This window comes from Actinophytocola sp. (assembly GCF_035634895.1).
Taxonomy (GTDB): Bacteria; Actinomycetota; Actinomycetes; order Mycobacteriales; family Pseudonocardiaceae; genus Actinophytocola.
This window is the reverse complement of sequence record NZ_DASQCC010000153.1, coordinates 57,672-115,342: the sequence shown is the minus strand read 5'-3', so window position 1 is coordinate 115,342 and position 57,671 is coordinate 57,672. Positions and strand designations below refer to the sequence as shown.

Genomic DNA, 57,671 nt, shown 5'->3' with positions numbered 1-57,671 from the left:
GACGCCCTCACCGACGCGGTCGCGGTGCGGATCTACCTGTCCGCCGCCGGCGCCGCGATCGACGGGGGACTGCGTGGCGCCACGGTCGGCCCGCACGTCCCGCTGGCCCGCTGTGTGGTGTCCGGCCTGAGCAGGCTGCCGTCCCACCGCGGCGTCGCGACCTTCTCGACCACGGTGGACCGCGCGCAGTGGGACTTCTACCGCGCCCACCCGGCGATCACCGACTGGGGATTCGTCAACGCGTTGACCGGCCCGTGCGCGGACCTGCCCGGGGACACGGACGTCCTCGTGTGGTCGATGACCGCACGCCGGACCCGGCTGCTCGAACCCGACACCGGCGGCGCGGCGGACCGCGTGCTGTTCGTGCCCGGCACCAGCTTCGCGGTCCTGGAGCTCACCGAACCCGCACCCGGCGCCCGCGGCCGGCTCCTCCTGCGGGAGCTGTCCCCCGGCGAGGTGGACGAGACCGGCCGGGTCGCCGCACCCGCGGCGTTGACCGACCTGGCCATGACGTCCCTGCGCCGCACCGACCAGACGTGGGCCGCGGCACCCCGCACGGCCCGGGTCGCGCCGGACGCCGTCGCGCGCTTCGGCGCGTTGCCGGGCCTCGACACCACCGCACAGGAGGCGTGATGAACCGGCAGATGCTGGTGGTGTCCGGCGACCGGCCGGGCGCGTACCCCACGATCGGCGCCGCGCTGGCGGCCGCCCGGCCCGGCGCGACCATCACCGTCGGTTCCGGGCGGTACGAGGAGCGGCTGGTCATCGACCGGCTGGTGACCGTGGTCGCCGACGGCGACGAGGTCGAGCTGCACGGGACGCTGACGGTGAACGCGGACGCCGTGCGGCTCACCGGGTTGCGGCTCACCGGCGCCGGGGACGCCACGCCGGTGGTCGACGTGGTGCGTGGCGAGGCCGCACTCGACGGCTGCCGGGTCAGCGGCGCCGCGTGGACCACGCTGCTCGCCCGCGACCACGGCTCGCTCGCGTTGCGGGACTGCACCGTGCGTGCCAGCGGCGGCGCCGGCGTCGTGGTCGCCGCCTCGGTGACCAGCACGGTGGAGGACAGCACGATCGTCGAGCCGACGTCGTCGGGGATCGTCGTCACCGAGCAGGGTTCGCTGGTGCTGCGCCGGACCACCGTGGTGCGCCCCGGTGGCAACGGGATCTGCGTGGGCGGCGAGGCCCGGGTGACCGCCGAGGGCGTCGAGATCACCGGCGCGGCCAAGCCGGCGATGGTGGTCGAGCAGCAGGCAGGCGCGTCGCTCACCGGTCTGACCGTGCGGGACAGCGCGAACGTCGACCTCCTCCTGACGACCCGGGGCGAGGTCACCGTCCGGGACTCGACGTTCTCCGGCGCACCGGCCCAGGCCGCGCACATCGCGGGCGGGTGCGCCCCGGTGCTGACGAACTGCGTGTTCTCCGGCACCGAGCACATCGCCGTCCGGGTGACCTCCGCCGCCTCGCCGCACCTGGTGGACTGCGTGGTCGACGTCGGCGACAGCGGTACCGGCGTGGACGCGGACGGGGGCAGCGCGCCGCGGCTCGACCGGACCACCGTCCGGGGCTCGACCGGCACGGCCGTGCGGGTGGGGGAGGGGACCGAGCTGCGCGCCACCGGCCTGCGGCTGTCCATGGCGAACGGTTCGGGCGTCGTCGTGGCCGGGCGGTCCGGGCTCCAGCTCACGGACGCACAGCTCGACACGGGCTCGCACCCGGCCGTCGAGGTCACCGGCGCGGCGCGCGCCGGCCTCGTCGACGTCCAGGTGCGGTCCACCGCGCCCGCCGCGATCGCCTTCGCCGGCGCCGGTCCGTCCACGATGGCCTCCACCGCGCTGACCGGCGGCGGTCTCTCGGTCGTCGGCGGTCAGGAGTTCTCGGTGCGGGACACCGAGATCGTCGGCGCGGGTGCCGAGGGGATGCGGTTCGGCGCGGGCGCGGTCGTGGCCGCGACCCGCTGCCGGGTGCGCGACTCCGGCGGCGACGGGATCGCCGTGGCGGCCGGCGCCTCGGTCCGGCTGGTCGAGTGCGAGGTGCGCGGTGCGGCTGGCGACGGCATCCGGCTGGCCGACGAGGACGCGACGACGCTCGTGGGCTGCACCGTCCTCGACAACGCGGGCGGCGACCGGCCGACCGGCGCGGAGCGGACGGCGGAGTTGACGCCGCCTGCCGGGCCGGCCACCGGTGTGCTGGCCGAGCTGGACTCGTTGATCGGGCTCGCCGGGGTGAAGACCGAGGTCACCGGGCTCGTCAACCTGATCAGGATGGCCCAGCGGCGCGAGCAGCTCGGCCTGCCGATGCCGCCGATGAGCCGGCACCTGGTGTTCGCCGGACCGCCCGGCACCGGCAAGACCACCGTCGCCCGCCTCTACGGCAAGGTGCTCGCCGAGCTGGGTGTGCTCGCCAAGGGGCACCTGGTCGAGGTGGCGCGGGCGGACCTGGTGGGGCAGTACGTCGGCTCGACCGCCATCAAGACGACCGAGGTGGTGACCGGCGCCATCGGCGGTGTGCTGTTCGTCGACGAGGCCTACACGCTGACCGCCCAGTCGGGTGGTTCCGGTCCGGACTTCGGCCAGGAGGCCGTCGACACGCTGATGAAGATGATGGAGGACCACCGCGACGAGCTGGTGGTGATCGTCGCCGGCTACTCCGGGCAGATGACGCGGTTCCTGGCCTCCAACCCCGGCCTCGCGTCCCGCTTCACCCGCACCGTCGAGTTCCCGAACTACAGCGTCGACGAGCTGGTGACCATCACGACCGCCCTGTGCCGCAAGCACTACTACGAGCTGACCGACGACGGGCTCGCCGCGCTGCGGCAGTACTTCGAACGGGTGCCACGCACCGACACGTTCGGCAACGGCCGGGTCGCGCGCACCCTGTTCGAGGCCATGGTGAACAGCCAGGCGTCGCGGCTGGCCGCACGACCACCGGCCAAGGACACCGAGCTGAACCGGCTCACCGCCGAGGACCTGGCGGCCGAACTGGCCGCGCTGACCGCCCCCGCGGCGGGCACCGCGCCGGTCACCGCGGACGACCCGGTCGAACAGGTCGAGGCCAGCACCGGCTGGCGGCGGCTGTCGGGCCTGGTCGGCCAGGCGGCGACACGTGGTGCGGTGGGCGCGGCGCTGGTCCGGCTGACCGAGCTCGGCCGAGGGGGCGGGGCGGTCGCACCGGGCGCCAACGCGATCATCTCGGGGCGGCGCGGCTCCGGTCGCGGTGAGGTGGCGCGGATGTACGCACGCACGCTCGCCGAGCTCGACCTGGTTCGCACCGGCGCCGTGGTGCGTGCCGCAGTCGCGACCGACCTGTGCCCGCACTGGCCCGGTCAAGCGGAGAGCCTGGTGCGTGCGGCGTTCGACGAGGCGAGCGGCGGCGTGCTGGTGATCGACGTGGATGGTGACGGGGTGGTCGGGCCGGGCACCGCCGGCATGGACGCGGTGGAGGCCGTCGCCGACTCGATGGCCGCGCGGCCGGCCGATCCGGTGGTGGTGTTGACCGGTGAGCAGGCCCGGCTGGGCGAGCTGTTGTCCGTGCTGCCCCGGCTGCAGACCGGGTTCGCCGAGTCCTGGCAGCTCGACGAGTACACGGTGGACGAACTGGCGGAGGCAGCCGTGCGGTTGCTCCTGCGGCGCGGGCACGAGGTGCCGGACGAGGTCCGCACGGCCATCGCGTCCGCGCTGAGTCCACAGTGGACGCTGTGGGAGGCGCACCAGCTGGCCCGCCGGCTGTCGCGGACCGCGGCGTCACGCACGCTGGCGGCGGCCGACCTGCGGGCCGGCGGCACCACCGCGGCACTACCACTGGCAGAAGTCGGCTGAGGAGGAGACGATGGCGAACGAGGAACAGGCACTGGCCGACGCGATGACCGCGCTCCGGGAGCGCCGTGCGGCGCTGGCCCGCCTGCGCGCGGACCTGGGTTCGGTGTCCGGGACGGCGACCGCGCCGCGCCAGGTCGTGTCGGTGACCGTCGGCCCGCGCGGCCGGCTCACCGACCTGAGGTTCCCGACCGGCGCCTACCGCGCCATGGCGCCGGCCGAGCTGGCCGAGGTGATCGCGAAGACGGTCGCGGACGCGCACGCGCAGGCCATGGCCAGGTGGGCCGAGCTGTTGGCCCCGATGCTCCCCGGAGGACTGTCCGCGGAGGCGGTCCTGGCCGGCACGGCCGACCTGAGCGACCTGGTGTCCGACGAGCCACGCACGCCCGGATCCGCACGCACCGGATCCGCACGCACCGAGGAGAAGCGATGAGCGACCACGATTTCTGGGTGAACCCGAACGGCCTGCGGCGCAGCGCGGAGGGTTTCACCGACAAGGAGTTGGAGATCAACAGCATCTCGGCGCGGATCACCGCGCTGACCGACCCGGCACGGCTCACCGACGCGACCGGCGGCGACAGCGGTGGCCGGGAGTTCGCGGGCGTGCACCTCAACATGGCGGGCCAACTGCACGACGGCGTACGGGCGTGGAGCACCGCGACCGGCGCCACGGGCGGCGGGCTCCGTAGCGTCGCGAGGACGTTCGCCGCGGTCGAGACCAACGCGACCACCGGTGCGAAGGCCTTGAACCGCACCGTGTCCGCCGACCAACCGGCCCAACCGGCCCAACCAGTTCAACCAGTTCAACCGGCGACCGCGGGCGTCCCGGTCCGTGCCAGAGCCGTCCAGCCGCGAAGCGAAAAGAAGTAGGGCATTCCGATGAGCCTGATGGTCGACCCCGAGTACAACTGGTTCTTCGGCATCATCGCGGGCAGCAACTGGCCGCAGGGAGACGAGGACAAGCTGCGCGCGCTGGCCGCCGACTGGGACGGCGTCGCCGCCGACCTCGGCCGGGCCGGCGAGGGGTTCGGTCCGCTGTCGAAGGAGATCACCGGCAGCGTCGGTGGGACGGTGGGCCGCAACTTCGTACGGTTCGGCCACAAGCTCGGCAGCTACCAGGGCGACTTCGCGCAGTCGGCGGCCGGCCAGGCCCGCCTGCTGCGCCAGCAGGCCCTCAACGTCGAGAACGCCAAGTACTCCATCCTGATCCAGATCGCCTTCACCGCGTGGGAGATCATCTCGGCGCTGGCGGACCCGTTCACCGCGCCCCTGGTGCCCGAGATCATCCTCGAGGGCCAGCTGGCGGTCCGCACGCTGATGAAGCGTTTCTTCGGCAGGACATCGAGTTTCGTCCGCGCGGCGATCTCGGAGGGGATCGAGGAGGTCGTGCAGGACGCGCTCGCCCAGCTGATCCAGATCGCGCAACACAACCGCGACGGCGTCGACTGGGGCTCCCTCGGCGTGTCGGCCGGTTTCGGCGCGGGCGCCGGCGCCTTTGGCCACGGCGTCCACAAGGGCCTGGCGAAGTACGACCCGAAGTTCGCCAACAGCTGGAAGGGCGCCGCCGCCACGGAGGCCATCACCGAACTGGGAATCGGCCTCGGCACCCTCCCCTTCGGCGGCGACGCGGACGGCCTGGGCTGGTCGGTACTGAACGGCGGCCTGAGCGGTGCGGCAACCCACGCCGCCCACCTCGTGCACCACAAGGACACCCCAGACCAGAAGGTCCCGGCAGTCCCGAAAGGCCCCAACACAGACGGCGACAACCTCCCCACTGACTTCGAGCCCCCACCTCCGTACGTCGACGACCGACCACCGTCCTACCAGGACAACCAACCGGCCAAGCCCAGCCCCAGCCCCAGCCCCACACCGGCACCGACGCCGAACCGCACCACCAGTGCGGGAACGCCGACCACACCGGCCCCCACCCCGACCAGAACACCCTCGCCCCAAGCAAACCCAGCTACCGAAGTTGGCCCACCGACCACCCAACCCCAACCGCCCACCACCGCGACACCCGAACCCGCCCTCACCGAGACGCCCACCCACACCCCAACACCCCAACCAACGCCCACCCACACCCCAGCACCCGACACCGCACCCCAACCAACGCCCACCCAAGCCGCCCCGGCTACCCAGGCGAACAACGCCAACTCCGCCACACCCGAAGCGAAGGCCACCGCCCCGCCCCGGGAGACCCCCTCCACCGAAGCCACATCGAGCACCGCGACGAAGGTCGCCCCCGCCGCGACCCAACCCACCGAGACCGCCGCTCAGAGCACAAACAAAACAGCTACCAACACCACCACAACCCCCCAACCAAGCCGGACACCCACCCAGCCAGATCGCACCACCCCAACCCCCGACACCCGGATCTCGACCTCCGGCACCTCCACCACCGTCCACAACCTAGCCACACCAAGCCCCGTATCACCAAGTCCCGGTAGCTCCTCCGCCAAGATCCACAACCTCGCCACATCAAGCCCTACAACCCCGAACCCCGACACCTCACCGACACGAACCACGCCCCAACCAAGCCGCACCCCAGACCCCACAACGAAAGAGCCAACCCGCACCGAGCCACGACACACACGACGCGGCCCGGTACGCACGGAGCTGAACTTCGACGCCGACCTCACCCACCGGACGAACCGGGAACTCCGCCGACTCGGCCGGGACGACATCCGACTGTCCCAAGAGGACATAACCGAGATGCGGGCCCAACGGGCGGGAAAGCCGCTCGCCCGGGACGTCGTCGGGCTGTCGAACCAGCTTGCCCAGGTCGCGATCATCGGTGACGTCGTTCGGCTCCGGGGTGGCGTGTACGACCCCAACTCCGGTCACGGGTCGATCTCCTTCAACGAGAAGCAGACGGGGAGTCTGTCAACCGAGCAGCGACAGGAGGTCGCGGAGATCGCCAGGGCGTCGGCCGATCTGCTGGTGAGTGGGCTGCCGACCCAGCAGCTCCACGTACGGGTCACCGGCTACGGCAACGGTGAGTTCTCCTTGCTGGACAAGGACAAGACCCGCAGGACAGCCGAGGAGACCGGCCGGCAGCGTGCCGGTCTGGTCGCCGACGCGCTCGACACGAGGCTGGCTCAGGAGCTCGGCTCCCGTCCCGGTCCCCTGTCCGTACCCCAGGACGTGCGCATCGAGCGCGTCAGCGCCGGGCGTGGCGGTGCCGGGGAGACGGACACCACGCGCCGGCGAGCGGATGTGGACGTCCGGCTGGTACCCCGTGATGGCAGGACGCTCCGCTTCGCAAGGCCGAGCGACCTGCGCGCGGTCCCGGTGCCCGATCGGGAGCTGGCCATGAGGAACGACATCCACGACCCGACCCTGCCCATGCGCACGGTCCTCGACAGGCTCGGCACGCAGTCCCCGCCGGACCGCCACACTACCCAGGACCCGCGGCCGCGGCTGCGCCTCGACGAGGTCCTGCGGCGCGACCAGCGCTGGCTGGCCTACATCGATCCCTACGACCACGCGACGGCCCAGGAAAGACACCCGGACGACCCCGGCGGCTACTACGCCAACAACTTCGCGGCCGCCATGGGCCCCGCCGTCGACAGGAACCTGCAGGGTGACGGGATCGACGTCAGCCGGCTCGACTGGAACTCCTACCGACGCCTGTACGCCGAGGTGACCAACGGGGTCGAGGGCGACCGGTTCGTGCGGACCGGGACGGGTCGGCAGGCGGGCTTCGCGATGCGTACCCCCGTGCCCGCACCCGACATCCTCACCGAACACATCGGTGGCCGGCGGCTCATGAGCCACACCCTGGATGACGCGCCCCTCACCCAATGGGCCAGGGACGACAACCGCGGACACACCTCGATCACCACCCAGTACGCGGGGAGGGACGCATCCGATCTGGTCAACGAGATCTTCGACCGGTTCCGCGGGGAGATCGCCGAGGCAGGTGACGACCACGCGCGGCTGATCGCCATCGCCAGGGCGGTGCGCGCACTGCACGTGCTCCACCTCCACCGCGACGGCAACGGCCGGCTCAACGTGTACATCCTGTTGCCCCGCCTGCTGATGGAGTACGGCTTCCACCCGCTGTACCTCGACCACGGCGACAGTCAGCGGCGCGCCGTGCTGAACTCCGTCGGCGCGCTGTTCAACGGCGGCTACACGGTCGAACAGATCGCCACGGCCATCGAGTTCCTGCAACCGCCCGCCTCGCGGTTCGACCGCACCTACGGCGCCGAGACAGCGCAAGGCCGTCCGCCCGCGCCCGACACCGGGGATGCCGTCTTCGGCACGCCGGCCGACCAGGAACCGGCACGGCAGGGGGAAACCAGGAAACGCCCGGCCGAGCAGGACGCCGACACCGACACCGATCGGGCCAAGCGGCCCCGCGTGCTCGACGTGCTCCCCGGCTCGGCGCAGGACGCGGTGCTCTCCGGCCTGCACGACGTGCGACGCGACGCCACGGGCGGGCAGGACACGCCGCCGCCCTCGCGGCCGTGGGCCTTCACCGAGCCGGGACAGGCACCGGGGGAGGGGCGGCCGAGGGTGCTCTCCAGGGACACGTTCCCCGAGCACTCCCTCGAACCGATCCGCTACCTCCGTGAGCACCACCCCGACCTGATCGGGCTCAACGCGGTGCGCTACCACGCCGCGCATCCCGACTACCTGGTCAACTGCGTCAACGTGGCCGTCTCGGTCAGCGAGACCCTCAACGGACATCGGCACGTTCCCCTGCCCGCCAGCGGCCCCCGGCGCGGTTCGCTGATCGAGCAGCACTTCGGCCGGCCGGTGCGGCCGCTGGCGGACCCGGACGGCATCGTCGACGCACTCGTCACCGCCGGCCCCGGCGCCCACGGCATCGTCTTCGACATCGGCCCGGACGGCCACGGCCACGTGTTCACCGCCCTGTACGACGCCGGTACCAACGACATCGTCCTCCTCGACGTCCAGTCCGGCCGCTTCGCCGCGGTCCGCGCCGACCACACCTACGGCTTCCTCCTGACCTCCGGCCCCACCGGCGACACCGTGGCCCCCACCCCGTTCTCCCACCACGACTTCGGCGCGCCGAGCGGCGCGAACCTCCCAGGTCCGGAGACCGTCCGCGCGCCGAACACCTCGCGCCTCCCCGGTCCGCTGCTCGTCACCACCCCGCCGACCGATCACCAGCTGGATCAGGTCAGGGCGCTCGCCACCCAGGCCGCGGCGGCGACACTCGACCACCTGCACCACACCGGTCGCCGTGCCGTGATCACGATGACCAGCCACGGGCCGCTCACCTCGTTGTACAGCCACTCCGTACGGGCAGTGGTCAACTCCGCGGTTCAGCGGGCGTTCGCCGAGCGCCGGCACCTGGCGCCGAGGGAGCTGGATGCCGACGAGGACGTGTCCGTCCGCCACGTCACCGACCAGACGGGTCCGTCGCGGATCGAGATCAGCGTCGGCACCGAACCGCACCCGTCCCCGCCGTCCCTGCCCACCTTCCCGAGGTCGGGTCCGTTCACCTCGGACCCGACGGCCGGGACCAGAGACCTGCTCGACGACCTTCACGGCCAGCAACCGCCAGACGCCACGCCGCGGCGGCCGCTGCCGCCGCTCGGTCTCGACCAGGTCCTGTGGCGCAGCCAGCGCTGGCTGGCCTACATCAGCCCGGACAACCACCAGGAGGCGGTCGCCACCCGTCCCGGCAACCCCGGCGGCATGTACCGCGACGACTTCCAGCAGCCGATGGACGCCGCGGTCGTGAAGATCCTGCAGAACGGCGTCATCGATGACCGGCTCAGCTGGCGAACCTACAAGTCGTTGCACAGGGACGTCGTCGCCGGCGCCCAGGGCAGCTTCAGGCGCACCGGACACCCGGCGGGAGCGGGTTACTCGCTGCGCACCCCGGAGCCGGCGGCCGACATCCTCACCGAACGGCTCGGGAACCGGCCGCTCATGTCCGACGATCCGGCCGACAACCCGCTGACGCGCTGGCGGTGGTCGGACGACCATCGCTCCGCGATCGCCGAGACCCGGTACACAAGCGATGACACCGGCGCGCTCGTCGACGAGGTCTTCGACCGCATGTACGCGGAGCTGGCGGCCGCCGACACCGACAACGACAGGTTGATCGCGATCGCACGGGCGGTACGCGCCCTGCACGTGCTGCACCCGTACCTGGACGGCAACGGCCGGCTCAACGTGTTCGTCCTGCTGCCCCATCTCCTGATGCGACACGGGTTCCGGCCGATGTACGTCGGCGACAACGACACCCAGCGCGAGATCCTCCTCGCGATGGGCGCCCTGTTCAACGGCGGCTACACCCTCGACCAGATCGCGACGGCGATCCGGATGTTCCAACCACCTCGGACGGACGACGACTCCTCGGACGAGGATTCCCCGGGCGACTACTCGGACGAGTAGGCCGCACGGCCCGCGCGGTTCGGCGTACGGTCGACTGGTGCGCAGTCGAGAGCGGCGCGTGGCCGAGGCGGTCACGGCGTACCTGGCGCGGGCCGGGCAGCACCCGGAGCCGCGGGCGCTCGCGCACGTGGTCGGCGCGGCCGCCGGCGCCGCGAGCTGCGCGCTGGTCATCGACCAGCAGCGGTACCAGTGGGGCGAGCACCCCGGGCCGTGGCTCGAACACGACATCAGCTACGGCGACGTGGTGGTCGGCACGCTGGCCGTCGCGCCGGAGTCGGTGCGGCGGCTGCCGGCCGTCGCCGCCGTGCTCGGTCCACCGGTCGCCACCATCCGGATGGCCGAGGGGACGGACCGGCTGCGGCGCGAGGGGGACGCGGCGACGCGGGCGCTGGCGGACGAGCGGTGGCGCGCGGCGGCCGAGATGGAGCTCCAGCGCCGCGGCCTCGAACGCGACCTGCACGACGGTGCGCAGCACAACCTGGTCGCGCTGCGGATGTCGCTCGCGCTCCTCGAGCACGAGATCAGCGCGGGCAAGGGCCGCGAGCGCGTGCCGGACCTGCTGGCGCAGCTGGCCACGGCCGAACGCGTGCTGCTCCACACGGCGGCCGGGATCCTCCCCGGCACGTTGGTCGCCGACGGGGTCGCCGTGGCACTGCGCACCGAGATGGCCAAACACGGCACCGTCACGTTCGACGCGACGGAGGTCCGCCGCCGCTATCCCACCCCCGTCGAGTCGGCGGTGTACTTCGTCGTGCTCGAGGCCGTCAACAACGCGCGCAAGCACGCGCCCGGCGCGCGGATCGTGGTCGCCCTGCGCGACGACGACCGAGGCCTCGAGTTCACCGTCGCCGACGACGGGCCCGGTTTCTCAATGACCACGCCGAACGGCGGGCTGTCCAACCTGGCCATGCGGGCCGCGTCCGTCGGCGGGACGATCGAGGTTCACTCCCAGCCGGGTGCCGGCACCACGGTCCGGGGTGTGGTTCCGCTCTGATCCTCAGGACAGCGCAAGACGTTCCGCGGTGCGGACGAGGACCTCGCAGACGGCGCGGTCGCGCCCGCCGGTGGCCGGATGCTCGACGTGGACGCGCCAGCGCACGACCGCTTCGCGGGCGGCCGCGGTGATCTGTGCCGACGTGGCGCCCGCGGAGAGTCCGAGCCGGCTGCACGGGTCGACACCGTCCCCGCCGAGCAGGCGGGCCGCGGCGGACGCGACGCCACGCAGCAGGCCACCCTGTTCCAGTTCGTCGAGCAGGTCAAGCTCGGTGAACTCGTGGGCGTCGACCAGGATCCGGTCGACCGCCCAGCGCAGCCGGTGATCGTAGGGCAGTGCGCGGACCAGCTCCGCCATCGCCACGACGGCGCGCCGCGCGGTGATCACCGGCCCGCGCGCGACCAGGGACGCGACCACCTCGTCCGCCTGGTCGGTGGTGGCCAGCACGACCCGGTTCCGCCCAGCCAGCAACGCTTTGCGGAACTCCGGCGGCGGGGTGGCGCGGCACAGCACCGCGTCCACGCTGCCCAGCGGACCGTCGTCGGCGCGGAACTCCTCGGCCAGCGCCCGGTCCGCGACCGCGTCCACGGAGAGGACGGACACACCGGCGGCGGCCGGGACCGCACCACCGACGACCGCGAGCCGGGGCAGGGTGGTCAGCCGCTCGGCGGCCGCGTCCCACCTGGCCTGCTCCGGCCGCCCGGCGAACACCTGCTGTCCCTGCCGCAGCAGCTCCCCGACCTGTTGGTACAGGGCGCTGCCGACCCGACGGGCCTCGTCGGCGCGGGTCGGCTGGACCTGCTCGACCCGCTCCGCCAGCCGCACGCTCACCACCGCGACGCCGTCGGTGACCCCACAGGCCAGCTCGCCGCCGAGGACCTCGATCCGCTCCGCGTCGTGGCGCAGCATCGCGCGCAGTTCCTCGGACAGCAGCGAAACCGGCGCGCTCACCCTGGCGTGCAGGGCGTCGTCCCTGCCGAACGCCACGGTCACCGGACCACCGGAGGTCCTGCTGGACAACAGGTTCAGCGCGGCCGCGACCGCGTGGTAGAAGCCGGACTCCAGCTGCCACCCGAGTCGCCGGCCGAGGTCGCCGGTGAAACCCACCGGGCAGGCCAGCGTCGCGGCCAGCTCCTCCAGCGCCGCACGCGGACCGCGGTCGGGCAGCATGGCCGGGAACACCCCGCGCACCACGACCCGGAACTCGTCGATCAGCTCGTCCAGCGCCTCCTGTGCCGGCGCCAACCCCGAGCCGTCCTCGGCGACCCCCCGCAGCCGTCCGGCGATCCCGGCCAGCTCGCGCAGTGTCGTGGTGGTGATCGCGGTGACCAGACGGTGCCGTTCCAGGTCACGGACCTTCGCGACCCGCGTGCGTGCGGTGGCCAGCTCATCGTGCAGCCGGCGTGCCCGCCGGCCGGCGGCCTCCTGGTCGACCCGCAGCCGCGTCAACCGCGCCGCCGTGCCGAGCCAGACCGCCGTGTCCCTCAGCAACGCGCGGGTCGTGTCGTCCCACCGGACCGCCGCGACGACGAACACCGCACCGCCGCCACCGACGGGCTCGGTGACCGCCGCGTCGAGTGCGGCGGCCGGCAAGGACAGCCCGGCAGGCCACGACTCGACGACGGTGCGTCCCCGGTCGGTCGGCACCGCGTAGACCACCTGGCCGTCGACGGCCTCGGCGAGGTTGCGCACGAGTGCGCCGGCCAGGTGCTCCGGCCGCGCCTGTCCGGCCACCTCGTAGGCGGGCCGGACCCGCGAGCGCACCAGGCGTGGCACCTGCACGCCGGTCACGGCACCAACCCGTCCATCTGCCGGTTCCTCAGGTACGCCAACACCGCGAGCACCCTGCGGTGGTGCACGGTCGCGTCGGCGGGCAGCCCGAGCTTCGTGAAGATCGCCGCGATGTGCTTCTCCACGGCCTTGGCGGAGATGAACAGCTCCCCGGCGATCGCGCTGTTGGCCCGGCCCTCCGCCATCAGCCGCAACACGTCGGTCTCCCGCTGGCTGAGCGTCGAGACGGCCCCGTCCACCTGGTTCGTCCCGCCCTGCACCAACCGCTTGGCCAGCACGGGCTCGATGACGATCTCACCGGCGGCGATCCGCTCCAGGGTGTCCCCGAGGATCCGGACGCTCGCCACCCGTTCCTTGAGCCGGTAACCGATCCGCTCCACGCCGATCTCCAGCACCCGCATCAGGTAATGCGTCTCCGCGTAGTGCGAGAGCAGCAGCAGACCGGTGTCGGGGTGTGCCGCGCGCAGGCGTTCCGCGGTGGCCAGCCCGCCGTCGACGCCCGGTGGCATCCGGATGTCCAGGATGGCGACGTCGACCGGGTCCTCCGCGACCGCGGCGAGCAGCACGTCGCCGTCCGGGAAGCAGCCGGTGACCTCATGGCCGGCTGCTTGCAGCAACAGCACGAGACCCTCGCGGAACAGGACGCCGTCCTCGGCGATGGCTATCCGCATCGCAGTACCGCCCGGTGTTCGCGCCACCCGGCGTCGCCAGTTTCGTGATCCCTGACGAGCAACCGAACGACGTGCCTACCGCGAACCCACACCCCGACCACGCTACCCCGGCGCGACGTGTGGAAGTAGTCGGCGGCGATCCACCGTTCCAGCGTCATTTCGTCACGCACGGCTAACAAGGGTGCCGCCCCTCTTCCCCGGGTAGGACATCCCTCCTAGCGTGTTGCTCTGCGGTTCTCGCCCCGTCCGCGTGCCATGGCGGGGCCAAGGGGAGGTGTCGTGCCGTACGTGCTGGGGATCGACCTGGGCACCACGTTCGTATCAGCTGCGGTCGGGGACAGCGCCGGTACCCGCATGGTGCCGCTCGCACCGGAGATCGTGGTGCCCTCCCTCGCCTACCACGCACCGGGCGGCGCACTGCTCACCGGCGCCGCGGCGCTGAACGCCGCCGCCGACCCGGCGAGCCACTCGTCGTCGTTCGGTCGTGGCTTCAAACGGCGCCTCGGCGACCCGACGCCGCTGATGCTCGGCGGCGCCGCGTACTCGCCGACCGCGTTGATGGCCGCGCAGCTGCGGGACGTGCTCAGCACCGTGACCGGTGTGATGAGTGGGCGGCCGGAGTCGATCGTCTTGACCTGCCCCGCGATCTGGGGGCCGTACCGCAGGGAGCAGTTCGCCGAGGTACCGCGCATGGCGGGGGTCGACACGTTCGTGCTGACCACCGAACCGGAGGCCGCCGCCACGCACTACTACCGCGAACGCGCGCTCGGCGACGGCGAGGTCGTCGCCGTTTATGACCTAGGTGGCGGCACCCTGGACACCACGGTGCTGCGGGTGCGGGCCGGTGCCATGGAGATCCTCGGCACGCCGGAGGGCGTCGAGCACCTCGGCGGCATGGACTTCGACGACGCCCTGCTCGGTCATCTCGACGAGCGGCTGGATGGGGCGATCACGGCGCTCGACCCGGCGGAGACCACCACGCTCGCAAGGATTCGCGCGCTCTGCGTCCAGGCCAAGATCGACCTGTCCACCGAGCCGGACGTGAGGCTCACCGTGCCGCTGCCGTCCGGACCACGCGAGCTGACCGTCACCCGGCTCGAGTTCAACGCGGTGATCCGGCCGTCGGTCGAGCTGACGGTCAGCGCACTGCGGCGCACGGTCGCGTCGGCGAGGCTCGACGACGACGACCTGTCCGCGGTGCTGCTCGCCGGCGGCTCGTCCCGGGTCCCCCTCGTGCGGCAGATGGTGTCCGAGGAGTTCGACAGACCGGTCCGGGCGACACTGCACCCCAAGTTCACCGTGGCGCTGGGTGCAGCCTCGGTCGCGGCAGGCGCACTGCTCGGCGACCGGTCCGGCCCGACCCCACCCCCGGCCACACCGGCACGGCCGCGGCGATGGCTGGTACCGGCAGGAGCCGCCGCCCTCGCGGTGGTCGCCGCGCTGGTGATCGCGTTGATCGGCCTCAACTCCACCCCGACGGCGGGCGCGGGTGACACGTCGACGTCCGCACGGTCGGCCCCCGCGCCGGACCCGCTGGTCCTCTTCGACAACACACCGGTCAAGCCGTACCGAGCGTTCATCGGCTCGGACCAGAACTGGAGCGGCAACGAGGTCCTCGGGACGGCAAGCCACCCGGCGATCGCAGCCGATGACACCGACGGACTGCACGTGACGTGGCGAGGCAGCGGCCCGGCGCAGGTCTACCTGCAGACGGTCCAGGACACCCGTGATCTCAGGTCCTATGTGGACAACGCGGGTGCGTTGGTGTTCACCGCGGTGGTGCACTCTTCGAGTCGTGCCAAGGTCGTCGTCGGCGCGCACTGCGTCTACCCGTGCGGCGCGGAGCTCGACGCGTCCAGCGTGTTCCGCGCGCTCCCGGTCGGCAAACCGAGCACGGTCCGCATCCCGTTGCACTGCTTCACCGACAAGAAACTGAACGCGAAAGCCGTCAACACGCCCTTCCTGGTGTGGTCGGATGGTCCGCTCGACGTGACCTTCCGCGACATCGCCTGGGAAGCCGGCGTCGCGGACGAACCAGGCGCGAGCTCGTGCGCCGACCTGCCGTGAGTGACGGGTTATCCCTACCGAGCAAAACCGGGACCACACCTGGACCACGGGGGATTTACCCAGCGATTTCGCCGCCCGAATCGGCGAGGCTTCCACCAAGCGAAGCGAAAGGGCGGGATCGACATGGTCACCATCGAAGACGTAGTGCGTACGCACGGTGCGGCATTGCTCAACTACGCCACCAGGCTCGTCAACGGGGACCGGCACACCGCCGAGGACGTGGTGCAGGAGACCTGGATCCGTGCGTGGCGCAACCTCGACCGACTCACCGAGGACCACGGTTCGGTACGCGGCTGGCTGATGCGGGTCGCCCACAACATCGCGGTGGACCAGCACCGCCGCCGTGCCCGATCGACCGAGGTCGAACTGCCCGAGCAGGACCTCCAGCACACGACCACACAGCCCCCGGGAGACGACGAGGTGGCGACCAGGGTCGTGGTGCGCGACATCCTCGGCGCCCTGACCCCGATCCACCGCGACACCGTCGTCGCGGTCTACTACGCCGACCGCACGACCGCGTCGGCGGCGCTGGCCCTCGGCGTGCCGCCGGGCACGGTGCGGAGCCGGCTGCACAACGCCCTGCACACACTGCGCACCACCGTGACCCCTCGCGCCCTCGAAGCCGCCTGACACGTACCGGTCTTGGTGGCGCAGGCTGAGCTACCTCGTAGGGCGTGTACGGGGACGCTTGAGGTCGCCCTCCACAAAGACGAGTCGCCGGTGGCGCCTCCGCGACGGAAACCAACCACGTGATTCCGGGTGAACTGCCCGCCCTGAGCTTGTCGTTTAACCCGTAGCTTCGTTGTTCTTGCTGGTGGTCGCGCCTTTTGTGATCGTTTTGCCGACGTTGTGGCGGGTGGCGCGGTGTTGGTTGCGGGAGCCGGGTGGGCGTCCTGGCCCGGGGTGGGAGGGTTTCGGTGCGCTGGCCGGGGAGGTGGTCTTGCGGTGGAGGTTGCGAAACCCGCGGCGGACGCGGGCCGGGGTCAGCCGGTGTGGTTCGGTGACGGGTTTCTCCCAGGGGCGGCGGAGATCGCTGGTGAGGTGGCGGGCGAGCCGGAGTTGGGTGTGGGCGGTGATGACGAGCCAGGTCCACCGATCTGCTTGTTCGGGGGTGCGGACGCGGGGGCGGGTCCACCCGAGGGTCTGTTTGAGGAACCGGAATGTGTGCTCCAGATCGAATCGGCGCAGGAACGCGCGCCACAATCGGTCCACATCAGACGGTGTCACATCGGGGTTGGAGTGCCACAGCCACACCGGTTTCGGATCACGCTCGCCGGGCAACCGATCCACCGTGAGGCGGATGAGGCTGCCGTCGATGATCGGCAGCGGATCGTCGTGGTGCTGCCAGGCGGCGCGGCGGGTCAAGCGAGGATGCAGCCGGTTCCACGCGGATGCCCGGGCGGTGCCGTAACGGGTGGTGTTGGTGATCGTGGCCGCCTCAGGTTCGGGCTGAGTCGTGGGATCGCTCAGCTTGAACTCCTTGCCGTGCTTGGGTGGACGCCCGTTGGCGCCAGGCGTGCGGGGTGGGACGGGGAAGAGGAAGATCCGATCAGAACGCACCCCGGCCCAACAGTTCGACAGGTAGGTCAGTGAGCAGAAACGCCAGTCGTGTGATGTCGTAGCCGGCGTCGAACACCACCAGAATGTCTGGGTCATCGGGCTTCCACTGTCCCGCAGCCATCATCCGCTCGACCACCTCGCGTACCTGGACGGCGGTCACCTCGGTGACATCGTCGGCAGGCCCGAGGCGTTGCGCGTCCAGGGTCGCCGTCCACGACGTGCGGCCCGGCTCCAACGCGGCCACGAACGAGTACGGCCAGCCCGGGATCATCTGCGCCTGCCCCTTGCCGCGCGCATAGGTATGGCAGAACAACCGTTCAGCCGAAGCGGCAGCGTCCGGCCGCAGCCAGTTGCTGACATCCACGCCCAGCATGATCCGTCCCTCCCGGTCTCGGGGCAGCGGCAACCCAGCCAGCGCACGCCGCAGCCGCCCGATCTCGACCCGCCCACCGGCCAGACCGTCGTACAGCGCGCCGTGTCCCCGCCGATGCTCGGCCGTCAACGACAGCCCCACCAGCGTGGTCCCCCTCGCTGCACAGCACCGCATCCGTCAGCTCGAACAACGCATCCGCCCGCAACGGCAGACACCGGTAGAACTCCTGCCGGAACTGTGTCAGCTCCCCGAGCGCGCGCTCACGCCCGCCATCGTGCACACTGATCACCGCAGCCCTTGGTGTTGATCTTCTTTCTGTCGCAAGAAGCATGATCAACCAAGGGCTGCTTCCATGATCAACCGGGGCCACCCCGCACAGCCCGGGGGTTAAACGACAAGCTGAGCGCAGGATCGGATTGTCATGTCTCGAAAAGCTCATCGCCCGCGCCGCACCAGCGGGACCACGTCGCGGCGGTTGGTCACGCCGAGCTTCTGGTAGATCCGGCCGAGGTAGTTGTCGACGGTGCGGGCGGACAACCCGAGGCGGTGCCCGATGGCCAGGCTGGTCATCCCGTCCGCCACGAGCAACGTCACGTCCCGCTCCCGCCTGGTGAGACCGGCCAGCGCCGGCGTGAGACGCAGCAGCGGGGTGACCGCGTTCGGACACGCGGTGGGGGCCGGCTGGTGCCGGATGGCGGCCGACGCGGTCGCGGTCTCCGCGGCGAGCAGGCCGAAACCCAGTGTGGTGAACGCCGTCGTGGCCCAGTCCAGGCCGGTCGAGTCGCGGTTGGCGAGGGCGGCCGCCGCACCGGCCATCGCGGTCGTGAGCGGTCCCCGCACCACGTCGGTCAGCGCGTCGAGCCTGCGGTGTGCCGAATGGGGATCACCGAGGCGGGCGACGTCGTAGCGGGCCCGTGCCTCGACCGCGAACTGTCCGGCCGCCATGGCGGCGTCGGCGGCGGAACCCGCCTGCCGGACCGCGAGGGTGGTGTCCCCACCGGCGGCCGTCGTCCACGCCTGGCTCAACCCGATCAGCGGGGTGAGCGGCCGGTCCGCCTGCGCCGCCGTCACCCGCTGGAGCGTGCGGTGGGCCGCCGCACGGTCACCGGACACGGCCTGGGCCGCGGCCAGCTCGGCCAGGCAGGGCACCAACATCCGGTACGGGTCGTGCTCCTCGAGCATGCGTGCGGCGGCGCACAGGGCGGACACCGCCGTGGTCACGTCGCCGCGTTCGATGGCGACCAGGCCACGCAGCATCGACGGGTCGGCGGCCGCCGCGACGTTCTTGTCGGCCATCGTGGGGACGACCGCCGTGCCGGGGAACTCGACCGGGGTCGACTCGATGGACCGCCGTTGGCGGACCAACACCTCGACGCCCGACCACTCCGGGCGCACCACCGCATCCACCGCATCCACGGCCTCACGGTAGAACCGCCCTGTAAGTTGGCGATAAGTTCCCCGGCTTACGGCGACGGGTCCACGCCGACCGCGCTGTACGGTGCGCGGGCTCCCTGCACGCAGCCGGCCCTGCGCACGACCTGCTCCACGCTGACGTGGGTCCTGACCGGTCCGATGCGGTGTCCGGTTTCGCTGTGTGGCACCGGGGTCGCCGCCGGCATGCGCGTGAACAGGTAGCCGCGCAACACGTTCGCGAGCTCGGTGGCCACCGAACGTGGTCCATGCGCCGCGGTGTGGCCGATCGCGGCCATCAGGTTCAGCAGCTCCGCGTCCACCCACGCCAGCACTTCCGGGAGCTTGTGCGGGTGGAACCGTTTGGTGGCCGCCCGCACGCCACGTATGTAGTGGTCGTAGAGCCGGTTCAGCGCGGCGGCCCGGTCGAGGGTGTGGTCCCCGGCCGCCAGGTCGGCCGCGTAGAGGCGCAACAGGTCGTGCAGCGTGTAGCGCTCGGGGGTGTGTTCGACGACGAGGTGCGCACCTGCGAGGCGGGCGAGCAGCAGCGCCGCCCGCGCGGGCGGGAACCCGGCGAGCGCCGCCGCGGCCTGCGCGGTGATCTCCCTGCCCGGCACGAGACCCAGCAACCGGAACAGCAGCGCCGCGTCCGCGGGCAGCGTCGCGTAGGACTGGTCGAACGCGGCACGCACCGCCACCCCGGGGTCGCCGTCCACCTGCAGCGCGGCCAGCCGGTCGCCGTCCGCCATGCGGGTCGTGTCGTCGGTGATCGCGCGGGTCGGCCGGGCGGTCAGGTTCGCCGCCGCGATCCGCAGCGCCAGCGGGAGGTGGCCGCACAGGTCGGTGAGCTCCGCCGCCGCGGCCGGCTCCGCGCCGACCCGGTTCGCCCCGAGCAGCCGAGTCAGCAGCGTCAGGGACTCGGCCGGTTCGAAAGTGTCGAGCGTCAGCGGCACGGCGCCGTCCCTGGCGACCAGCCCGCCGAGCCTGTCGCGGCTGGTGAGCAGGGCCCGGCAGCCCCGGCTGCCCGGCAACAGCGGGCGGGCCTGGTCCGAGTGCGCCACATCGTCCAGCAGCACGAGGACCCGCTTGTCGGCGAGCAGGCTGCGGTACAGGCAGGCCGCGGCGTCCACCTCCTGCGGCACCTGTTCGGCGGGCACCCCCAGAGCGGGCAGCAACCGGTTGAGTGCGTCGATCGGGCGCACCGCCGGGCCCGCCGAGTGGCCGTGGAGGTTCACGTACAACTGGCCGTCCGGAAAGCGGTGCCGGACCTGGTGGGCCCACCGCAGCGCGAGAGCTGTCTTGCCGACCCCGGCGGTGCCGACGATCGTGGCGAGCACCGGGGCGGCGGACCCGGCCGCGCCGTGGGCGTCGTTCTCGTTGGGCAGCAGGATGTCCAGCTGCCGGAGGGCCAGTTCGCGGCCGGTGAACGCGGTCACCTCGGCAGGCAGCTGGGCCGGGGTGACCCGGTGGTGGCCGCCGCGCCGGAGCGGGGCCACCAGGTGCGGTTCGTCGGCGAGCACGGCCTGGTGAAGCCTGCGCAGCTCGATCCCGGGTTCGACGCCGAGCTCCCCGGTGATCATCCGGTGCGCGCTGCGGTAGGCCGCCAGTGCCTCCGCGCGTCTGCCGCACCGGTGCAGCGCCAGCACGAGCTGTTCCTGTAATCGTTCCCGTAACGGGTGTTCCGCGACCACCTGTGCCAGCTCGTCGACCACCTCGGCGTGCCGGCCGAGGTCCAGCAGGGCGCCGAGCCGCTCCTCGACCGCGGTCAGCCGTCGTTGCTCGAGCCGGTTGACCTCCGCGGCGACCGTCTCGCTGGCCGGCACGTCGGCGAGCACGGCGCCGTGGCACAGCGTCAACGCCTCGGAAAGCCGGGTGAGCGCCCCGGTCCGGTCGCCGCGCGCGATGGCGCGGATGCCGGTGTCCACCAGGCGCTCGAACGCCCTGGCGTCCACGTCCTCGTCGGCGACCGCGAGCTCGTAGCCGTTTCCCCGCGTCAGCAGCGGGCCGTGTGTGCCGCCGCCGAAGGTCCTGCGCAGTGCGTACACATATCCGCGCACGGTCGCCGCGGCGGTGCCCGGTGGTTGTTCTCCCCAGATCTCGTTGACCAGCTGGTCCGTGCTGACCACCGTGCCTGCCTCGATCAACAGCACGGCCAGCACCAGCCGCTGCTGGGCGGCACGGACCGAGATCCACTGCGCCCCGTCGTGGATCTGTAGCGGGCCGAGCATGCGAAAACGCATCCGTGCTGCCTCCGGCTGTCGACCAACTCGATGAGCGAACAGTGAGCCTTTTTCATCTTTGGCTTCGATGCGTTGGCACGCAAGACTTTTCGCGGATCCCGCTGCGCGTGCCGCAGAACTACGAGGTCAGGGCCCGGCCGGTGCCGGAACCGAGGACCTCCTGCCAGGCAAAAGGATCTTGTGGTTGGGCCGGTGCCGCACGGCACACCACGTACCGGCGCGGGGTGATGGCGGTGGGGTGGCGGGGGAGGGCGGCCATGCAGCGGGCGTGGGCCCGCTCCGGAGTGTCCGCGGACTCGCCGGCGGTGAGGTAGGCGACGAGGGGCTCGCCGTCGACCGAGGGGAAGATCCGCGCCGCCCCCGGTGCGAGCGCCTCGTCGAGAAGACGCTGCACCGCGACGAGGTCGACCCAACAGCGGTCGACCAGGAGCCAGTCCGGCCCTCGGGGAATCGGCTCCAACCCGACGGCCGCCCGGATCCCGTCGGTGTCGAGATCGGCGCGCGCCGCCGCCACGAGGAGGCGCTCGACGGCCAGCAGCAAAGATTCCAGCTCGGCGCGCGGCACCAGCCCGTTGTCGGCGCTCCATCCGTCCAACCGGACCACGTCGTCGACCTGGTGGAGGTCGAACCGCACCAGCGTCGCCGGGCCGGGCAAGGGCCGCCAGCGCAGCTCGGTCCGCCTGACCGCGGCGCTGATCTGGTCGGGATCGGGCAGAACGCCGGTCTCGGGCGCCGACCGCGACTCGACCGCGATGTTGTTGAACACCGGGTCGTAGTTGAAGCACAGCCCGCGTTCGTAGGCGATCCGGTCGGCGATTTCGGCCCGCTTGACGACGTCGTACCTGCCGTGCCGCGACCCCTCGATGACCGACGCCCACGCGTGCCGCGCCAGCGCGTCGAAGCCGCCCGCGCCGACCTCGACGGTCACGGCGGCGGACTGGGCGAGGGTGCCGACGTAGCGCGCGAGGTGGCGTTCGAAGCGGTTGCTGGAGATGACCGGGAACACCAGTTCCCTCAACCCGGTGCGCTGTGCGAGCACGGCGCAGAGCGCGGCGAGGACGATGCTGGAGCGGCTGCCCCTGGTGCGTGCCGCCACCCTGCGCACGGCCATCGCGGCCGCGGTGGACCACAGCTCCACCGCCAGCGACTCCCCGGTGATCGTGCCCCGTTCCGGCACGTACACGAGGTGGGGCATGCGCTCCAGTTGGTCCTGCCAGTGGCAGAGCGCCCGCTCGGCCTGGCGCCGCGCGGCGGGCACGGCTTCCACCGCGACCTGGTCCAGCGGCTGGTGGTACCGCTCACCGACCCGCCGTGCCGACCTGTCCCGCGCCAGTTCGGCGAACTCGCGCCGGACGATCCTCACCCCCTGGTCGTCCACCGCCAGGTGCGAGATCCCCGCGACGCAGGCGATGATCTGGTCGGTCCGCCCGTCCTCGCCGGGCGCGATGGCCACCGCGACCCGGAGCGCGGGCCGGGTCAGGCCGAGCCCCGCCTGGTCCCGGCCGTACATCCACCGCCCGAGCGCCTCGGCGACGACGTGCTGGTCCCTCTGGCCCCACCCGTGCCCGCCGAGGTGGCAGACCTCCAGCATGAGCACGCCGTCGCCGGCGACGCTCTGCCGGGGGTGGCCGCCGTCCACCAGGAAGTGGGTGCGGAGCGACTCGTGCCTGGCGAGCAGCACGCCGACCGTCTCGACCACGTCGGCGATCGCCAGGCCGGCCGGCATCTCGAGTTCTGTCCACATTGTGTGGAGCGGGTGGTCGGGTGATCCGATGAACCAGTGCATGATGTTGAGCTGGCCCAGGGTCAGTGGCCCCACCGCGCTTCGGTGGCCGGTGAAGGCGACCGGGACGGAGGGCAGCGGGGTCAGCTGCACCCGCCGCCGGCCAGTGGGCCGGGTGGGAGTGATCGTGTCCATCGATTACCTCACCTGTCGGTGCCGCGTCGCACTCGGAAAACATCAGCACGCCATTCGCGAAAACGTCAAGCGCGCATTCTTCCCGTGTCGGGAAATGGATCGTGGATGGATAAGGAACGGATATCCCGATGAACTTGTATGGGGTCATGCCGGAAGTCGAGGTGGTCGAGGAAAACGGTGCGGCCGTTGCGGAAATGGTGGCCGAGGCGTGGCGGGACGTGCTCGGGTGCCCCGGACCGTCCGAAGAGGACAACTTCTTCGAGCTCGGCGGCCACTCGCTGGCCGGCGCGCGGGTGATGTCCCGGCTGCAGCCGAGTGTCCACGGCCGGCTGACCATGCGGATGTTGTTCGACAACCCCGTCTTCGGCGAGTTCGTCGCGGCGGTCACCCGGCTCGCCGCGCGGTAGCGGTGGGCTACACAAGGGTGTCCTCCTCGGCGAGCCGTTCACGCGCGAACGTCCTCAGCACCCCGCGGAGGTGGAACCGCGCCTGCCCGTCCGGGTCCCGCTCGACGTCGAGCAGGCCGGCGTCGACGAGCTCAGCCAGCGCGTCGTCGGCGTCGTCCTCCGCGACGGCGAGCATCGGCGCGCATGCCCAGCCCCCGAAACCGGCCGTGCTCAGCAGGCTCGCCCTGCGCAGCAGTCGTTGCGCCTGCCCGCCGAGCCGTTCGTACACCTGCCGGACCTTGCCGGTCAGGTCCAGCCCGCCGTGCGACAGTTCCGTCAGCCCTCGGCCGTCCTCCGACATCCGCCCGACCAGTCGCGCCACCGACCAGTGCGGCCGGGCGGCGAGGCGTGCCGCCGCGAGGCGGAGTACCAGCGGCTCGCCGCCGCACAGCTCGGCCAGCCTCGTGAGGTCCGCCGACTGGCCGCGAACCCGGTTCTGGCCGAGGGTTTTCGTCAGCAGTGCGAGGGAGTTCGGCAGGCTCAACGAGCCGAGTGGGACCAGCGTCGCACCAGGCAGGTCGACCGGGCGGACCCGGCTGGTGACGACGACGGCGCAGCGCGGGTTCCCCGGCAGCAGGGGGAGGACCTGCCGCTCCTCCGCCGCGTCGTCGAGCACGACGAGCACCCGGCGGTCGCCGAGGAGGTTGCGGTACAGCTCGACCCGTTCGTCGGTGCCCTCCGGGACGGCGGTGTCCGCGACCCCGAGCGCGCCGAGGAACCGACAGAGCGCCACACCCGGGTCCAGCGGCCTGCCACTGCTGCCGCCGAGGTCCACGAACAGCTGACCGTCCGGGAACTCGGCGGCGACCTGGTGTGCGACGTGGACGACGAAGCTGGTCTTGCCGAGCCACGGTCTGCCGTGGACCGCCGCGAGGCGGACCGTGTGGGCCTCGACGCGTGGCCCGGTCAGCACCTCGCGCAGCCGCTCGACGAGCCCGGCCCTGCCGACGAAGTCGCCGGTGTCCGGCGGGAGCAGGCGCGGCACGGCCGGTGCTGGCGAGCCGGCCGTGACGGGCGCCGCCGGGGCGAGTGCGATCTCGGGGTCGCCCCGGAGGATCGCCTGCTCGACCCGGACCAGTTCCTCACCCGGCTCGAGCCCCAGCCTCGCCACGAACAGCCGCCTGCCTGTCCGGTAGGCCTCCAGCGCCTCTGCCCGCCGCCCCGCCTGGTGCAGCGCGATCATGAGCTGGACGCGCAGCCGTTCGCGGAACGGGTTGGCGGCGACCAGTTCGGTCAGCTCGCTGATCAGCTCGTGCTCGTAGGCCGGTTCCGGCGGCCGGCCGATCCGCAGCTGCGTTGCGACGTACTCCTCGACCACGGCCAGCCGCCGCTCGTCGAGCGTCGTGCTGATGGACCTGATGAGCTGACTGTTCATCCCGGACAGTGGCTTTCCCCGCCATAGCGCGAGTGCGCTCCGGAACGCGGTGACCGCCTCCGCGAGCCGGTGCCGCGCGGCCTCCGCCCGGCTGCTCGACACGAGGGACTCGAAGGCGAGGAGGTCCAGGTTCTCCGCCGTGCACTGGATGAAGTAGCCGGGCGGCCGGGTGACGATCGTGTTGGGCAGGCCGTCCGCGCTCAGCCGCCGCCGGATCGACGAGACGCAGATGCGGATCTGCTCCTTGGCCGTCGGTGGCGGCGCCGCGCCCCACACCGCGAGCACCAGCCGGTCGACGGTGACGACCCGGTTGGGCTGCAACAGCAACATCGACAGCACGACCCGCTGGCGGGGCGCCAGTGGCAGCGGCTCCGCGTCGCGGGCCACCTCCAACGGGCCGAGGATCCGGTAGAGCATGGTGGGTCAGCCGATCAGCGTGCGGAGCTCGTCGGCGACCGACTGGACGTGGGTCCCGTCCGGACCGGCCGGGCACTCGTGCGCCTGCTCGGTCATCCCCGGCGGCCAGCCGGCCGACCGGTCCCGGCCGCCGAACACGTCGAGCCGGCCGGCGTGATGCGCGGGCCGCCAGTCGCGGACCGCGTCCTGGTTGGCCTGCCAGACCCGCAGCGAGCGGGTGACGAAGGCCGGGGCCTCGTCGTGCGGGACGAGGTCGTGCTCCTGCCACTCGGCGAGCACCTCGGCCGGCTCCCGCCCCTGCGCGAGTTGGCGGAGTGCGGAGTCGACGAGGCCGGCGGCCGGGTCGACGAGGTCGTGGTCGATCGCCGCGAGCAACCGCACCTCGGCGCCCGCGCCGGTGAGCAGGCCGGCCAGCTCGACCGCGACCGCCGCGCCGGTGGAGCAGCCACCGAGGAAGTAGGGGCCGACCGGGTCGACGGCCCTGATCTCGTCGAGGTAGCGGCGTGCCATCGCCGCGATCGTCGTGCTCGGCGCCGCGTCGGTGTAGAGGCCGACCGGCTGCAGCCCGAACACGGGGAACTCGTCACCGAGGGCGCGCGCCAGGTCGCAGTAGGCGCCGACCTGCCCGCTCGCCGGGTGGACCAGGAACAGCGGTGGCCGGGAGCCGTCGCCGCTCTGGATCTCCACGAGGGGGAGGGACAGCGCCCGCCCGTTCTCCTCGCGCACGAGCGTCGCCAGCCGTTCGACGGTCGGGTTCTCCATCACCGCGTTGAGCGGGAGCTGGCGGTCGAACTCGTCGAGGACGGAGTTGATGACCCGCGCGGCGTCGAGCGAGTTACCGCCGACGCCGAAGAAGTTCTCCCTGATGCCGACGCCGAACCCGAGGACGTCCTGCCAGTGCCGGGCCACCCAGATCTCCGCGGGGTCCCGAGGGCGGGCGTGGTCGGTGTCGGTCGACGGTTCGACGGCCAGGTTCATGCTGTGGCTCCGGTCTCTGTCATTCCTGGTTCGCTGTCGTGGTGCCAAGTCGCCAACGTTGGATCTTCCCGGACGCGGACCGGGGGATGCCGTCGACGAAGGTGAACCGCTTGGGGATCTTGTAGCCGGCCAGCCGCCTGCCGCAGTGCGCGGCCAGTTCCACCCGGCGGACGGTCGCGGACGGTCGCAGCACCACGCGCACGCCGATGACCGAGCCGAGTGCCTCGTGCGGCACCCCGAGCGCCACCACGTCGAGCACGTCGGGGTGGTCCAGCAGCGCCGCCTCCACCTCGTTCGGGTCGACCTTCTCGCCGCCGACGTTGATGAGGTCGCCGGTGCGGTTCTCCAGGAACAGATAGCCGTCCTCGTCCAGCCTGCCCCGGTCGCCGACCGTGGCGAACCCGTCCGGCGTCGTCCGCACCACCTGGTCGCCGACATAACCCGACCGGCCGTGCGGCCGGCCGGTCCGCATGAACACGGTGCCGGCCGAGCCGGGGGCGACCGGCCGGCCGGCACCGTCCAGGATGCGGATCTGGGTGAGGAAGCCGCGGCCGACCGTGCCCGGCCGGGCGAGCCATTCGTCGCCCCGCACCAGGGTCATGCCGATGCCCTCGGTGGCGCCGTACAGTTCGTACAACCGGTGTGGACCGACCAGGTCGAGCCAGCCGCGCTTGGTGTCCGGGTCGCAGCGCGCGGCCGTGTGCAGCACCGCGCGCAGGCTGTCGAAGCTCGCCGGCTCCGGGCGGGCGAGCAGCAGGATCTCCCGCATGTGCGTCGGGGTCAGCTGCATCCACTCGACGGCGTACCGCTCGACCAGCTCGACCGTCCATTGTGGAGAGAACAGCGGCGGCAGCACGACGGTGTTCCTGTCCAGCACCGAGTCCACCAGGGTGGTGAACGGCGCGGCGTGGTACAGCGGCCCGACGATCAGCTGCCGCTGCCCCGACACCCAACCCGTCCGCCGGATCGGCAGGGACGGGGTCCGTGCCGCGTCGTAGCGCAGTGGACCCGGGCGCACGGCGATCTTGGGGATGCCGGTGCTCCCGCCGGTGGCCAGCAGGTAGGCCGGGGTCCGGTCGTCCGGTGGGGGCGGGGACCCCGGCCGCGGCCCCGCCGGGTGCGGCCTGCCGTGGGTGTCGAGCAGGTGGATGTGCGCGAACCGCATGCCGAGCTGGCGCAGCAGAGTGGTCCGCTCGGCCGGTGGCGTTCCCGGGTTCAGCGGGAAGACCGGGACCTCGGCGGCGAGTGCCGCGAGGATGCCGGTGGCCGCCGCCGCGGTGTTGCCCGCCTCGACGACCACGCAGGACGAACCGGGCAGCGTCCGCAGGACACGCGCCGTCGCCGCGACGAGCTCGCCGAGTTCTCCCCAGGACAGGGTCTGTTCGGCCAGGTCGCCGTCGAACCCGATCACGGCGGTGCCAGCGGGCTCGTCGGCCGCGATGGCGGCGATCCGCTCCGCGAAGGACTGGGTCGCCGACGTCATCGCAGGAGGTCGGCGACACGCCGGACGCTGGCCGCACTCATGAACTCGAACACGTCCAGCGCCCGGTCGAACTCGGTCTCGATGGCGGCGATGACGCCGAGCGCGGACAGCGAGTCGCCCCCGAGCTCGAGGAAGTCGTCGTTGGCGCCGACGGACCGCTCGTCGAGCTGCATCTGCTCGGCCCAGATCTTCACCAGACTGCGCTCGACATCGTCCCGGGGGTCCGCGAACAGCGTGCACCGGCCGTCGTCGACGGCGGCCGCGAGCTGCTCGACGTCGACCGAGCCGCCGGCCATCGGGATGCTCTCCACGGTCAGCACGCCGGCCAACCCGTTGTCCTCGCCAAGTTCCTGCCGCACGTGGTCGCGCAGCACCGGCCCGCCGAGGTAGTCGATCAGCTCGACGGCGGCGACGGTGACCTCCTTGCCGCCGTGGTGCAGGGTGGCTGCCTCTGCTCGGCGTACACCGGGATGTGCCAGCAGCACCTGGGAAATCTCGGCGGGTGTCACCACGAGAACTCTCCTCTCAGCACGTCGGCGACGAGCTTGGTCGTTTCGGCGTCACGCAGCAGGTCCGCGCGGTCCACGTCCAGCGACACCGTCCACTCGGGTGCCGCGGCCTGCTCCGGCTCGTGGTCCACGGAGGACACGAACAGGGGAGTTCCGGTGTGCGTGTCGAGCCCGCCCTGGCTCGCCAGCCGCAGGTAGGTGAGGTAACTGGCGAAGCCGGCGGTCAGCTCCCGGCGGAAGACGTCGTGCAGCGCGAGCCTGCCCGCCATCGCCGTCATCAGCGTCTCGTACCGGCCGGCCAGCGCGGCGGCGATGCCGGGCAGGTCTTTCGGGTACCGGTCGAGCAGGCGTTCCGCGTACCGGTGCGCGTCGTCCAGCTCCGCCTCGGTCAGATGCTCGGCGGAGGCGGTGATCGCGGCGGTGAACTGGTCGGACAGCGCGGTGGCGCCGGCCGGCACGACCGCGTCGAAGAGCACTGTCCGCGGCGGCGGATGCCCGGCCGAGGCGACCGCGTCCGCGACCCGGGTCGCCAGGCACGCCCCGCCGCAGAAGCCCAGCACCGCGCGCACCGGGCGGCCGGTCGCCAGCACCTGGCGGACCCATTCCTCGAGGCGCGGGTCGAGGAGGTCGGGTTCCCCGCGGGGGGCCGGCGGTCTGAGGTGGAGGAAGCAGGAGTCGGCCGGCGCCGCCGCGGCCAGCTCGGCGAAGCCGGCCGCCGCGCGCCCGCCCGCGAAGTCGAGGCACAGGACCAGCTCAGGCCCCCGATCGCAGAGCAGTTGCCAGTCCGTCAGTTCCGCCACCGATGTCACTGCCTGACCTCCCGTGCTCTCGTTCCCCGGCCGCCAGCGCCTGGTAGTCGATCTTCCCGCCGGGTGTCTGGGGCAGGCGTTCGACGGGCTGGAACACCACGTGCCTGCCCGGTACCCCCAGTAAGGCGGCCAGCTGCCCACACTGCTCCCGGTGCACCGCCGGATCGCCGGCGCCGACCAGGCGTAGGAAGTCGTCCTCGTCGCTGACGATCGCGGTGGGGTGACCCGGCCGGGCCACCTGGTGCTCCAGGTCGTCGAGGCTCACCCGGACGCCGAGCACCTTGACGATGCGCTTGGTGCGGCCCGTCAGGTACAGGTAGCCGTCCACCAGGTAACCGAGGTCCCCCGTGTCGAGGACGGTCACCTCGTCGCCTCTGGACAGGTCGGCGCGACCGGTGGCGTAGCCGAGCATGACGCCGGGGCCGCGGTAGTGCACCGCGCCCTCACCTGGCTTTCCCCCGTGCCGGGCGGGTCCCGGCTCGATCGTGATCGTGCCGCCCGGCACCGCCACCCCGACCGATCCGAGGTGCGCGGGCAGGTCTTCCGAGGCGAGGCAGGCGATGCGGGAGGTGGCCTCGGTCTGGCCGTACATGACGAAGAACCGGCCGTCCCGCCGCGCCATCGTCTGCCACAACCGCAGTGCGGTCTCGTCGGGCAGGCGCGCACCGGACTGCGTCATGGTGCGGATGCGGGTGCGGGCCAGCAGCTTCTCGTGTGCCGGGCCGTACGCCGCGTACGTGGTCGGGACCGCGGCGAACGAGGTGGCGCCCGCTCTGGTCAGCTCGTCCCACATGGCGAGCGACAGCGGCGACCGGCCGCTGAGCATGATGGTGGCGCCGGCGAGGAGGTGACTGTTCAGCACGGACAACCCGTAGGCATGCGTGATCGGCAGCGTGGTCGGCGCGCAGTCCGCCGACGTGATGCCCAGTGCCCGGACGACCGCGGCGCTGTTGGCGGCCACGCCGGAGTAGGACAGCCGCACCGCCTTGGGACTGCCCGTGGACCCCGAGGTGGCGATGAGCAGACCGGTGTCCGGGTGGATGTCCGCCGTCGAGGTCCGGTGACGGCGGAAGACCCGCACCCCGGCGGTCTCGGCGGGCCGGTAGCCCAGTGCCGGCAGGTCGTCCTCCGTGCCGGGGGCCGGCACCACGAACTCGGGCCGGTAGGCCGCGAGGACCTCCCGCGACGACGGCAGGAACGCCACGGCGTGGCCGAGCCGCAGCGCGGCGAGGTAGGTCAGCAGCGTGGCCAGGTCGCGGTCTCCCGCGCACACCACCAGCGCCTTGCTGTCGTGCCGGAGCAGCCGCTCCACCCCGCCGACGAGGCCGGCCAGCTCGCCGTAGGTCAACGTCTCCCGGCCCGCGACGGACACCGCGGGTGCCGACGGCGCCGCGCGGTCGTGGGTCACCAGGTCAAGCACCGCCACCACCGCCTGACAGTCCGAAGTGGTCACCGAGGTGAGCGCAGCCCTGGACGCGGGCCGCGCGGGGCCGCGCGCCCTCGTCCCGCGGCGGGGAGACCGGCGGGTCGAGGCCGTCCTGCGGCGTCACGAGGTACCGGCTCCAGTACCAGGCGCCCGACCGCTGGTGGTCCGGCCGCTCCAGCAAGGCTGTGACCTGGGGATCAGACGGCACGTACGCCTCCGTCCTTCAGCACCCGGTGGATCGCGTTCACCAGTTGTGCGCGGCTCGGTTGGACGGCCCGGTCGAGCTCCGCCGCGTAGGGCAGCACCGCGCCGTCCGGTCTCGTCACGCGGGCCGGCGCGGTGGTCAGCCCGAGCCACTCCGCCGCGGTGGCCAGGATCTCCCCGCCGATCCCGCAGGACCGGTTGGAGTCGTCGATCACCACGAGGCGCCCGGTCTTCGCCACCGAGACGGCCAGCCCGTCCCAGTCGAACGGGTACAGCGTGCGCGGGTCGAACACCTCGACGGACGCGTCGCCCGCCAACTCCTCCGCGACGGCGAGCGCGTCCCACACCAGGTGGCCGATCGCGACGACCGTCACGTCGTCGCCCTCCCTGCGCACCCGGCCGGTGCCGAGCGGGACGCAGGTCAGGTCGGCGAAGTCCACGTCCTCGCGCACCGTGAGCGCGCCGGCCGGCGCGAACACCACGACCGGGTCGTCGTCGCGGATGGCCGTGCACAGCAGCCCGTAGGCGTCGGTGGGGGAGGCGGGCACCGCGGTCTTCACCCCGACGTGGGCGAACAGGCTGTACGGGTGGTCGGAGTGCTGGCCCGCCCAGCCGGACCGCGACCCGGAGCCGGGCACCAGATAGGTCACCGGCACCCGTGCCTGCCCGCCGGTCATCAGCGAGAACTTGTGCGCCTGGTTGGATATCTGCTCGAACACGAGGAACAGCAGCGACGGGATCTGGTACTCGATCACCGGTCGTAGCCCGGCGAGTGCCGCGCCGGTGGCGAAGCTGGTGAACGCCTGCTCGGACAGCGGGGTGTCGAGCACCCTGCGCGACCCGAACCGGCCGGCGAGCCCCGCGGTCACGGTCGAGACCGCCACCCGGACGTCCTCGCCCAGCACGAACACGTCCGGATCGCGGGCGAGCTCGTCGGCGAGCGCCCGGTTGAGCGCCTTGCGGTAGGACAACCACGGCATCGTCAACCACTCCCCGAGCGGCCGCGCATGCCGGTCGCGTACAGGTGGTCCAGCGCGCCGGACGGATCCGGCCGGGGGCTGCCGACGGCGAACTCGACCGCGCTGTCGAGCAGCGCCTCGATCTCGATGTCGACCGCCGACCTGTCTACTTCGGACAGTCGGGAGCCCTGGATCTCCACCGGGTCCCGGGACCTGGCCAGCGCCACCTCCGCCTCGTCCCGGTAGCGGACCCGGGAGCCGTGCTCCCAGGTGTGGTGGGCGTCGAACCGGTAGGTCGTGCACTCGATCAGGCTCGGCCCGCAGCAGGCACGGGCCCGCGCCAGTGCGGCGCGGGTCGCGTCGAACACGATCTGCGGGTCCGTCCCGTCCACTGCCACGGCCGGCATGCCGAACGCCTCGGCCCGCCCGGTGATCGTGCCGGCGACCGCGTCCTTCACCGTCAGCGAGGTCGCGTAGCCGTTGTTCTCGCACACGAACAGCACGGGCACCCGCCACAGCGCGGCGAGGTTCATCGCCTCGAGCAGCACGCCCTGGTTGACCGCGCCGTCACCGAAGAAGCTCACCCCCACCGGGTCGCCGCCGCCGTTCTGCTCGGCCTGGCGCCTGGCCGCCCACACCGCGCCGACGGTGATCGCCCCGTTGGCGCCGACGATGGCGTTGGCTCCGAAGATCCCGAGGGAGAAGTCCGCGGCGTGCATCGAGCCACCACGGCCCTTGTTCAGCCCGGTGGACCGGCCGGCGAGCTCGGCCAGCATCCTGGCCGGGTCGGCGTTGCGGGCCAGCACGTGCCCGTGCCCCCGGTGGGTGCTGGTGATGATGTCACCGGCACGCAACGCCGTGCACACGCCCGCGGCGACGGCCTCCTGCCCGGTGTAGGGGTGGATCCCGCCGACGATTACTCCACTGTGGACCAGTTCGACCGCCCGCTCCTCGAACCGCCGGATCAGCCGGACGGCCCGGTAGAGGTCGCAGGGCGTGTTCATGCGATTCTGATCGCCTCGAGGATGCCGTCCCACAACCTGGTCCTCGCCGTCAGCGCCGTGTTCACCGTGTCCGCGCACTGCGCCCACTTCTCGTCGTCCTCGCCGCAGAGGTCGGCCAGCATCTGCATGGCCATCGGGGTGTGCTGCTCGCCGTCGACCTCGATGTGCCGTTCGAGGTAGTCCACGAAGGTGCCGAGCCTCCTGCTCCGCTTGTTGACCTCGACCACCTTGGCGAACATGTCCGGGATCAGGTCCTCCCTGCCGAACGCGAAGGCCGCGGCCTGGCAGTGCACCGGAGCGGTCTCGATGATGTCCCAGGTGGTGCGGGCGAACTCGGCTGCCGGCTTCGGTACGCCGGCCTGGTCCAGCGCCGCGCGCACCTCGACCCCGTCACGCAGCAGGACGACCAGCTTGTCGACGGCGGCGGTGCTCGCCCCCGCCTCGCGCATCCCGTCGACGTACAGTTCGAAGTGGCTGGTGAACCCGTCGCCGAGCTCGTCGCTCTCCTCGACCATCACTATGTCGTTGATCAGGCGGCGGCTGCCGGGCGGCCCGGTGGGCACCCAGGGCACCGCGACACAGGTCAGGTTGCGCTGCAGGGACTTCAGCAATGACATGAAGTCCAGCACGGCGAACGCGTGGTGCTCCATGAACGTGGTGATCGCGTCGTGGTCGTCGAGGCTCGCGTACAGCGGGTGGCTGACGACGTGGTCCCGCGCCGGGCCGATCTCCTGCTCGAGCCTGCCGATCCCGGGGTGGGTCCTTCCCCAGTCATATCTGGACATGGGCGGCTCCTCGCTCGTCGGTGGTCGGTGTGTGCCAGAGGGCCGGGCAGAACTCGGGGTCGGCGTAGTCCGGTGTGCCGTCCCGGTTGCTGCGGACCAGTGCGTCGTGGTTGTACGTCGCGAGCTCCCCGTTGGAGAGTGGGAACTCGCGGTAGGCGTTGTCGCCGTCCTGCAGGTGCAACGAGATCGCCCTGCGTGGGTTCGTGCTCCGGTTGGGGCCGCTGCCGTGGTAGGTCCGGCAGTGGTGGAAGCTCATGTGCCCCTTGGGGATCCGCATCGGAACCCGCCTCAGCTCCGCGCCGTTGTGCTCGGCGTTGCGTTCGAGCACCGCCTCCAGCCGGTTCCGGTCGCGTCTCGCGAAGTGCTCGTTGGCGCTGTCCTCGAAACCGACCTCCTCCCAGGTGTTGCTCCCGTCGACCATGACGATCGTGCCCATGTCCTCGTCGCAGTCGTGGAACGGGATGAACGCGGTCAGCATGTCCTCCGAGGAGGACGAGGCCCAGTAGTGCTTGTCGAAGTGCCAGGGCACGACGTTCGACGGCTCGCTCACGATCGGTGGCTTGTAGATCAGGGTCGACTGGAACACCCGGATCAGCCCGACCCGCGCCAGCCGCGCGGCCACCGCGCCGATCAACGGCTTGAGCAGCACCGCCGCGATCGCGTCGCTCTCGTAGTGGACGTAGTCGTTGTGCCGCTGCACGTCGCCGTGCTCCGGGGTCCAGTAGGCAAGCCGGGGCGGCCGCACGGGCAGCCTGCGGTCGCGTTCCCCCGCGTAGTACCGCTCGCTCGCCGCGAGCAGCTCGTCGACCTCGTGGTCCGAGAACAGCTTCTCGGACAGGTACCACCCGTGCGCGGCGAAGAACGCGACGTCCTCGTCGGTCGGCAGCAGCGCCTGTTCCTGCTCGGTCAGCACGAACTCGCGCGTCGCGGTCACGAGAGGACCCCGGACAGCTCGCGCTGCTTCGCGGCGTACAACATCTTGATGTTGCCACTGCCGAAGGTGAGCGCGCCCCGCCGCTCGACGATCTCCAGGAACAGCGTCCTGCGGACGTGCATCGACTCGGTGAAGATCTGCAGCAGCTGACCCCAGTGGTCCCGGTCCACCAGCACGCCGAGCTCGCGCAGTTGGGCGAGCGGCGCGTCCAGGTGCCCGACCCGCGCCTCCAGCCCGTCGTAGTAGGTGTCCGGCGTGCCGAGGAACCGCACCCCGTGGTCGGTCAGCCTGCCCACCGCGGCCACGATGTCGTCGGTGCCGAACGCGATGTGCTGCACACCGGCGCCCGCGTGCCAGGACAGGAAGTCGTCGATCTGCCCTGGCTGGCGGTCGGGGTCCGGCTCGATCAGCGTGAACGTGACCTCCTGGGACGGGCTCTGCACCACGACGGAGTCCATGCCCTGCCCGCCGACTTCGATGTACTCGGTGAACACCTGGGTGAAGCCGAAGACGTCCGCGTAGCGCTGCGCGGTCGGGGCGAGTCCGCCGGCCGGCACGCAGATCGCGATGTGGTCGATGGTGCGCAGCAGCTTGCCGTCGCCGTGCGACTGCGACTCGGTCACCTCGATCGCGCCGGGCAGGAACTCCCTCGGCGGGCCGTGCCGTTCGACCAGCCGGTGCGTCACGTCGGAGAACCCGGCGACCTCGGCGATGATCGCCCGCCGGTCGTCCTGACCGTACTCCCTGGGCGGGGAGACCGGTTCCGCGCCGCGCTCGACCAGCGTGCGGTAGGCGGCGGTGGCGTCGTCGACACCGATCCCGATGCAGGCCACGCCGTCGCCGTGCCGCCGGACGTACTCGGTCGCCGGGTGGTCGACGACCAGCCCGGAGGTGAGCACCAACTGGATGTCGCCCTGGCGCAGCAACAGTGAGCGCTGGCCGGGCAGCCCGGTCTCGGGGCCGCCCTGCCCGCAGATGGTGAAGCCGAACGCCGTGCTGAGGTAGAGCGCTGTCTGGCGTGCGTCCCCAACGTACAACTCGATGTGGTCGATACCGGAGATGTTCATCGGCTACCTTCTCCTGCCTGACGTGGTGCCCTCGGCCGTCACCGGAGCCCGCCCAACCGGCTCCCCAACACGTCGACGGCTTCGGAAACGGTCGTGATGCCGGCGAGCCGGCTGTCGTCGAGGTCGAAGCACAGGCCGTAGCGCTGCTCGACCTGGTGCAGCAGCCAGGCCAGCTCCATGGAGTCGATGGTCTCGGGCACCGCGTCCACCGACCGGGAGCCGAAGCTCGCGAGTATCGCCACGATCTCGTCGCGGCGTGTCGTGCCGTCCCAGCTCATGCGGTCACCTCCCGCGCTGCCTGGCGCAGGACCGTGCCGCTGCGCACCAGTTTCCCCGTCGTGGTGCGGGGCAGGTCGGCGAGCACGTGCAGTCGCCTCGGCCGTTTGTGGGCGGCGAGCCGCTCGGCCAACTCGGCCTCGACCGCCGCCGCGGTGGCGTTTCGAGCGAGCTGGACGTATGCCGTGATGACGTCGTCATGCACCACGACGACCTCGGTCACCGCCGGCAGCGCGCGCACGGTCGCCTCGACCTCGGTCAGGTCGACCTTCAGCCCGCCGATCGAGATCTGCGAGTCCAGGCGTCCCAGGACGGTGACGAGCCCGCTTTCCCGGTCGACCGTGCCCGCGTCCCTGGTGTGCAGCCAGCCGCCGGTCCACCTGGTCGGGTCGGACAGGCCGACGTACGGGGACTCGGGCCTGCTGATCAGCAGTTCGCCACCGTGTTCGACGACGTCGAGGCCGGGCGCGGGCGTGAGCGCTGGCCGGTGCTCGCCGAACAGGTCGGTGGCGATCACGCCGACCTCGGTCATCCCCCACATGTTGCCGAGCGGCACTCGGTACCTGTCGGTGAAGGCGGCGGCGGTCGCCGCGGGCACCAGCTCGCCACCGGTGGTCAACCGCTTCAACTGCGGCAGGGCGGGTGGGTTCGTCACGGACGCGAGCAGTCCGATGTGGAACGGCACCCCCAGCACGGTCGCCGGGGTCGGCTCGGCCGCCACCGCGTCGAGGACGCTGTCCCCGGTGACCCGGTCCGGCACCCGGATCCGCACGCCGGCGTGCAGCCCGTACAGGAGGGCGCCGACGAGCCCGAGCACGTGCACCATCGAGGCCAGCACGACAATCCGTTCGCCAGGCAGCGGCACCCCGTCGATGCGGGAGTACCTGCCCAGCTCGGCGATCAGGTCCGTCGCGGTACGACCGATCACTTTGGACGGACCGGTTGAGCCGGAACTGAGCTGTACCAAGGCGTGGGGTGTCGCGGCGGGACGGCCGGGCCACGGCTTCGCGATCTCCTCGACGTCGACGAACGCACGCAACGTGCCACCCCTGGTGTGCTGTGCGGCGACGACGACCTGGGGAGCGAGCCGATGCAGCGCCGCGTCGACCTCGAACCGGGTCATGCGGTGGTCGAGCAGGATCACCTGGGCGCCGGTGCGCCAGCCGGCCAGCAGGTTCGCGACATACGCGATGGACGGTGGCAACCGGAGCGCGACCGAGCCGCCGGCGCGCAGACCGGCGGCCGCGAGGGCCGACTGTCGCTCCGACACCAGCCTGCGCAGGGTCCGCCGGTCGACGAGCCGGTCCGAACACAGGCAGACCTCGTCTTCCGCTCCGGAGAGCAGGACCTCGTCGACCCAGTCCGGGCTAGTGACAAGCCCAGTGGGCATCGCAGAAAGCTCTTGTGTCACCGGCACTCCCTCGCCTTTCCGAGTACGCGATTCCCTTGGTACTAGCCCGCGAGCGGGACAGCTAGAGTAATTCCGCGTCGCTTTCGGCCGGTCGAAAGTTTCGATGGTGCTGTCAAGTCAAGGCACAGAACGGGAATCGGCTGCCCGGAGCCGGAAGGGGCGGTCCATCGTGCCGGTCGGCGGCGGCAGTGAATAGAGTAATGCGAAGCTGGAAGCTCATCCTTGACGACACCGCTCCCGGTAGCGGACTCTCTTGTCTGTCGAAGGGAAACATTGGCCATGACTGATGAGATCCGCCAGTTCCTGTTCGAGTCGTTGACGGAGATGCAGTACAGCACCGACGACATCGTCGACGACACCACTCTCGGCCCCGCCGGGGTCGACCTGGAGTCGCTCGCGATCGCCGAGCTCACACTGCGGTTCGAGGACCGGTTCGGAGTCCGGTTCAGCGACGACGAGTCCGACACGTTGGCCGCCATGACGATCGGCGAGTTCTGCGACGCGGTCGCGGCACGCGCGCGGGCGTCGTCCACAACGTGATACCGCGATGACCGGTGTCACGGTGACCGGCATGGGGCTGGTGTGTCCGGTCGGGACCGCGGTGGACGAGGTGTTCACCGCCGTCTGTGCCGGCCGGTCCGGCCTTTCCCGGCCACCCGCTGAACATCCGCTGCACGGGGTCGTCGACGTCGCGGCGTTCAGCCCGGACATCGACCCGGCGAGCGTACTGCCGCTGACGGCGGCACGCACGGTCGACCGCTCGATCGTGATGGCCGTGCGTGCCGCCGGTGCAGCCGTGGCCGACGCCGGGATCGAGGTCGGCCGGGACGTCGACGAACACCGCATCGCGGCCGTCGTCTCCGGTGTCGGTGGGCTCGCGACGCTGGCCGACCAGGCGGTCTCGCGTTCGGACCGCGGTCGGTCCGGCGTCAGCCCGTACCTGCTGTCCGGTGTGCTGCCGAACATGGCGGCGGCGCGGATCGCCATCGAGTTCGGCATCAGGGGCTGTGTCTCGTCGGTCGGCACCGCGTGTGCGTCCGGTGCGCAGTCGATCGGTGAGGCGGTGCGAATCCTGCGGGCCGGTGAGGCCGACGTGGTGGTGTGCGGCAGTTCCGAGGCGCCGCTGTTCCCGACGTTCGCCGACGCGTTCGGCAACGCCCGCGCGCTCGCGCGGGGCTGGCCGGACCCGACCGCCGCGAGCCGGCCGTTCGACCGGCGCCGCAACGGTCTGGTGCTCGGCGAGGCCGCCGGTGTCTTCGTGGTGGAACGCACCGAGTTCGCGCGTGCGCGGGGCGCGCGGCGGTACGCCGAGGTCCTCGGCTGGGCGGTGACGAACGACGCCTACCACACCGCGACCCCTCGCCCGGACGGATCCGGTGCGGCGCAGAGCATGCGGCTCGCGTTGTCAGACGCCGGACTGTCCACGAAGGACATCGACTACCTCAACGCCCACGGCACCAGCACCAAGGCCGGCGACGCCGCCGAGGCGGTGGCGATCAAGAGCGTCTTCGGCGATGGCGGGCCACCGGTCAGCTCGACGAAGGGGGTGACCGGACACCTGCTGGGCGCCTCCGGCGTTGTCGAAGCCGCGATCAGCGTTTCGGTGCTGCGCAAAGGGATGTTGCCGCCGACGCACAACCTGGACGACCCGGACCCGGCGTGCGACCTCAACCACGTCCGCACCGCGAAGCCGGCCGGAGTGCGGACGGTCATGTCGAACTCGTTCGGCTTCGGGGGCCACAACGTCAGCCTCGTCCTGGGTGCGTGATCCGTGTTCGACCAGACCATGCCGGACCAGACCGTGCCGGACCAGAGCATGTCGGACCAGAGCATGTCGGACCGGATCACCGTCCCGTTCTCCGGACCCGGTGCGGGAACGGCGCCGCTGTCCTGGGGGCAGAAGGCGATCCTGCGGGAGGTGCGGGACACGGGCTGGACCCACAACTCCAGCGGCGCGCACGAGGTGCCGCGCGGCACCACGGTCGAGGCCGTCGCCGCGGGAGTCGGCGCGGTCATGAGCCGGTATCCCGCGCTGCGCCTGCGGTTGGGCACCGACGAGGCCGGTAACCCGTGCCAGGTGGTGTTCGGCTCGGGGGAGATCGACCTCGAGGTCGTCAACCTCGCCGACGACAGCCACCCCGCCGACGTCGGCAAGTTCGTCCACGACCTGTGCTACGCGTGGCTGGTCACCCCGTTCGACCCGTACCGGCAGTGGTCGGTGCGGATGGCGGTGGTCCGCCACCGGGACGTCACGCGGTACCGGGTGCTCACGATCGGCCACCTGGTCGCGGACGGCGCGGCGGTCACACGGATCGTCGCCGACCTCCGGGCGGGTGGTGCGGCACGGCGCCGCGCCGACCCGCGCACACCGGGACCGCTCGAACTCGGCAGGGCGGAGCAGACCCCGGAGGCGAAGCGGGTCAGCGGGCGGGCCATGCGCCACTGGGAGGCGAGGCTGCGCGCAATCCCGCCACAGACGTTCGGGGCGCTGCCCACCCGCCCGGCGGGGCGGCGGTACCGGTACGGGCACCTCGACTCGCCTGCCACCCACCTCGCGGTGCTCGCCATCGCGGAACGGACCCGCACGGACACCGCGCGAGTGTTGCTGGCCGTCATCGCCACGGCGATCGGGCGGGCGACCGGCGTGCACCCGCTCACCACGAAAGTTGTGGTGAGCAACAGATTCCGGCCGGGACTCGCCGGGACCGTCGCGACGCTCTGCCAGGACTCCGTGCTCACCGTCGAACTCGACGGCACCGTCGACGACGTGGTGGCGCGGGTGCGCGGTGCCTCGACGGCCGCCTGGCTGCAGGGCTACTACGACCCGGACCAGCTGGCGGAACTCCACGCCCGGCTCGACCGTGACCGCGGTCATCCCGCGCGGGTCACCTGCCGGATCAACGACCGGCGCGCCGCCCGGCCGGCAGCGGGGGTGGTCCTCGGCACCGAGGTGACCGCGGAAGGGCTGCGCGCGAAGGCGGAGGAGACCGCGTTCGTGTGGGGAGGCGAGCTGGACACCGCCGTCGACCAGGTCTTCATCGCGATCGAGGACCGGCCGGGAACCGTCTTCCTGCAAGGGGTCTTCGACCTGACGTGCCTCACCGAGGGGCAGGCGGAACGGGTGCTGCGCGGGGTCGAGGAGGTGGCGGTCGCGGCCGCGCTCGATCCCGCTGCGCCGGCCCGAGTCAGTTCGTGATCCCGGTCAGGCACAGGTCACGCAGGTCGGGGTCGTAGTCGGCCACCACCACGAGGTCCGCGGGCTCGGCGAGCTGTTCGGCCATGTGCCACCACGCCCCGGTGGCCGGTTGTCCGGCCGGCACCACGGTGTGCCCCGGGTGCGCGGGCCACGCCGTCGCGAGCCCGTCACCCAGTACGACACGCACGTCGTCGTGTCCTGCCGACAGTTCGGCGATCCCCTCGGCGGCACGGTCCGCGACCGCGGCCGGGGACACGTCCGAGTACTGGTGCGGGCCCGCGACCGGCGACCCGTCGGCATCGCCGAACAGCATCGCGACACCACGGTGTTCTGCGGGCGGGACCGCGGGTGAGTCGTAGGGAATCCCCGCCTGCTCCACGACGAGCAGCAGTGCCCGCCGGGGCCGGTAGGCGCGGATGACCCGCAGGCCGGTGAACGCCGCGGCGCGGCCCTGGTCGCAGAGGGCGAACGACATCGGGGTGCCGGGGCACACCCGGCTCAGGTAGGCGGCGGTGGCCCGGCCGGGCCACAGGTCGTGGACCGAGAACGCCAGCACCAGCAGGTCGATGGGCTCCGCCTCGGCGACGATGGGCGCCAGCAGCGCCGTGGCCATCTCCCCGTAGGACTGCCCGGACAGCTCGGCGTGCGGCTCGATGCCGAAGGGCCGGGTCAGGTCCGCCAGGTAGGTGCCGATGCCGGCGCGGCGGTCGTCGTCGGCGAGGAAGGCGGCCGGTTCGGCGAACGCCGCGCGGTCCGTGCGGATCAGGTTCGGGCCCGCGCGCCTCGACGCCGGGCCCGGCCGGGACACGAACACGGGCTACCAGGGCCGGCCGTGACCGGCGACGAAGGTGGCCAGCTCGCCGACGGTGCGGGTCCGCTCCGGGTCCATCGTCTCCACGTCGATCTGCACCCCGAGCACCTCCTCGACCTCCAGCAGCAGTTCCAGTCCGAGCGAGGAGCTGAGACCGAGGTGTTCCGCCATCAGCATGTCCTCGGTGATCGGGCCGTCCCGCTTCAGCAGCCTGTGCAGCTGTGTGGTGATCGCGTCGACGGCACGCGCGCGCAGCGCGACGTCGATCCCGGCTTCCGGTGCGGCCATTGTCGTCCTCCATGCGGTACTCGTTCGTGGAACCTCAGTGCTGGAACAGCATCGCGGAGAAGGTCGCGCCGTTCCCCGAGCCGACGGCCGCGACGAGGTAGTGGTCACCTTCGCGCAGCAGTCCGCCGTCGAGCGCCGTGCGGTAGTTGGCGAACGCGTCCGCGCAAAACACGTGGCCGCCCGTCGCCACGTTCGACAGCACGACACGCTCCAGGGGATAGTCCAGCAGCAGGCACAACCGTTGCCAGGTAACCACATTGACGTTATGCGGGAGTATCAAACGGATATCGTCCAGCGCGAGCCCGGCTTCGGCGACCGCCTGCCGCATCACCGAGGCCAGCGCGGGCCGGTACTCGCGCTGGAACCGTTCGGTGGTCTCGCCGATCTCGATGTCGAACTCGCCGCGCTGGTGGCAGACGTAGGAAAGCAGCCGGTCACGCTGCCCGGTGGTACTCACCAGGCACGCGGAGGCGCCCTCGCTGAAGATCGACGTGCCGGGCAGCAGCTGCGCGTCGCGGGTGAACGCCTTCTCGCCGGTGAGGACCACCGCGAGTGCGTCGGGCCGCGAATCCTCCGCGAGCAACCGCCCGGCAAGCTCGACCGCCAGCAATCCGCTGGCGCAACTCTGTTGTGTCACCGTGAACGTGGACGCGTGTCCGAGGCCGAACTCGCGACAGACGTCGTGCAGCGGGTTTTCCGGATAGGGCACGACGACCGGCATCGCTCTGCCGTGGATGACATAGCGAACCCGGTTCTCGTTGCCGCCCAGGGCAGTGAGCCCGTGCAGCGCGCAGCGGAGCAGGTCGTGCAGCGAACGGTTCCGGTCCAGCCGGACCTCGTCGAGGCCGTGGAACCGGCGGAAGAGCTTGACCTGCATGTCGGTGAGCCCGAGCGGTTCGGACAGGTCCTCGATGGGCACGCTCGTTTCCGGTGTGTACACCGACACCGCGTCGAGTGCGGTCATACTCCGAATGACACCACGCCTTCCGGGGACCGTCAACGTGTGTCACCATTGCCGGATGTCGCGATTCCTGTTCGTGGCGCTGCCGTTGTCCGGCCACCTCAACCCGATGCTCGCGATCGCCCGCCTCTTGATCCACAGTGGACACGAGGTGGTGTGGTGCGGTCCGGAGAGCGTGCTGCGCCCGCTGGTCGGTCCGGACGTGCCGGTCCACCCGACGGGTGTGCGCACCTACCGCCGGCCCGCCGACACCGGCGCGGCGGGGTTGGTCGCACTCTGGGACGGGTACCTGATCCCGTTCACCCGCTTCACCCTCGCCCCGGTCGACGCCGCGGTCAGCGCGTACCGGCCGGACGTCGTCGTGGCCGAGCAGTACGCACTGTCCGGCGCCGTCGTGGCGCACCGGCGCGGTCTGCCGTGGGCAACGGTGTGCACCGGGGCGCTGGAGCTGGCCCCGCCACCGGAACTTCCCGCGTTCGCCGAGATCGTGACCGACCGGCTGGCGACGGTTCGCACGGTGGCCGGCCTGCCGGCCGACGAGTCGTTCGACCCCCGGTTCTCGCCACACCTGGTGCTCGCGCTGACCACCCCGGGCCTCATGGGTGGCACCCCGCTGCCGGACAGGTGCGTCCTCACGGGCGCGGTGCTCGGCGAACGGCTGAACACTCCCGACTTCCCCTGGCAGGAGTGGGATCCCGGCCGCCGGCACGTGCTGGTGACGGTCGGCACCCTGGTCGGGCACCTGATCGGTGACTTCTACCAGCGGATGGCCGCCGCGCTCGCGCCCATGGCGCGGGAGGTGCAGGCGGTGTTCGTCACCTCGGGGATCGCGGGCGACGGGTTCCCGGACAACGTGATCGCCAGGGAGCTGGTGCCGATGCTCGACCTGCTTCCCCAGCTCGACGCGGTCGTGTGCCACGCCGGGGGAGTGGCGCACGAGGCGCTCGCCAACGGTGTTCCCATGGTCGTGGCCCCGGTCCGTGCGGAGCAGGTGGCCGTCGCCCGTCAGGTCGTCGATGCCGGCGCCGCGGTCGAGGTCTCGATCCTCGACGCGAGCGTGGCCGAGCTGGCCGCAGCGGTGCGGGCCGTGCTCGACGAACCGGACTACCGCGGACACGCTGAGCGGCTGGCCGACGAGTTCGCGGCGGCCGGCGGTGCTCGTGCCGCCGCGGCGGAACTCACCGCGCTGGCCTCCGGTGTGGACGCCGCGGCGACGGCGAAGGCAGGTGGGTGATGGCGTTCCCCTCGGCGCAGGAACTCCGCTGGGCCAGGCAGCGGCGGGAGCACGTGCGGCAGGCGGGCAGCCAACTGGAGATGGTGCTCCCGCTGCGGGAGGGGACCGGTTCGCCGCTGTTCTGCGCGCCACCCCTGGTCGGGGTGAGCTGGTGCTACCTGGCGCTGTCGCAGCGCATCCGGTCCGGGAACCCGGTCTTCGGCCTGCAGTCACGGGGGCTGCGCAGGCAGGAGCCACTGCCGGTCGACATGGCGGAGCTCGCACGTGACTTCGCCGACCAGATCCGGCGCGTCCAGCCCGACGGCCCCCATCACCTGTTCGGCTGGTCCCTGGGCGGCAACATGGCCCACGCGATCGCCGAGGAACTCGAGCGGAGGGGTCACGAGGTGGGGCTGCTCGTGCTCGGTGACGCGACCCCGGCGTTGCCCTACAGCTTCGGTCGCGCCGCCGACAACGCCTGGCGCGTCTGCAACTTCGTGCTCAGGGAGTTCGGCTACCAGCCGGCGATCGCGCAGGACGAGCCGGAACCCGAGGCCCGGCTTCTCGCGTTGGTCAGGGCGCGGCCGGGTCTCGGCTTCGACTCGTGGCCGGACGAGCGGGTGCTCACGTTGCCGAAGGTGGTGCGGAACAACCTCGCGATCTCCCAGGCACACCGGCCGGGCCGGGTGAGCTGCCCGGTGCTGTTCCTGTCCGCGACCCGGAAGCAGCCACCGACGGCGAAGAAGGTCGCGTCCTGGCGACCGCATGCCGGTGGTGCGATCGACGCCGTCGACGTCGACTGCCTGCACGAGCACATGCTGTTGCCCCAACCGGTCCAGCAGCTGGCCGCGGCGATTTCCGCGCGGTTACTCTAGCGCGCCCCATGCGGGCGTGCGAGCGTGTGAGGAGAGCCTTTTCCTCTGTCCTACCAGGAGGTTCCGTGAGCAACCTGCGTGCCGCACTGGCAGAGGACATGCGGGTGGGTGCCGGCAACGTGCTGCTGATGTTGGCGGAGCACGGGGCTGACCGAGACCTCCCGAGGATCAGCTTCGACACCGACGTGGACGGCATTCCCGAATGGACGCCGTTGTCACTGTCCACTTTGACCGAACGGGTCGCCGCGCGGGCGGCGTGGTTCGCCGCGCGCGGTGTGCGGCGGCGGGACCCGGTGGCGATCTACGTGACGGCGTCGGCCGACGTGCTCCTCAACTTCTTCGCGCTCACCTGGTTGGGGGCGATCCCGGCGCTGATGAACGGCAACATGCCGGTCGAGGTCGCCGCCGAGTACGTGCGGCGGCTGCGTTGCGCCGGGGTCCTCCTCGACGCCGACCACGACGGGCTCCGCGAGCACGACCTCGGGGCGCCCGTCCTCGGTGACGCCACCGAGACCGGCACCGGGGACCCCGCCTCGGCGCCGCCGCACTTCCGGCACGCCGGTGAGGACCCGGTGGCGATCACCCACTCCTCCGGCACCACCCGGATGCCGACCGCGGTGGTCCACTCGCACCACAGCCTGTTCGCGGCCATCCGCGCGGTCCGGCTCACCGAGGCACGGCCCTACGGCCAGGTGCGGGAGCTGTCCGCGCTGCCCGCCGCGCACGCCGCCGGCGTCATCGTGATCAACCAGGCGCTGTGCAACGGGTACCAACTCCTCTGCCTGTCGGCACAGGGCGGCTCGTTCGAGCACAGCGGTGAGAAGATCCTGGACGTCATCGAGCGGTGGCGCCCGACGGGCGTCTTCGGGTTCGCGGTGACCTGGGCGGAACTGGCGAGGTTCGACCTGTCCACCCGGGACCTCCGCTCGGTGCGCGTCTGGTCGAGCACGGGGGACTGCGCGCACGAGACGCACGTGCGGAACCTGATCGCGGCCGGCAGTCACGTCGAGTGGACGAGGGACGGCATGGTCGAGGTGCCAGGCTCGAAGTTCATCGACATGCTCGGCTCCTCCGAGATGGGCCACAGCGCGTTCTACGTGACACATCGGCTGGGCAGCGACCGCTACGACCGCTGCGTCGGCAAGCCGTACCCGTTCGCCGAGGTGACGTTGCTGGACGTGGAGACCGGTGAGGAGGTGCCGGTCGGACAGGTCGGGCAGTGCGGGCTGAAGGCGCCGACGGTCGCGCCCGGCTACTGGAACGACTCGGCGGCCACCTACCGCAGCCGGCTCGGCGGTCACTACCTGACCGGCGACCTGATGTACCGGGACGAGGACGGTTACTACTATCAGGTCGACCGGGCAAGTGACGCGGTCGACCTCGGCGACGGGAACTGGCTCTACACCGCGCTTTCCGAGGAACGCATCCTCACGAGGTGCGCGGATGTCCGGGACTGCACGGTGGTCGCGACCACGGCGGCCGACGGCAGCCCGATCGCCGACGTGCTGCTCGTCCTCCACGACGGAGCCGATCCCGCCCGCGATCGGGGCGACGAGGTGCGTGCCGGAATCGGTTCGGCGGCCGCGGGCGTCCTGCGGCGGATCGACGTGGTCGACGACGACGCGGTGGTGCTCGGCCCGACCGGCAAGGTGCGCAAGTTCCTGATGCGCCAGCGGGTCCTGGCGGCAGCGGCAGAGAGGTAGGAGCGGAGGTCGTGACCGGATCAGGTGGCGAGCTTGCCGTCGGGTTGATGCGCGAGCTGCTCAGCGCCGATGGCAGGCGAGACCCGTACCCGATCTATGCCCGGCTGCACGAACTCGGGCCGGCGGCCGCGCTTCCCGCCGGCAGCCGGTACGCCGCGATCGTCCACGGCTACGAGGCGGTCGGCCAGGCGTTGCGTGACGACAACCTCCGCGTGCTCGACGCGGCCTACCTCGACCGGACCAGCTCCCGGTGGCGTGCACACGCCGCCGTACGCACGCTGCAGAGTTCCCTGTTCCACGCGGGCGGGGAGAACCTCGCACGCGTTCGCCGCCTGTTCGGCCGGGCGTTCGCGCCCGCCAGGGTGGCCGCGATGGAGCCGATGGTCGACCGGATCACCGGCGAGCTGCTCGACCGGCTCGCGGCGCTCGGAGCCGACGGCGCACCGGCGGACTTCATGGCCGAGTTCGCGCTGCGGCTGCCCCGTGACGTGATCGGCGAGCTGTTCGGGGTGCCCGAACGTGACCGGGACTGGTTCCCTGCCAGGGTCGAGGCGTTCGACGCGATGATCGAGGTCGGTCAGCGCCCCTACCGCGAGGTACTGGCCGCCGACGTCGCGGCAGAGGAACTCGGCGCGTACTTCGCCGACCTGCTCGCCACCCGCCGCGCGCACCCCCGCGACGACCTCGTGTCCGCACTGGCCTCTTCGGACACCGCACTGTCCGAAGAGGAACTTCTGGCCAGCATCATCATCGTGTTCAACGGCGGGTTCCGCACCACGTCGAACCTGCTCGGCAACGGCCTGCGCATCCTCCTCGACCACCCCGGGCTCGCCTCGGCTCTGCGCGACGACCACGCGCTGGCCCCGGCCTACGTCGAGGAGGTACTCCGGCTCGAACCGGCGCTCCACTTCGCCACCCGTTACCCGGTCGAGACGACCGAGATCGCCGGCGTGGCCGCGCCGGCGGGGCGGCCCGTCCTCATCCTCACCGGCGCCGCCAACCGGGACCCTGGCCGCTTCCCCGCCCCCGACCGGTTCGACCCGGCCCGCGCGGACAACCACCACTACTCGTTCAGTGCGGGGCCGCACTTCTGCATCGGCGCGGCCCTCGGCAGAGCGGAAGGACGGCTTGCGCTGCCACGCCTGCTCTCCCGCTTCCCGGAGCTCACGCTCGCCGCCGAACCCGGCGCCCGCAGGCACCTGATGCTCCGTGGGTACGACCGCCTGGCAGTGCGCACGACCGAGCCGTCCGCGGCACCCGTCCGATAACTGGCGGCAGCCATCGACACACCAGCGGTCGCTACGTCCCGGGCGGTGGGTCGGTGAGCACGGTGGCCGCGTAGTCGTGCAGTGCCTCGCGGTCCGGCTGGCCGGTCTTGCTGACGAGGTTCGCCACGTGCTTTTCCACCGTGCGTGGCGAGATGTGCAGCCGCCCGGCGATGGCCTTGTTGCCGAGCCGGCCGACGAGCAGCTGGAAGACCTCGTACTCGCGCACGGTCACGCCGTGCGCGCGCAGGGCGGCGGGCACCTGGTCCGCTCCGCCACGCCGCTGCCGGACCGCCGCGCCGGTCTGGCGCAGGAGTGCCCGGCACGCCCTGGCGATCGCGGGCACGTCCGCCTGGTGGAAGTACTCCTCGGCCCGTCGCAGCCACGCCTCCGGCTCGCCCCAGCCGTCGGCGGCAGCGGCCTCGGCGACGAGGCGGAGGCCGAGGTGGGTGGGCACCGGGTAGAGCGAGCCGGCCGCCAGCGCGGCCGCGACCGCGGCTTCCGCTTCGGCAGGTCTGCCCGCGCGGCCGAGGAGGACCGCGTGTGCCAGGTGGACGAACTGGTTGTTCCACCGCATCGTGCTCATCACCGACGCGCTGATCTCCTCGTACCCCGGCCAGTCCGCGGCGCCGTCCACCACGTCGACGAGCAGCTCCAGTCCGTACCGGCCGGCGATGCAGAACGTGGTGGGGTTGTTGCGCGCGGCGCCCCGCAGCCGGGCGAGTGCGTCGCGGGCGCGCGGACGGTCCTCGTCGAGCAGCGCGCAGAAGGCGTCGGCCAGGCCGAGGAGCAGCGGTAGGTCCGGCGATCCCTCCTCCTGCCCGCGGTGGAACTCGGCGGTCGCATCGGCCAACTCCTGCCGTCGCCCGCGGTGTGCGGCGAGCACCGCCCTGGTCAGCTGGAGGTTCGCGGCCACGTGGTCGAGCCGCAGCCGGGTCGCCGCCGCCCAGCACGCGTCGGCCAGCTCGGCCGCCTCCGCGAACCGTCCGCTCAGCACCGTGTGCAGCGCGATGGTCGCGTCCACCACATACCCGATGGTGATCGCGCCGACCCGCAGCGCCTCGTGGCGGACGCGTTCCATGCCGGTGATGTCCCCGTCGGACAGCCAGTCGTTGCGGGCCAGCTCGACGAGCGCGTAGATCCGCCAGATCGGCAGCCGGTGCTCCTCGGCGAGCGTGCGGGACCGGTCGAAGCAGGCGGTGGACGCGGCCAGGTCCTGTGCGCGGGCCACGGTCCCGATGGTGAGCCAGGCCTGGCACTCGGTCGCAGGCAGTCCGGCCCGCTCCGCGGCGGCGACCGCCCGCCGCGCCAGCCCCTCGGGATCCCGGTCGCGGTCGGTGCCGGGCAGCTCGAGTGCGAGGTCGGCGGCGACGGCGTAGAGCGGCGCGGCGTCGGAGTCGGCGGGGTCCGGACCGAGCAGTGCCCGTGCCGTGTCGACCTGCGCCAGTCCGTCGGCTGGGCGGCCCGCGACCTTCGCCACCCAGGCCAGCCTGACGTGCAGCCCCGCTCGCCGCGCGGTGCCCAACCCAGCGCCTCCCCACCGGTGCACCCCCTCGACCAGCTCGAAAGCCCGGTCGAACCGGCCTGCCTCGGCGAGTGAGTACAGCAGGGACTCGAGGATCTCGGCGCGGGTGCTGGTCGCGTCGGAGTCGGCGAGCAGCTCGTCGGCCCGTTCGAGGAGCGTGATCGCCGAGCTCGGGGCGCCGTCGGCGAGCGCACGCCTGCCGGCCTCGGCGAACAGTCGTGCGGCGCCCGCCCGGTCGCCGGTGTGGCACCGCAGCGACGCCACGAGCTGGCACCACTCACCGGGCAGGCCGGGGTGGATGGTCTCGATCGCGTCGGCGGCCCGGGCGGAAAGGTCGGCCCGGTCGGTCGGCGTGATCATGGCCAGCAGGGCTTCGCCGGTCAGCGGGTGCTGGAAGGAGTACCAGTCGGGAGCCGGTTCGTCGGCGGTCACGAGCTGTGCGGCAACGCCGGCGTGCAGGTGGCTGAGTACCGTGCGGTCGTCCATCCCGGTGACCCGTTGCACCACCGACAGCGGGAAGCGGCGACCGAGCACCGCGGCGACCGAGAGCAGCATTCGCGCTTTCGGCCCGAGGCGGTCGATGCGGTTGGCGATGCTGCGCACCAGGGTGGCGGGCACCTCCCTGCGTGGCTCGTCGTCGACCTCGTGCCATCTGCCGCCGCTCTGGATCAGCAATCCGTTGTCGACCAGTCCGCTCAGCAGCTCCTCGATCATGAACGGGTTGCCCGCGCTGTCCTGCCACAGCCGCAGGGCCGCCCGCCTCGGCACCGCGTCCGGCTCGACCTCCAGGCAGGACGCGACGAGCCGGTGCACGTCGGCGACCTCGAGTCTGCGCAGGTCCAGGATGGTGGCCGACCCGCGCTGTGCGGCGGAACCGGCGAGGTCGAGCGCGGCACACGGTTCGCTGCGGACGGTCGCCAGCAGCACGACCGGCAGCCCGTCGAGGTTGTCGACCAGGTATTCCACCACGGCCAACGTCTCGGCATCGGCCTCGTGCAGGTCCTCGAGCACCAGCAGGCAACCCCGGTCCCTGCCGAGGGTCGCGAGGAGCCGGAGCACGCCTTCGGCGAGCACGACCACCGAGCCCCCATCCGGCTCCGGCTCGCCCCGGCTCCAGTCGGGGACGAGCCTGCCGAGCACCGGCCGGTACGGGCCGAGCGCCTGCTCGTCCGGTGGGTCACCGCTGCGGAACAGCGACAACAGCGCCTCGGCCAGCGGCCGGAACGGGACAGTCGGGCCGATCGTGCTGCCCCGCCCGCGCATGATGCGCAGCCCTTCGGCGAACGCCATGCTGGTGGTCTCGACCCCGAGCCGGGACTTGCCGATGCCGGCCTCCCCGACGATGAACACCGAGGTCCCGCGCGCCTCGCGGGTGCCGGCCACCGCGCGGGCCAGGTCGGCCAGCTCGCGGTCGCGGCCGACCACCAGTGGAGCGCGAGTCTGCATATCGTGACCCCAGTGTCCTCACCGAGCCGGAAAGCTGTTCTCCAGCAAGAGAACCGACGGAACCCGATCAGCGAAACCCAGTCTTAGCAAACCATAACCGATCCCGGCGAGACCGGTCAGCAGTCCGGGGGAGGGCACCCCGTTCGGTGTGCCGCAGCGCGGTCCGCCCCAGCCCAGCGCGCCCATGGCCCGTGCCGCGTAGTGCACCCGCGCCTCCGCCGCGCCGGTGTGCCCACGCCGCGCGAGGACCGAGAGGGCCTCGGCGATGCCCAGTTCGCCGTGACAGAGGCTGGCGTCGCGCAGCGGCCGGCGCTCGGCCAGCACGGTCACGACGTCGTCGACGGTCGCCGGGTCGAGGTCGTCGGCGGCGAGCACCAGTCCGGACAGGCCGGTGCACCACCCCAGGTTGTCCCCGGCGTCGCTGACGTCGCCGACGACGGGCAGTGGCGCGGCCGCGCCGAACCGCCGCAAGGCGTGTGCGACCCCCGCCGAGCCGTCGGCGAACCCGGTCGACGGATGGCCGCTTCGGCCGGCGCCGGCGAGCCGGGACGCGAACGCGGTCGCGGCATGGTGGGCCGAGGTGAGGCCGGTCTCGGCGTGCACCGCGAGCATGGTCAGCAGGCCACCGGCGTCCCCGGTCGCGACGCCCGCCGGACCACGTTCAGCGCGGTCGGCGAGCGGGCCCACCAGGTCGACCGCTCTCGTCAGCCAGTCCATGATCTCGGGGTCGCCCAGCAACGTGGTCATGCGGGAGAGCGTGTAACAGAGCCCGCCGAGGCCGGCGAAGCCGCCGGGCCCGAGGACCCCCGCCAGCCCGGGGTCGGCGTCGAGGGCGGCCAGCAGCCCGGGGACCGGCCGGAGCGCCTTTCGCGCCAGCGCACGGTAGCGAGCGGTGTCGGTCAGCGTGCCGAGCTGCGCGAGGAACAGGGCGACGCCGGGGTAGCCCTCACCCAGCCGCGCGCCGAGCGGGGCGAGCGTCCAGTGCCGGCCGTCGGTGAGCTCCAGGCCGAGCCAGTTGGCGCGGTGCTCGTCCTGCAGGGACCTGGCGACGAGCTGGTCGGCGATGCCACAGGCCGCGGCCAGCAGCGACGGTGCGTCCGGCACCGCGGCGGGAGCCGGTTGGGACGCGTGCTCGCCGCCCCGGTGGTCGGCCGGGCCTGCGCGGGTGGCCATATCGGCGGCGATCAACCATTCCTGGTCGAGGCGGTCCACCTCGTCCATGGCCGCGATCTTCGCGGCGACCGCGTCGAGACCGGACGTGTCGAACAGGTCCGCCACCTGTTCGCCGTCCGGGGTCCAGGCGTCCCGCGAACACGGCCTGCCGACGAACGCGGGTACCGCTCCCGACACCAGCGCGGCGATCTCGGCCTCGACGAGCCGCCGGTCGGGTGAGCCGGTCCGCAGCCGCTCGAAGAAGCGCTCGCGGTCGCGGTCGTCCCGGAGCAGGTCGGGCCGGGTGGACTCCGCGAGCAGCGTCGCGTAGTCCCCGGTGGGGCGGACGACGACGCGGATCTCGTCGTCGCGGCAGCGTTGGAGCAGGCCACCGGCTCCGGCCAACTCGTCGCGGTGCGCGTCGATCGCGTCGTAGCCGGCGCGGAACCCGGTGAGCAACGCGAAGCGGTACTCGGCCGGGTCGACGTCCCGGTCGCCCAGCCGGGGACGGCCGGGGCCGTACGCGAGCGGCCGCAGGCCCGTGCGGATCACCGACGAGCGCAGCGCGCGCGTCGCCGGGTCCTGACCGGGGGCCGCCGGTTCGAGTGCGGGGTGGAACAGGGTTTCCACGTCGACGAGGACCGGCTGGTCACCGGCCGCGACCAGGGTCTCGTGGTCGAGGTCGACGGCGTCCACGGCGTACAGCAGCGCGAGCAGGGCGCCCTGGCGGCGGTAGAACCGGTCGACGTCGACGACGCTCGCGCAGGGCCGGTGGGGGACGAACTCGACCCACCCGTGGTGGGGGCGGACCACGGTGGTGACCGGCCGCAGGGCCAGGCCGGGGACGGTCTTGTTGAGCCAGCTGGTGAGCTCGCCGAAGTGGCGCAGCAGGGCGGGGGAGCGTGGTTGGTAGACCACGGCGCGGCCGTCCGCGAAGCGCAGTACCGTCCGCCCCCGCCGTCCGCCCGCCCCCACCTCGCGCAGCGGCCCGGGATCGACCCCGCCGAACAGCACCTCGACGATCGTGTCGCGGTCGGCACCGAGCCGGTCGAGCAGCCGCAGGTGCGCGTCGATCGCGCGGAGGCAGGTCTGCGCAAGGAGTCTTGCCAGGACCGGGTACTCGGCTAGCAGCGCGGCGAGCCCGGCGGTGTGCCCCAGCCTTCTGTCGACGAGTTTCGTCAGCTGAGCGTCGAGCAGGCCGGTGAACTGGTCGCACACCGGGGAGAGGTCGATCAGCTCGGGTGACCGGGGCGCCCCCCGAGCCACTCGGTCCCGCGCCTCGTCGAGCAGTGGCCGGAGCAGCGGTCCAGCCGGCTGCGCCTGCTCGATCGCCTGCTCGACGAAGTCCGCCCAGTCCGGTCGGCTGGTACTGGTGGACGGAAGGCTCACGCGTCGATCCTGCCACCACGGGGGGTCGCGGCACATGGGGGCGCGGCCCCCAGATTCGCGATCAACCGGGGGCGGCCGAAGTTGGGGGTGTCGCGCCGATGCGTGGTGGGCGGGGCGGGGGCAGGCTGGTTTCGTCAGGTCAACCGGGAGGAGCGGTCGTGGACACTCGACCGGGTTCGCGCACATCCGTCGAGATCCTCGCCTCGGACCCGGTGCTGCGGGCCGGGGTGGAGTCGGCGCTCCGGCTGTGCGCGCAGGTCACCACCGACGGCCCGCCCGCGGTGACGGTGATCGCGGTGGACACGATCGACGAGCGGACCCTGCGGTTGGTCCGGGAGACCGACCGGCGTGGCGTCCTGCTGGTCGCGACCTCCGTGGACGCGGCGGGGACCCTGCGGGCCATCGAAGCGGGGGTCAACGGCGTGCTGCGCCGGGCCGAGGCCGACGCGGAGGGCCTGGCGGCCGCCGTGCTGGCGGTCGCCGACGGCCACGGCAGCATGCCGCCGGACCTGCTCGGCGAAGTCATGGCGCGGCTCGGGAGGCTGGACGCGAACCTGTCGCACCGGCGGTCTGCTCCGGTGCTCGACGACCGGGAGAAGGCCGTCCTCCTGATGGTCGCGGACGGCCACGAGACGGTGGAGATCGCCAAGGCCCTCGCCTACTCACCGCGCACCGTGACCGGCATCGTGCACGACATCACCCACCGCTTGCGCCTGCGCAACCGCGCGCACGCGGTCGCGTTCGCCCTGCGGGAAGGGCTCATCTGACTCAGATGATGCCTGCTCGCACCGCGTAGGCCGCCGCGTGCGCGCGGTTGCGGAGCTGGAGCCGGCCCATGAGGTCGTGCAGCACGTTCTTGACCGTGTGGTGCGAGCAGGACAGCATCCGTGCGATGTGGACGTTGCTGTGGCCGTCCGCGATGAAGCGGAGAACGTCGATCTCCCGTGCGCTGAGGGCGATCCCGGCCGGACTGTGCTGCGTGAGTTCCCGCATACCGCCGACGCTAGTGGCCGGCGGCGGCCGGGACAGTCGGGAACGGCCCCCATATTCGCACTCACGCCGGGGGCAGGAAGTCGGTGAGGTGCGTGCCCACCCCGCGCGCCACCGCCTCGACCCGCACGAAGTCGGCCAGCGCGATGTCCAGTATCCCCAGCCCGAACGGCGAGAACACCGTCACCCGGCGGGGATCCCGGTCGTACGGGCTCGACCCGGCCAGTACGTCGCCGAGCGCGGCCTGGATGAAGTCGCGGTGACCGGCCAGCCGCGCCGCCAGGTCGACGGAGGTCGCCTCCCGGCACACGTGGTCGGCGTCGTCGACGACGTTCACCACGTTGTCCTTGTCCAGCAACGCTTCCGGCTGGATGTCGCGCAACGACAGGTGCAGCACCAGGCTGCCCGGCAGGCAGTGGGCCAACCCCGTGTGCGGCACCCCCGCGGTGGTCGCGAAGCTGATCAGGGTGTGCGCGCCGAGCGCGTCCTCCAGCCGGTCCGCCACGGTGGCCGCCGGGCCGCCCGGTTCCCGCGCGCACCGGGCCGCGAACGACCGCGCACGCTCCTGGCTCAGGTCGAACAGCGTGACCTCGGTCAGGCCGGGGTTGGTGGTCCTGAGGAACCGCAGCACCTCGAAGTTGATGACACCACACCCGATCAGCGCGACGCCCCGACCGTTCGCCGAGCCCAGTGTCGCCGCGGCGAGGGCCGCACTGGCCGCCGTCCGCCGTGCCGAGATGGTCGAGCCCTCGACGACCGCCAACGGTTGACCGGTGTCCATCGAGTTGAGGATGATCGTGGCCGACGCCCGAGCGACACCGGCGGACACGTTGCCGGGGAACGACGCTATCCACTTCACCCCGGCGATCCGCTGCTCGCCGCCGACGCGGGCGGGCAGTGCGATGATCCGGTCGCGTGGCTGGTCCGCGAACCGGAGGAAGACCGAGTGCGGCAACGAGGTGTCGCCACGCGCGTGTGTCAGGTAGCAGCGCCGGACCAGCTCGACCACCGCCTCCTCCCGACCGTCCAACACGGACCGAACCGGCTCGTTGCCCAGGATCAACACGATGCCGCCTCCATCTCGCCCGCCTTCCACAGGTGCGACACGTCCCCGAAGTTGGTGCTCACCCAGGCGTCGTCGTAGATCGTGTCCAGGTAGCGCTCGCCGCGGTCGGGAAGGACGAGCACGCAGTTCGCGCCGGCCGGGATGCGCTCCCGCATGGCCGCGACGGCCGCCACCGCCGCGCCGGAGGACCCGCCCGCGAGCACCGCCTCCTCCGCGACCAGCCTGCGGCAGCCGACCAGGCAGCCGAGGTCGTCGACGTGCACGACCTCGTCGGCGAGCCCTTCCCGGAACAGGGGTGGGCGGACCGAGGCGCCGTGGCCGGGGACCAGCCGCTGTCTCGGGGTGTCGCCGAAGATCGCGCTGCCTGCCGCGTCCACGGCGACGATCCGCACCGCCAGCCCGTGCCGGCGGGCGAACTCGGCGCACCCCCGCAGCATGCCGCACGAACTGGTGGGGCAGAACAGGAAGTCGAGCGGGCCGGGTAGCGCGTCGACGATCTCCCGCATCGTGGTCTCGTGCGCCCGCGCGTTCAGCAGGTTGGCGTACTGGTCCGGGCAGTAGGCGTGTGGGGTGGCGGCCACCAGCTCACGCACCCGCCGGATCCGTACCGGCAGGTACTCGCGTGTCACCGGGTCGGTCTGCCGCACCACCTCGACCTCCGCGCCGTACGCACGCATGATCGCGACGTTCTGCGCGTTCGCCCGCGGGTCGACCACGCACACGAACCGGATGCCGAAGTAGCGGCAGGCCTGGGCGAGCCCGATGCCGAGATTGCCGGAGCTGGATTCGATCACCACCGACCGGCCGGGCACCAGGGTGCCGTCGCGGACCCTGGCCAGCAGCATGGCGAGCGCCGACCGGTCCTTGACGCTGCCGCCGGGGTTGGCCGCCTCCAGCTTGGCGTAGACCCGGAACGGGCTGCGCGCCTCGATCCTGGTCAGCTCGACGAGGGGCGTCGCCCCGACCGTGGCGAGCACGCCGGTGGTCGGGGGCTCGGGTGCGCTCGCGAGCGCACTCACGACGACCGACTTGCCGCCTGCTCCATAGACCGGCGCAGGCTCAGTGGCCGCATGTCGGTCCACACGGTGGCGATGTGGGCGAGGCACTCGTCGCGGCTGCCCTCGATGCCCGCCCTGCGCCAGCCCGGCGGGGGTTCCCGGTCGGCGAGCCAGATCGAGTACTGCTCCTCGTGGTTGGCCACGACGCGGTAGGTGCGCTCGTCCATGGTGTCCTCTGCCATGTCAGGCCCTCTCTCACTGTGCGACAAACTCCGTGTTCACCGCCCTCGGCTCCTGGCCGCCGAGGGTGGGCGCGGCGCGCACCGCACGATTGACGGTCGCGACCATGGCGATGGAAACCATGAAGATCGTGAGCACCCACACCGTCGGCCGGGTGCCGAGCCACCCCAGCAGCAGGCCGCCGACGAGCGAACCGAGCGGGATGGCACCGAAGGCCACCGTGCTCGCGGCGCCGATGACCCTGCCCTGGATCCGGTCCGGGGTGACCGCGAGCTGGTAGGCCGAGACGACGACGTTCCACACCGGACCGACGAAGCACATCAGCGCGTACACCGCCCCGAGCAGGTACGGGTCGCGGACCACGAGCACGAGCGGCACCAGCGCCGCCCACACCCAGTTCACCCCGATGACGACGACCTTCATGGACAGCCGGCGTTCCGCGGCGGGCGCGACCAGTGAGCCGAGCACGCCGCCGACCGCCGCGATGCCGAACATGAGCCCGATCGCGCCGGGGGTCGCGCCGAGGTCGGCGGCGATCACGATGACGGTCAGGAACAGCGCCTGGAACAACAGGTTGCTGCCGGCGACCAGGATCGTGGTGGTGCGCAGGAACGGCTGGCGCGCCAGCCACCGGATGCCCGCGGTGAGCTCGGTGCGCATCCGCTTACGCTCCCCGGTCCGCGCCACCTGGAAGTCCCTCTTGATGAGCAGCAGCGTCGCCAGCGAGACGAGGTAGGTGAGCGCGTCGAACAGGAACGGCACCACGCGGCCGATCCCGAACAGGAGACCGCCGAGCGGCTGGCCGAGCATCATCGCGCCGCGCTCTCGTGCCTCGTTGCGGGACAACGCGACCGTCAGCTGGGAGGAGTGCACCACGTGCGGCACGGCGGCCGAGCCGGCGATGCCGTGTGCCACCGACAGCGTGCCCTCGATGATCCCGGCGAGCAGGATGTGCGGCAGGAACAGCCGGTCCGCGGCCAGCGCCACGACGATGCTGGCGATCGTCAGCGCGCGCAGCACGTCGCACCAGATCATCACCCGCTTGCGGTTCCACAGGTCCACCAGCATCCCGGCGGGGACCTGGACCAGCAGGTGCGGCAGCATCGTGACGAACCCGACGAGCCCGGCGGCGACCACCGACCCCGTCAGTGACAGCACCAGCAGCGGGTAGGCCATGCCGGAGGCCCGCGAACCAAGGATCGACACCGCGGTACCGCTCCACAACAACAGGAAGTCACGGTTGTGGCGCAGCG

General features: G+C 72.0%; 48 protein-coding genes (2 of these 48 cut by a window edge). 17 read left to right on the top strand and 31 right to left on the bottom strand.

Annotation, left to right across the window (positions count from 1 at the left end; genetic code table 11):
• The 6 genes in view from VET29_RS23385 to VET29_RS23360 are tightly spaced (at most 37 nt apart) and all read left to right on the top strand, a layout consistent with a single transcriptional unit that may run on beyond the window.
• On the top strand, nt 1-633 hold the end of the coding sequence (locus VET29_RS23385) for a hypothetical protein (protein WP_324924010.1). 1,668 nt of this gene lie to the left of the window's left edge; the window shows 633 of its 2,301 coding nt (coding positions 1,669-2,301); the start codon falls outside the window, past its left edge; the stop codon is at nt 631-633.
• Nucleotides 633-3,818 (top strand): right-handed parallel beta-helix repeat-containing protein, encoded by a 3,186-nt coding sequence (locus VET29_RS23380; protein ID WP_324924008.1) that lies wholly within the window; start codon nt 633-635, stop codon nt 3,816-3,818. Before VET29_RS23385 ends, VET29_RS23380 begins: the two co-directional genes overlap by 1 nt.
• Nucleotides 3,819-3,828: 10 nt before the next feature.
• Complete coding sequence (locus VET29_RS23375) at nt 3,829-4,248, top strand: YbaB/EbfC family nucleoid-associated protein (protein ID WP_324924005.1); 420 nt, start codon at nt 3,829-3,831, stop codon at nt 4,246-4,248.
• On the top strand, nt 4,245-4,685 hold the full coding sequence (locus VET29_RS23370) for a hypothetical protein (RefSeq protein ID WP_324924002.1): 441 nt from the start codon (nt 4,245-4,247) through the stop codon (nt 4,683-4,685). Before VET29_RS23375 ends, VET29_RS23370 begins: the two co-directional genes overlap by 4 nt.
• Before the next feature lie 9 nt (nt 4,686-4,694).
• Nucleotides 4,695-10,193, top strand: a complete 5,499-nt coding sequence (locus VET29_RS23365) for a toxin glutamine deamidase domain-containing protein (RefSeq protein ID WP_324923999.1) — start codon at nt 4,695-4,697, stop codon at nt 10,191-10,193.
• 37 nt (nt 10,194-10,230) lie between these two features.
• Nucleotides 10,231-11,187: a sensor histidine kinase gene (locus VET29_RS23360; RefSeq protein ID WP_324923997.1), complete on the top strand. Its 957-nt coding sequence runs from the start codon at nt 10,231-10,233 to the stop codon at nt 11,185-11,187.
• 3 nt (nt 11,188-11,190) lie between these two features.
• Here the strand turns inward: VET29_RS23360 and VET29_RS23355 are convergent, their stop codons facing one another.
• Together VET29_RS23355 and VET29_RS23350 are read right to left on the bottom strand one after the other, a co-directional pair.
• The gene (locus tag VET29_RS23355) at nt 11,191-12,978 is read right to left on the bottom strand and encodes a hypothetical protein (RefSeq protein WP_324923995.1); all 1,788 of its coding nucleotides are present in this window, start codon (nt 12,976-12,978) and stop codon (nt 11,191-11,193) included.
• Complete coding sequence (locus VET29_RS23350) at nt 12,975-13,649, bottom strand: response regulator transcription factor (protein ID WP_324923993.1); 675 nt, start codon at nt 13,647-13,649, stop codon at nt 12,975-12,977. The genes VET29_RS23355 and VET29_RS23350 overlap by 4 nt, the downstream gene beginning before the upstream one ends.
• Nucleotides 13,650-13,928: 279 nt before the next feature.
• Between VET29_RS23350 and VET29_RS23345 the strand changes: the two genes are divergently transcribed.
• Together VET29_RS23345 and VET29_RS23340 are read left to right on the top strand one after the other, a co-directional pair.
• Complete coding sequence (locus tag VET29_RS23345) at nt 13,929-15,716, top strand: Hsp70 family protein (protein WP_324923990.1); 1,788 nt, start codon at nt 13,929-13,931, stop codon at nt 15,714-15,716.
• Between the two features lie 123 nt (nt 15,717-15,839).
• Nucleotides 15,840-16,346: a sigma-70 family RNA polymerase sigma factor gene (locus tag VET29_RS23340; protein WP_324923988.1), complete on the top strand. Its 507-nt coding sequence runs from the start codon at nt 15,840-15,842 to the stop codon at nt 16,344-16,346.
• 156 nt (nt 16,347-16,502) lie between these two features.
• Here the strand turns inward: VET29_RS23340 and VET29_RS23335 are convergent, their stop codons facing one another.
• The 5 genes from VET29_RS23335 to VET29_RS23315 form a co-directional block, all read right to left on the bottom strand.
• A complete protein-coding gene (locus VET29_RS23335; protein ID WP_324923986.1) occupies nt 16,503-17,276 on the bottom strand; it encodes a hypothetical protein in 774 nt (257 codons plus the stop codon).
• Entirely contained in the window at nt 17,266-17,790 is a 525-nt protein-coding gene (locus tag VET29_RS23330) for a transposase (RefSeq protein WP_324923984.1), read from the bottom strand. The genes VET29_RS23335 and VET29_RS23330 overlap by 11 nt, the downstream gene beginning before the upstream one ends.
• Nucleotides 17,791-18,084: 294 nt before the next feature.
• Entirely contained in the window at nt 18,085-19,065 is a 981-nt protein-coding gene (locus VET29_RS23325; protein WP_324923982.1) for a helix-turn-helix transcriptional regulator, read from the bottom strand.
• Between the two features lie 47 nt (nt 19,066-19,112).
• Nucleotides 19,113-21,299 (bottom strand): AfsR/SARP family transcriptional regulator, encoded by a 2,187-nt coding sequence (locus tag VET29_RS23320; RefSeq protein ID WP_324923980.1) that lies wholly within the window; start codon nt 21,297-21,299, stop codon nt 19,113-19,115.
• A gap of 118 nt (nt 21,300-21,417) precedes the next feature.
• On the bottom strand, nt 21,418-23,217 hold the full coding sequence (locus tag VET29_RS23315; protein ID WP_324923976.1) for a condensation domain-containing protein: 1,800 nt from the start codon (nt 23,215-23,217) through the stop codon (nt 21,418-21,420).
• Nucleotides 23,218-23,345: 128 nt separating this feature from the next.
• Between VET29_RS23315 and VET29_RS23310 the strand changes: the two genes are divergently transcribed.
• Nucleotides 23,346-23,624 (top strand): phosphopantetheine-binding protein, encoded by a 279-nt coding sequence (locus VET29_RS23310; protein ID WP_324923974.1) that lies wholly within the window; start codon nt 23,346-23,348, stop codon nt 23,622-23,624.
• 7 nt (nt 23,625-23,631) lie between these two features.
• Here VET29_RS23310 and VET29_RS23305 read toward each other — a convergent pair whose 3' ends face one another.
• From VET29_RS23305 to VET29_RS23240, 14 genes are read right to left on the bottom strand one after another with little or no spacing between them, the layout of a single operon-like run.
• Nucleotides 23,632-25,455, bottom strand: a complete 1,824-nt coding sequence (locus VET29_RS23305) for an AfsR/SARP family transcriptional regulator (protein ID WP_324923972.1) — start codon at nt 25,453-25,455, stop codon at nt 23,632-23,634.
• Between the two features lie 6 nt (nt 25,456-25,461).
• Nucleotides 25,462-26,433 (bottom strand): thioesterase domain-containing protein, encoded by a 972-nt coding sequence (locus tag VET29_RS23300; protein ID WP_324923970.1) that lies wholly within the window; start codon nt 26,431-26,433, stop codon nt 25,462-25,464.
• A gap of 19 nt (nt 26,434-26,452) precedes the next feature.
• Nucleotides 26,453-27,916 (bottom strand): AMP-binding protein, encoded by a 1,464-nt coding sequence (locus tag VET29_RS23295; RefSeq protein ID WP_324923968.1) that lies wholly within the window; start codon nt 27,914-27,916, stop codon nt 26,453-26,455.
• Entirely contained in the window at nt 27,913-28,428 is a 516-nt protein-coding gene (locus tag VET29_RS23290; RefSeq protein ID WP_324923966.1) for a phosphopantetheine-binding protein, read from the bottom strand. The genes VET29_RS23295 and VET29_RS23290 overlap by 4 nt, the downstream gene beginning before the upstream one ends.
• Nucleotides 28,422-29,225 carry a thioesterase domain-containing protein gene (locus VET29_RS23285; RefSeq protein WP_324923964.1) on the bottom strand — a complete coding sequence of 268 codons (804 nt, stop codon included), beginning with the start codon at nt 29,223-29,225 and terminating at the stop codon, nt 28,422-28,424. The genes VET29_RS23290 and VET29_RS23285 overlap by 7 nt, the downstream gene beginning before the upstream one ends.
• Nucleotides 29,179-30,663, bottom strand: a complete 1,485-nt coding sequence (locus VET29_RS23280) for an AMP-binding protein (RefSeq protein ID WP_324923962.1) — start codon at nt 30,661-30,663, stop codon at nt 29,179-29,181. Before VET29_RS23280 ends, VET29_RS23285 begins: the two co-directional genes overlap by 47 nt.
• Nucleotides 30,647-30,868 (bottom strand): hypothetical protein, encoded by a 222-nt coding sequence (locus tag VET29_RS23275; RefSeq protein WP_324923960.1) that lies wholly within the window; start codon nt 30,866-30,868, stop codon nt 30,647-30,649. Before VET29_RS23275 ends, VET29_RS23280 begins: the two co-directional genes overlap by 17 nt.
• Nucleotides 30,858-31,844, bottom strand: coding sequence for an alpha-ketoacid dehydrogenase subunit beta (locus tag VET29_RS23270; RefSeq protein WP_324923958.1), 987 nt, complete (start codon nt 31,842-31,844; stop codon nt 30,858-30,860). The genes VET29_RS23275 and VET29_RS23270 overlap by 11 nt, the downstream gene beginning before the upstream one ends.
• 2 nt (nt 31,845-31,846) lie before the next feature.
• Nucleotides 31,847-32,827, bottom strand: coding sequence for a thiamine pyrophosphate-dependent dehydrogenase E1 component subunit alpha (locus VET29_RS23265; RefSeq protein ID WP_324923956.1), 981 nt, complete (start codon nt 32,825-32,827; stop codon nt 31,847-31,849).
• Nucleotides 32,824-33,612 carry a DUF3050 domain-containing protein gene (locus VET29_RS23260; protein ID WP_324923954.1) on the bottom strand — a complete coding sequence of 263 codons (789 nt, stop codon included), beginning with the start codon at nt 33,610-33,612 and terminating at the stop codon, nt 32,824-32,826. Before VET29_RS23260 ends, VET29_RS23265 begins: the two co-directional genes overlap by 4 nt.
• Entirely contained in the window at nt 33,599-34,546 is a 948-nt protein-coding gene (locus VET29_RS23255) for a phytanoyl-CoA dioxygenase family protein (RefSeq protein ID WP_324923952.1), read from the bottom strand. Before VET29_RS23255 ends, VET29_RS23260 begins: the two co-directional genes overlap by 14 nt.
• Nucleotides 34,543-35,613, bottom strand: coding sequence for a 4-hydroxyphenylpyruvate dioxygenase (gene hppD, locus VET29_RS23250; protein WP_324923950.1), 1,071 nt, complete (start codon nt 35,611-35,613; stop codon nt 34,543-34,545). Before hppD ends, VET29_RS23255 begins: the two co-directional genes overlap by 4 nt.
• Nucleotides 35,614-35,651: 38 nt before the next feature.
• A complete protein-coding gene (locus VET29_RS23245) occupies nt 35,652-35,891 on the bottom strand; it encodes a hypothetical protein (RefSeq protein ID WP_324923948.1) in 240 nt (79 codons plus the stop codon).
• Entirely contained in the window at nt 35,888-37,279 is a 1,392-nt protein-coding gene (locus VET29_RS23240) for a fatty acid--CoA ligase family protein (RefSeq protein WP_324923945.1), read from the bottom strand. Before VET29_RS23240 ends, VET29_RS23245 begins: the two co-directional genes overlap by 4 nt.
• 300 nt (nt 37,280-37,579) lie before the next feature.
• On the opposite strand from VET29_RS23240, the gene VET29_RS23235 reads away from it, so the two are divergent.
• The 3 genes from VET29_RS23235 to VET29_RS23225 are packed head-to-tail and all read left to right on the top strand — an operon-like array spanning nt 37,580 to nt 40,496.
• Complete coding sequence (locus tag VET29_RS23235) at nt 37,580-37,840, top strand: phosphopantetheine-binding protein (protein ID WP_324923943.1); 261 nt, start codon at nt 37,580-37,582, stop codon at nt 37,838-37,840.
• A gap of 7 nt (nt 37,841-37,847) precedes the next feature.
• Nucleotides 37,848-39,068 carry a beta-ketoacyl-[acyl-carrier-protein] synthase family protein gene (locus tag VET29_RS23230; RefSeq protein ID WP_324923941.1) on the top strand — a complete coding sequence of 407 codons (1,221 nt, stop codon included), beginning with the start codon at nt 37,848-37,850 and terminating at the stop codon, nt 39,066-39,068.
• 3 nt (nt 39,069-39,071) lie between these two features.
• The gene (locus VET29_RS23225; protein WP_324923939.1) at nt 39,072-40,496 is read left to right on the top strand and encodes a condensation domain-containing protein; all 1,425 of its coding nucleotides are present in this window, start codon (nt 39,072-39,074) and stop codon (nt 40,494-40,496) included.
• Here VET29_RS23225 and VET29_RS23220 read toward each other — a convergent pair.
• Genes VET29_RS23220 through VET29_RS23210 form a run of 3 tightly spaced genes read right to left on the bottom strand, consistent with a single transcriptional unit; the run spans nt 40,486 to nt 42,559 of the window.
• A complete protein-coding gene (locus tag VET29_RS23220) occupies nt 40,486-41,304 on the bottom strand; it encodes a hypothetical protein (protein ID WP_324923937.1) in 819 nt (272 codons plus the stop codon). The genes VET29_RS23225 and VET29_RS23220 overlap by 11 nt on opposite strands.
• A gap of 9 nt (nt 41,305-41,313) precedes the next feature.
• Entirely contained in the window at nt 41,314-41,595 is a 282-nt protein-coding gene (locus VET29_RS23215) for a phosphopantetheine-binding protein (RefSeq protein ID WP_324923935.1), read from the bottom strand.
• Between the two features lie 34 nt (nt 41,596-41,629).
• Nucleotides 41,630-42,559, bottom strand: a complete 930-nt coding sequence (locus VET29_RS23210; RefSeq protein ID WP_324923933.1) for a 3-oxoacyl-[acyl-carrier-protein] synthase III C-terminal domain-containing protein — start codon at nt 42,557-42,559, stop codon at nt 41,630-41,632.
• 55 nt (nt 42,560-42,614) lie between these two features.
• On the opposite strand from VET29_RS23210, the gene VET29_RS23205 reads away from it, so the two are divergent.
• The 4 genes from VET29_RS23205 (at nt 42,615) to VET29_RS23190 (ending at nt 47,615) form a co-directional block, all read left to right on the top strand.
• Nucleotides 42,615-43,790 carry a glycosyltransferase gene (locus VET29_RS23205; RefSeq protein ID WP_324923931.1) on the top strand — a complete coding sequence of 392 codons (1,176 nt, stop codon included), beginning with the start codon at nt 42,615-42,617 and terminating at the stop codon, nt 43,788-43,790.
• The gene (locus VET29_RS23200; protein ID WP_324923929.1) at nt 43,790-44,644 is read left to right on the top strand and encodes a thioesterase domain-containing protein; all 855 of its coding nucleotides are present in this window, start codon (nt 43,790-43,792) and stop codon (nt 44,642-44,644) included. The genes VET29_RS23205 and VET29_RS23200 overlap by 1 nt, the downstream gene beginning before the upstream one ends.
• A 65-nt stretch (nt 44,645-44,709) precedes the next feature.
• Nucleotides 44,710-46,347 (top strand): class I adenylate-forming enzyme family protein, encoded by a 1,638-nt coding sequence (locus VET29_RS23195; protein ID WP_324923927.1) that lies wholly within the window; start codon nt 44,710-44,712, stop codon nt 46,345-46,347.
• An 11-nt stretch (nt 46,348-46,358) separates the two neighbouring features.
• Nucleotides 46,359-47,615: a cytochrome P450 gene (locus tag VET29_RS23190; RefSeq protein WP_324923925.1), complete on the top strand. Its 1,257-nt coding sequence runs from the start codon at nt 46,359-46,361 to the stop codon at nt 47,613-47,615.
• Nucleotides 47,616-47,646: 31 nt separating this feature from the next.
• On the opposite strand, the gene VET29_RS23185 is transcribed toward VET29_RS23190, so the two are convergent.
• Nucleotides 47,647-50,583: a helix-turn-helix transcriptional regulator gene (locus VET29_RS23185; RefSeq protein WP_324923923.1), complete on the bottom strand. Its 2,937-nt coding sequence runs from the start codon at nt 50,581-50,583 to the stop codon at nt 47,647-47,649.
• Between the two features lie 18 nt (nt 50,584-50,601).
• Nucleotides 50,602-53,124, bottom strand: coding sequence for a type 2 lanthipeptide synthetase LanM family protein (locus VET29_RS23180; protein ID WP_324923921.1), 2,523 nt, complete (start codon nt 53,122-53,124; stop codon nt 50,602-50,604).
• Nucleotides 53,125-53,282: 158 nt separating this feature from the next.
• Between VET29_RS23180 and VET29_RS23175 the strand changes: the two genes are divergently transcribed.
• Entirely contained in the window at nt 53,283-53,891 is a 609-nt protein-coding gene (locus tag VET29_RS23175) for a helix-turn-helix transcriptional regulator (RefSeq protein ID WP_324923919.1), read from the top strand.
• 1 nt (nt 53,892) lies between these two features.
• Here VET29_RS23175 and VET29_RS23170 read toward each other — a convergent pair whose 3' ends face one another.
• The 5 genes from VET29_RS23170 to VET29_RS23150 all read right to left on the bottom strand — a co-directional run.
• Complete coding sequence (locus tag VET29_RS23170) at nt 53,893-54,117, bottom strand: helix-turn-helix transcriptional regulator (RefSeq protein ID WP_324923917.1); 225 nt, start codon at nt 54,115-54,117, stop codon at nt 53,893-53,895.
• A 61-nt stretch (nt 54,118-54,178) separates the two neighbouring features.
• Nucleotides 54,179-55,180 carry a 2,3-diaminopropionate biosynthesis protein SbnB gene (gene sbnB, locus VET29_RS23165; RefSeq protein WP_324923915.1) on the bottom strand — a complete coding sequence of 334 codons (1,002 nt, stop codon included), beginning with the start codon at nt 55,178-55,180 and terminating at the stop codon, nt 54,179-54,181.
• Nucleotides 55,174-56,199: a 2,3-diaminopropionate biosynthesis protein SbnA gene (sbnA, locus tag VET29_RS23160; protein ID WP_324923913.1), complete on the bottom strand. Its 1,026-nt coding sequence runs from the start codon at nt 56,197-56,199 to the stop codon at nt 55,174-55,176. The genes sbnB and sbnA overlap by 7 nt, the downstream gene beginning before the upstream one ends.
• The gene (locus VET29_RS23155) at nt 56,196-56,420 is read right to left on the bottom strand and encodes an MbtH family protein (RefSeq protein WP_324923911.1); all 225 of its coding nucleotides are present in this window, start codon (nt 56,418-56,420) and stop codon (nt 56,196-56,198) included. The genes sbnA and VET29_RS23155 overlap by 4 nt, the downstream gene beginning before the upstream one ends.
• 13 nt (nt 56,421-56,433) lie before the next feature.
• Nucleotides 56,434-57,671, bottom strand: partial view of an MFS transporter gene (locus VET29_RS23150; RefSeq protein WP_324923909.1) — the 3' portion only. Its footprint extends 19 nt past the window's final position; 1,238 of the gene's 1,257 nt are visible here — the last part of the coding sequence; its start codon lies beyond the right edge, outside the window; its stop codon occupies nt 56,434-56,436.

Bases quoted from the DNA above. Each gene is read 5' to 3' on its own strand.
- VET29_RS23380 (WP_324924008.1), top strand. From the start codon at position 633: ATGAACCGGCAGATGCTGGTGGTGTCCGGCGACCGGCCGGGCGCGTAC.
- VET29_RS23375 (WP_324924005.1), top strand. From the start codon at position 3,829: ATGGCGAACGAGGAACAGGCACTGGCCGACGCGATGACCGCGCTCCGG.
- VET29_RS23370 (WP_324924002.1), top strand. From the start codon at position 4,245: ATGAGCGACCACGATTTCTGGGTGAACCCGAACGGCCTGCGGCGCAGC.
- VET29_RS23365 (WP_324923999.1), top strand. From the start codon at position 4,695: ATGAGCCTGATGGTCGACCCCGAGTACAACTGGTTCTTCGGCATCATC.
- VET29_RS23350 (WP_324923993.1), bottom strand. From the start codon at position 13,649: ATGCGGATAGCCATCGCCGAGGACGGCGTCCTGTTCCGCGAGGGTCTC.
- VET29_RS23340 (WP_324923988.1), top strand. From the start codon at position 15,840: ATGGTCACCATCGAAGACGTAGTGCGTACGCACGGTGCGGCATTGCTC.
- VET29_RS23320 (WP_324923980.1), bottom strand. From the start codon at position 21,299: ATGCGTTTTCGCATGCTCGGCCCGCTACAGATCCACGACGGGGCGCAG.
- VET29_RS23315 (WP_324923976.1), bottom strand. From the start codon at position 23,217: ATGGACACGATCACTCCCACCCGGCCCACTGGCCGGCGGCGGGTGCAG.
- VET29_RS23310 (WP_324923974.1), top strand. From the start codon at position 23,346: ATGAACTTGTATGGGGTCATGCCGGAAGTCGAGGTGGTCGAGGAAAAC.
- VET29_RS23305 (WP_324923972.1), bottom strand. From the start codon at position 25,455: ATGCTCTACCGGATCCTCGGCCCGTTGGAGGTGGCCCGCGACGCGGAG.
- VET29_RS23300 (WP_324923970.1), bottom strand. From the start codon at position 26,433: ATGAACCTGGCCGTCGAACCGTCGACCGACACCGACCACGCCCGCCCT.
- VET29_RS23295 (WP_324923968.1), bottom strand. From the start codon at position 27,916: ATGACGTCGGCGACCCAGTCCTTCGCGGAGCGGATCGCCGCCATCGCG.
- VET29_RS23270 (WP_324923958.1), bottom strand. From the start codon at position 31,844: ATGCCGTGGTTGTCCTACCGCAAGGCGCTCAACCGGGCGCTCGCCGAC.
- VET29_RS23265 (WP_324923956.1), bottom strand. From the start codon at position 32,827: ATGAACACGCCCTGCGACCTCTACCGGGCCGTCCGGCTGATCCGGCGG.
- VET29_RS23260 (WP_324923954.1), bottom strand. From the start codon at position 33,612: ATGTCCAGATATGACTGGGGAAGGACCCACCCCGGGATCGGCAGGCTC.
- hppD (WP_324923950.1), bottom strand. From the start codon at position 35,613: ATGAACATCTCCGGTATCGACCACATCGAGTTGTACGTTGGGGACGCA.
- VET29_RS23245 (WP_324923948.1), bottom strand. From the start codon at position 35,891: ATGAGCTGGGACGGCACGACACGCCGCGACGAGATCGTGGCGATACTC.
- VET29_RS23240 (WP_324923945.1), bottom strand. From the start codon at position 37,279: ATGCCCACTGGGCTTGTCACTAGCCCGGACTGGGTCGACGAGGTCCTG.
- VET29_RS23235 (WP_324923943.1), top strand. From the start codon at position 37,580: ATGACTGATGAGATCCGCCAGTTCCTGTTCGAGTCGTTGACGGAGATG.
- VET29_RS23230 (WP_324923941.1), top strand. From the start codon at position 37,848: ATGACCGGTGTCACGGTGACCGGCATGGGGCTGGTGTGTCCGGTCGGG.
- VET29_RS23215 (WP_324923935.1), bottom strand. From the start codon at position 41,595: ATGGCCGCACCGGAAGCCGGGATCGACGTCGCGCTGCGCGCGCGTGCC.
- VET29_RS23210 (WP_324923933.1), bottom strand. From the start codon at position 42,559: ATGACCGCACTCGACGCGGTGTCGGTGTACACACCGGAAACGAGCGTG.
- VET29_RS23205 (WP_324923931.1), top strand. From the start codon at position 42,615: ATGTCGCGATTCCTGTTCGTGGCGCTGCCGTTGTCCGGCCACCTCAAC.
- VET29_RS23200 (WP_324923929.1), top strand. From the start codon at position 43,790: ATGGCGTTCCCCTCGGCGCAGGAACTCCGCTGGGCCAGGCAGCGGCGG.
- VET29_RS23185 (WP_324923923.1), bottom strand. From the start codon at position 50,583: ATGCAGACTCGCGCTCCACTGGTGGTCGGCCGCGACCGCGAGCTGGCC.
- VET29_RS23170 (WP_324923917.1), bottom strand. From the start codon at position 54,117: ATGCGGGAACTCACGCAGCACAGTCCGGCCGGGATCGCCCTCAGCGCA.
- VET29_RS23155 (WP_324923911.1), bottom strand. From the start codon at position 56,420: ATGGCAGAGGACACCATGGACGAGCGCACCTACCGCGTCGTGGCCAAC.